The following is a 42,253-nucleotide window of genomic DNA, read 5'->3' on the forward strand; positions in this document are numbered from 1 at the left end:
CCCATAAACTCATCATTGCTGCAGCGCCACAGAGCGCGCATGAGATTGGCGAATTGCAGCGGAAGTAGGCGGCCGCTGGTGTCCTCTAGCCAATGGCTGGGAATGCCGGCCTCTTGCAATAAAAGCTCAGGATCGAGTCCGGAATTGATGGCGTGTTGCAGCATGGCTGGCACGACGTGGCCGGAAATGGTCTGATGCAAGGGGTTCATAGCGGCCTCTTGAGCACGGCGTATCGTGTCCCAATTTACAAGTAAAAAAAGCTATAGATCGGGATGATAGCGGTTTTATAGCCAATATGTGTCCGAATTTATCAATTTTCTAGCCGCTTTTCACATTGCCCCAAGGCTCTAAGCTAGCCACACTCGCAGACGTTCAATTCAGCCTGCAAAAAGGTGTGCTATGCATTATCCAACCCTAAATCATGATCTCGGCGACACCATCGATGCTCTACGTGACAGCGTGCGTCAGTTTGTCGACGCGGAGATTCGGCCGCTTGCCGACGCCGTCGATCGTGACAATGAATTCCCTATGCCGCTATGGCGCAAGCTCGGCGATATGGGCTTGCTCGGCATCACCGCACCGGAAGAGTTTGGCGGTGCAGGTCTTGGTTATTTGGCCCACACCGTGGTGGTAGAAGAGATCAGTCGCGCTTCAGCCTCGATTGGTCTGTCGTATGGCGCACACTCCAATCTTTGCGTGAACCAATTAACCAAGAATGGCTCACGCGAGCAGCAGCAAAAATACCTGCCCAAGCTCATCAGCGGTGAGCATGTCGGCGCCTTGGCGATGTCTGAGCCTAATGCTGGTTCGGATGTGGTGAGCATGAAGTTGCGCGCTGATCTGCACGGCGATCATTACGTACTAAACGGCAACAAGATGTGGATCACCAACGGCCCCGATGCCGATGTCTTGGTGGTGTATGCGAAAACCGACGTTAGTGCCGGCTCACGCGGCATCACAGCGTTCATCATCGAAAAAAGCATGCCCGGCTTTAGCACGGCGCAGAAGCTCGACAAGCTCGGCATGCGCGGCTCTAACACCTGCGAGTTAGTGTTCCAAGATTGCAAGGTGCCAGTGGGAAATGTGCTGGGCAGCGTCGGTCGCGGCGTCAATGTCCTGATGTCTGGTCTCGACTTCGAGCGCGTTGTGCTTGCTGGCGGCCCTGTTGGCCTGATGCAAGCATGCCTTGATGTGGTACTACCCTACCTTCATGACCGCAAACAATTTGGTCAGTCCATTGGCGAGTTTCAGCTCATGCAGGGCAAACTCGCCGATATGTATGTTGCGCTCAGCACCAGCAAAGCCTATCTCTACAGCGTGGCGAAAGCCTGCGACCGTGGCGAGACCACGCGTAAAGATGCCGCTGGCGTGATTTTGTACACCGCTGAGCAGGCCACTTGGATGGCCGGCCAAGCTATTCAATGCTTAGGCGGCAATGGCTATATGAACGAAAACCCCTGCGGCCGCTTCTGGCGCGATGCCAAGCTTTATGAAATTGGTGCAGGAACTTCTGAGATTCGCCGCATGCTCATCGGCCGCGAACTTTTTGCCGAAACTCTTTAATTGCAGTCGGAGATTGCCATGAAATCTATTCGTATCGGTTGTGCCTCGGCGTTTTGGGGTGATACCTCCACGGCTGCTGAACAGCTTGTAAGCCACGGCAAACTCGATTATTTGGTGTTCGATTATTTGGCCGAAGTCACCATGTCGATTTTGGCTGTGCAGCGCATGAAAGACCCAGCACAGGGTTATGCGCGCGATTTTGTTGAAGTGATGACGCCATTACTGACGCAGGTTAAAGCGCAGGGTATTAAAGTCATCAGCAATGCAGGTGGCATGAATGTCGGTGCTTGCCGTGATGCCTTAGTAGCTGCAGCGACAAGTGTTGGTATTGAGCTGCGCATTGCCGTAGTTGAGGGTGATGACCTAACCGCGCGCCAAGGCGAGTTCCGCGAAGCTGGCATTACTGAGATGGAAACTGGCTCGGCTTTCCCCGGCATGTTGGTGAGCATGAACGCTTACCTCGGCGCGCCAGCCATTGCCGAAGCGCTGCGCCAAGGCGCCGATGTCGTTATCACCGGTCGTGGTGTCGACAGCGCGGTCACGCTAGGGCCAATGATGTATGAGTTCGGCTGGACTGCCACCGACTACGACAAATTGTCACAAGGCTCGCTTGCCGGTCATATCATCGAATGTGGCGCGCAATGCACTGGCGGCAACTTTACTGATTGGCAAACCGTCTCCAATGGCTACGAAAACATGGGCTTCCCCTTTGTCGACGTACGCGAAGATGGCTCATTCCTCGTCGGTAAGCCCGAAGGCACTGGCGGTGCCGTCACGCTCGGCACCGTCGGTGAGCAAATGCTTTATGAGATTGGCGACCCGCGCGCGTATTTATTGCCCGATGTGCGCTGCGACTTCACCACCGCACGCCTCAGCCAAGTCGGCAAAGACTCTGTCTTGATCGAAGGCGCTACCGGCTATGCGCCGCCAGACACGTATAAAGTTTCTGGTACTACGCCACGTGGTAATCGCATCACTTCAACCTTTTTAATGGGTGGTCGCGAAGCGCCAGCCAAAGCTCAGCGTGTTGCTGACGCATTAATTAAAAAGTGTGAAGCGCTATTTTCCAGCAAAGGCTGGGGTCCTTTCACCGAAACATCGGTAGAGCTGCTGGGTGCTGAGTCGATGTATGGCGCTAACGCGCGCGAAGGCGCATTGGCCACGCGTGAAGTCATTGTGAAAATTGCCGCTAAGCACAAAGAGAAAGCAGCCTTAGTGTTGTTCTCAAAAGAATTGGCACAAGCTGCAACTGGCATGGCGCCTGGCCTTACCGGATATTTCGGCGGCCGCCCCAGCGTGCAGCCGGTGGTGCAGCTATGGTCATGCAAAGTGCCGAAGCGTGATGTCACTATTACCGTAGATTTTGAAGGCGTGCGCACTCCGATTGTGGTCGAAGAAGGCCTGCCATTTGATGCGAGCCAGCTCGCGCCACAAGCCGCTGGTGAGGTGTGGGCTGCCACGACAGACGCTGTGAAAGTGCCACTGATTCGCTTAGCGGTTGCTCGCAGCGGCGATAAGGGCGATCACGGCAATATCGGCGTCATGGCGCGCAAACCAGAGTATGTGAAGTACCTGCGTGCGACGCTCACCGAGGCTAATGTTTCTAAGTATTTTACCCACACGTTGGCTGCTAATAGCACCGTGTCGCGCTGGGATTTGCCGGCTAGCAACAGCATGAACTTCCTGCTCAAGCATGCCTTGGGTGGCGGTGGTATCGCCTCATTGCGTACTGATCCGCAGGGCAAATGCTTTGCGCAAATGCTGCTCGACTACGACATTGCCGTGCCAGCCGAGTTGGCTGCTAGCTTGCCAACGATCAATGAGCCTGTGAGCGGCTGAGCGCTTTTTAAAAGCACTGGCGGCACTGACAGAAGAGATTATTTATGACTATTTTAGAATCGCGAATTAACCCGCAAGACGACACCTTCAAGGCCAATCGAGAAGGCATGTTTGATGCCATCAATGCCTTACGTGCAGTCGAAAGCTCGGTGATTGCCACCGAAGAAAAGGCCCGTGCGAAATACCATAAGCGCGGGCAGATGCTGCCGCGCGAACGTGTGCATTTACTGCTAGATCGTGGCTCGCCATTTATGGAATTGTCGACGCTTTGCGGCTACAAAATGCATGACGATAAAGACGGCTCGCTGGCGGGCGGCAATACCATCGCTGGCATTGGTTATGTAGAAGGCGTGCGCTGCCTGATCGTGGCGTCAAACAGCGCCATCAAAGGCGGCACCATGACGCCATTTGGCGTGCAAAAAACCTTACGCTTGCAAGAAATTGCTCTGCAGCAAAAGCTACCAGTGGTCTCCCTCATTGAGTCTGGCGGTGCCAACCTGATGTATCAGGCTGAGCTGTTTATCCCGGGTGGTAAAACCTTCGCCAACCAAGCGCGTTTGTCGGCGGCAGGCATTCCGCAAGTCACTGTGGTGCATGGCTCGTCAACCGCCGGCGGTGCGTATATGCCTGGTCTGTCGGACTACGTGGTGATGGTGCGCAAGAAAGCTAAAGTATTTTTGGCCGGCCCACCATTGCTGTTGGCGGCGACTGGTGAGATCGCTATCGACGAAGATTTGGGTGGCGCCGAGATGCACACCCAACAAGCTGGGACGGCAGAATTTTTGGCTGAGAGCGATGCTGACGGTATTCGTATTGCGCGGGAAATTGTCCGTGGCCTGCATTGGAATGCCGACAAACCCGATGTGCCACGCTTAGCTGCTAAAGCACCGCGCTATGACATCGATGAGCTCTGCGGCGTGGTCTCTAGCGATTACCGCAAACCGTTCGATTGCCGCGAAGTCATCGCTCGCTTGGTTGATGACTCCGAGTTTCTTGAATTTAAGTCCGAATACGACAAGCAAACCGTCTGTGGCCGAGCCGTGATTGATGGTCATGCGGTTGGCATTATTTCCAATAACGGCCCGATCACCACCGCAGGCGCGACCAAGGCTGGGCAGTTTATTCAGCTTTGCTGCCATGCCAATGTGCCGATTATTTATCTGATGAACACCACCGGCTATATGGTCGGCACGGCCTCAGAGCAGGGCGGCATTGTTAAGCATGGCTCGAAAATGATTCAGGCCGTGGCCAATGCCACCGTGCCGCAAATCACGCTGGTGATGGGTGGCAGCTTTGGGGCTGGCAACTACGGCATGTGTGGTCGCGGCTTTGGCCCTCACTTCATTTTCGCATGGCCCAATTCGCGCACGGCCGTGATGGGTGGCGAGCAAGCTGCAAAAGTAATGTCGATCATCACGCGTGAAAAATGGATCAAGCAAGGCAAGGAAATTGGTGAGCAGGAAGAGGGCATGTTGAAAATGCTGGAGATGCAAATCATTAATAAATTTGACGAAGATTCGCATCCATTTGCAGCCTCTGCGCGTCTGTTCGACGACGGCATTATTGATCCGCGCGACAGCCGCCGCGCCCTAGCATTGACCTTGTCGGTGTGCCGCGAGTCTCAGCGTCGTGAGTTGCGCCCTAATAGCTTTGGCGTTGCCCGTTTCTAAGGCGCTGAGAAGGAGAAATTTATGTTACCTAGCTGCCAATTTTTACATCTTAGCCATGATGAAAGCGCCGGCATTTTGCGCGTTACGCTAAACCGTCCTGATGCACGAAATGCACTCACTGTGGAGATGCTTGCCGAGCTTATCGCGTTGTTTGAGCACTTAAAGACCCGCGATGATTTACGCGTGGTACTGATGCGCGGTCACGGTGGCCACTTCTGCGCTGGTGCTGACTTAAAAGGCGTTTTTGGCGATGCGCAAAAGCCGGTAGTCGCCGGTGAAAAAGACCCTGTAGTGACCATGAATCGCGCTTTTGGCGAGATGCTGCGCGTGGCTGAGCGCATCCCGCAAGTACTGATTACTGTGCTCGAAGGCGGCGTGCTGGGCGGTGGCTTTGGTCTGGCTTGCGTGTCAGATATTGCCCTTGCACATCAAGCGACCAAGTTCGGCATGCCAGAGACATCACGTGGCTTGCCGCCCGCGCAAATCGCGCCCTTTGTGGTGCAGCGCATTGGGCTCACGCAAGCGCGCCGTTTGTGCTTAACCAGCGCACAGTTTAATGGCGATGCGGCGTTGCGCTACGGTCTTGTCCACGACGTATTTGCCGATGAAGCCGCGCTCAATATCTTGCTCGCCGATACGCTAAATCAAGTATTGCGCTGCGCTCCAGCAGCGAATGCGCGTACCAAAGAGATTTTGCTCAGCGTCGGTCATATTGACCCCGATGAAGTGCTGGATAACGCCGCGATGCATTTCGCCGCTTGCGTGCGCAGCCCGGAGGCGCCGGAGGGTATTGGCGCCTTTTTGCAAAAGCGCCAAGCCAACTGGGCTCATACCTTTACGGCCGATGATGTGGCGCAGGCGCAAGCCGCTATCACTCAAGACATCACAGAAAAGAATGTTCAGGAGACGGCACAATGAGCCGCTTTGATACCGTATTAATTGCCAACCGTGGCGAGATTGCCGCACGCATTATTCGTGGCTGCCGCCGCCAAGGCTACACAACAGTCGCGGTTTATAGCGATGCCGATGCGCAGGCGCGCCATGTGCTAGAAGCCGATACCGCCGTGCGTATTGGTCCTGGCCCGGTGGGCGAGTCGTATTTGTCCATTGAGAAATTGATTGAAGCGGCAAAAGCCTCTGGCGCTGGCGCGATTCATCCTGGCTATGGCTTTTTGTCGGAGCGCCACGATTTCGCGCAAGCCGTGCAAGATGCTGGCCTTGTGTTTATCGGGCCAGATCCCGATGCCATCGAAGCCATGGGCAATAAAAGCGCGTCGAAAGTGCGCATGATTGCCGCCAATGTGCCGTGCGTTCCAGGTTATCAAGGCGCTGGCCAAGAAGATGATTTGCTGGTGGCTGAGGCCATCAAAGTCGGGCTGCCGGTGATGGTCAAAGCTGCTTCCGGTGGCGGTGGCCGCGGCATGCGTTTGGTGCATGAGGAGTCGGAATTAAAAGCGGCGATCCAGTCGGCGCGTAGTGAAGCCACTAACGCCTTTGGCGATGGCCAGCTGCTTATCGAGAAGGCTGTTCTCAATGCTCGCCATGTCGAAATCCAGATTTTTGGTGATCGCCACGGCACGGTAGTGCACTTAGGCGAGCGCGATTGCTCAGTGCAACGCCGCAATCAAAAAGTTATTGAAGAGGCGCCATCGCCTGCGGTTAGCAGCGAGTTACGTGCACGTATGGGCGAGGCTGCCGTTGCCGCCGCTAAGGCTGTGAATTATGTCGGCGCGGGCACGGTGGAGTTTATGCTCGCGGCCAATGGCGAGTTCTATTTTCTTGAGATGAACACGCGCTTGCAGGTTGAGCACCCCGTCACCGAAATGATTCATGACGTTGATTTAGTGGCCTGGCAGCTCATGGTGGCCAATGGCGATCCGCTGCCGATGACGCAGGCTGAGATTGATGCCCGTCGCCACGGTCACGCCATCGAAGTGCGTCTGTGCGCCGAAGATCCGGCCGCGGGTTTCTTGCCGCAAACTGGTCGCGTATTAACCTGGCATACGCCCTCTGGCGATGGCTTGCGCGCTGATCATTGCCTGATTGAAGGTGGTGTTATCTCGCCATTTTATGACTCGCTGCAAGGCAAGCTCATGGCTTGGGGCGAAACGCGCTTGCAAGCCATCCAAAAGCTCATTGCCATGCTTGGTGATACCGCACTGCTGGGTTTGGCGAGTAACCGCGATTTTCTCATCGAGCTGTTATCGCAGCCTGAGTTTCAAGGCCCGGGCGTGACCACCGGATTTATTGCTGACCAATACCCCGCTGAGCGCATCAAAGCCTTAGGCGAGCCTGACCATGTGCATCAAGCTTTAGCCGCTGCGTTGATGGTTGAGAGCGATGCACTGGCGCTGCAAAAAGCCAACGATCTCGATGCCAGTTTACTGAGCTGGCATAGTGCCAACACCGCACCGCTGGTGATGAAGCTCGCGCGTGGCGAAAAAACCGCTGTGCTCGAAGTTGAGTGCCTGCCCAATCGCGAATACCGCACTGACATCATCACCACGCAAGAAGAGGAAGATGAGGCCGCGCGCTCAGTGCGCTTGCTCAGCATCGATGGTTCGCGCGTGAGCTATGTTTCTGAAGGTCGCCGCTTGCAGGCGCATTTTGCTCGCAATGGCAGCCAGCTTTGGCTATCCACGCCGACCTGCACCGCTTGCTATGAAGATGTGACGTATCAACCTGAGCAAGGTGCTGAAGCGGGCAGCGATGGTCGCATTCTGGCGCCTATCGACGGCAAGGTGATGACGGTCTCTGTTGTTCCCGGCCAAGTCGTCGCCAAAGGTGAGCTGCTTTTAGTACTAGAAGCCATGAAAATGGAATTCCGCCTACAAGCGCCGGTAGCGGGCACGGTGGAGCTAGTGAATGCCGGTGTCGGCGCGCAGGTCGCATTGCGGCAGCTGATTGTTCAAATCACGCCTGATGAGGTGCCTGCCGAGTAGAAATATCGAAGCGCTTGTCGCCGTGCTAATGCTATTAAAATATAGAAGCACGGCTCAAGCTACGCTGTTGCAATCTGCATAAATACAACTTATGTTCGATCCAAAGAATAATAAGAGTAGTTTGCTATGCGTAGCACCCCAGCATTCGTTATTTTGGCGCTCAGTGCAGCGCTAGCCGCCTGCGGCGGCTCATCAGATTCAAACGCTATTGCGACACAAAACCCCGAAGCCGCCAAAGAAGACACTTCACCGCTCGCAGCACTAAGTGCCATTCCATTAGTTGGCGGTGTCTTGGGTGATGTCGCCGGTGGCGTGCCCGATGACCCGAAATGTGGCAGCTACTCTTCACCATCAGCCGAGTTTGCCGCCTGTGAGGCAAAGAACTTTGCACGAGTAAGCGAAGCGCCTCGCGAAGAGTTAAGCAATCCTATCTTTGTTCAGCGCTTACTTGAGTTAGGGCTAGCCAACACCGCTGATTACATGACGCGTGGCCTCAGCGACCCGAGCCGACTGCTGCTTAGTCCGCCAATGAGTGTGTCGCTTAATACGCCGTTTACGCCTTTATGTGCAACGTATGCATTGCCTTGCTCAGGCGACCCGTTTCGCTATCCCGACATCGATCCGTTTTATAAAAATGAAGCCGTTGTAGAGAAGATCGACTTCTATGATCGTGACTGTGCGCGTTTGTCTGGTCGTGTTTGGCGTCCAATTAACAGCAATGGCAAGCTATTACCGACTGTAGTTATTGAGAATGGCTCTGTGCAGGCACCCGAGCCACTTTACTGGTGGATGGCGCAAGCCTTGGTTCGTAGCGGTTACGCGGTAATGACATTTGATCCGCGTGGCCAAGGCCGGTCTGACCAGCAAACACCGGCATTTGGTCAGGGCACGAATATCAATCCCGCCGTATTTTGGGAAGGCTTGGTTGATGCCATCGATTTTTTCCGCTCCACACCAGAGCAGCCATATCCGCATAACGCGACATGCCAAGCTAGCTATCCTTCGGCGGTGACGGCGTTCAACCCACAATACGCCGTACAAGATAAAGACCGCTTAGGCATCGTTGGGCACTCTTTGGGTGGTACAGGGGTCAGCGTTGTGCAGTCATACGGAGCCACGGGTGCTGATCCATGGCCCGGCCTCATGGACGCCGAAAATCCTGTCGATGCAGTTGTTGCATGGGATGGTCTGGCTACGCCAGGCGCTGATGGTGGAGGCTTTATTCCAAGCATGAGCGAGCGGCCGCCTGTGGTGCCGCGCGTGCCTAGCATGGGGCAAAACAGTGAGTACGGTCTTGCGCCTATGCCCAACTTGCAAACTCCTGATCCTGCAGAGAAACTCGGCCCATTCCGCGCTTGGCAGGCAGCGAGTGTGCCGGTGTATGAGTTCACTATTCGTGGCTCAACGCACTATGAGTGGTCATTGATTCCGCTATTCCCGGCGACGTCGTGGTGCCCCGAGGTTGTCGATAACAAGTGTGTTGGTGGCTGGGGTCGGCCGATGGCTGAGTTCTTTAGCATGGCTTGGCTAGATCGCTGGCTAAAGCGCAGTGGCGAGGCGGGATTTTCTGACGCCGATGCGCGCTTGCAAAGCCAGAGCTTCAATGAACGCTTAAGCTTTTATTCACGATCGGCTCGGGATTATCCGGCTAAATCGGGCCAGCGCGTGCATTGCGAAAACTTACTAGAGGGCTGTGCGCCATGAAGACGTATGGCAAGCGCTTTGGTTTTATGAATAATCCCGCTGTTGCCGCTGAGATTGCCAGTTTAGATGCAAAAAAAGACTGCCAGCGTATTGCTCATTTGCTCACAGCCTATGAGTTTTCATGGGATCTGACGCGCTCGCTAGAGGTCGCACTTTTTTACACTTACGGCAGCGACACAGTAGCCAGCCTGCTCGATAAAACCGGTGAGTTTGAGGCTCATGGGCAAAAGCGCTATGACGACACGCGCTTACTCATCGCCCATTTTATGGATACGGGCTGGGAGCACGGCGAGGGTGCTCGTGCCTTAGAACGCATGAATAAAACGCACAGCAATTACCGCATTCCGCAAGACGATTTTCATTTTGTGCTCTGGACCTTCATCGATTTCCCCATCGAATGGATGGCTAATTACGCACGCCGCGCCATGACAGCGCACGAGCAGCAAGCATGGTTTAACTTTTGGATAGGTATTGGTGAGCGCATGGGTCTGACAAATTTACCCGCTACCAAAGCCGAGCTTGATGCTGCTGTTGATGCCTACTGCCAGCAACACATGGTGCCCAATACGGCCTCCGCACGCGTAGCCGCTGCGACCGTACGCATCATGGAAAACTGGCTGCCTAAGCCGCTGCGTGGGCTTGTTAATCCGTCGGTCTATAGCCTGATGGAAGATGATCGCTTCATCGCCGCCGTGAGCCAACAACGTCCATCAAAAGCTTTCGCCACGATGGTGCGCAGTAATTTGAAGTTGCTTGGCAAAGTACGCAAGGTTTGGGCCATTGGTGCCTATCCACAATCGGTAAAAAGTACGCTCAACCGTACCTACCCAGGCAATCAATACGAGATCGAGCAATTACAGCCTGTGCACTTGCAGCGCCGTGAAGCGCGCGCTGTAGACAATGCGGTAGACTAAGTCGGTTTAGAGCAAATCGGAGCGCATCCATGCGCAGCGTATCGCTACATCCCATTGCCATCGTTTTATTAATCTTACGCGTTGCTGCAGTGAGCGCGTGGTTGGTTGGCGAGCTGCATTGGGGCTCGTTAATGGCGGGTATTACCGCTGTGCTGGGCTCGCTATATTTTCCATTGGTTGCCACTATTTTAGGCTGCATCGGCGCTGTGCAAGTTTGGGGCTGGCCAATTTGGGTGGCAGTGCTCGTGTTTTTGCCCGGGCTGGTGTTATCTATTGCGGCGCTGCTCGGCATTGGCGCGGCAGGCTTTATGGCTTGGCGCAAACCGGAAGTGCGGCAGGCGTTTCGTTGGGCGAAGGGCCAGCGTGCTCAACAAGAGCGCTATAGCGCTGGTTCGGCAACTCAATCGGAAGATGAGCCTACTTATACCAATCGCCGCCCAAAGCAGCCCGCGAGTGGTCGTACGCTAGAAGGCGAGGTGATTAGTTCGCGAGTTGATCCTCCAAGCTAAGCTTTTATTTAGCAATGAAAAAGGCCTGCATTAGCAGGCCTTTTTGTTTAAACACATCGTCACACCATAGCGATATAAAGCGCCGCTGTGGGGTGACGAAGCTTATGCTTTTAAGCGTTCAATCAAGCGATCTTTCGCTTCTACCAATTCTTTTGGCAAGTTGTGCGCAAGCTTTTCAAACAGCTCTTCATGCAGCTTGATTTCGATATCCCAGTCCGCTTTGTCGAGGCTGATAACTTGCTCAAATAGCGGTTGAGCAAAGTCTAGGCCATTCCAGCGAATGTCTTGGTAGCGTGGGCTGATGCCCATGGCATGTTCTGTGCCTTCAGCTTCTTCTTCGATGCGATCGATCATCCATTTCAGAATGCGCGTGTTTTCGCCAAAGCCTGGCCAGATGAACTGACCGTCAGCATCTTTACGGAACCAGTTGGTCTTGTAGATGCGCGGCAGCTTAGCGCCGGCGGCTTCAAGCTTGGCACCAAGGTTTAACCAATGTTGGAAGTAGTCGCTCATGTTGTAGCCGGCGAATGGCAGCATGGCGAATGGGTCGCGGCGGACAACGCCTTGAGCGCCAAACGCAGCAGCCGTTGTTTCTGAGCCCATGGTAGCGGCCATATAAACGCCCTCAACCCAGTTGCGTGCTTCAGTCACGAGCGGCATGGTGTTGGCGCGACGACCACCGAAAATAAAGGCATCAATAACAACGCCATCGGGGTTATCCCATTCGCTATCGAGCGCAGGGTTGTTAATTGCGGAGACTGTGAAGCGTGAGTTCGGATGCGCAGCTTTGCGGCCGCAATCTGGCGTCCAGTCATTGCCCTGCCAGTCAACCAAATGCGCTGGAGCGGCGCCCAAACCTTCCCACCAAACATCGCCGTCATCGGTGAGCGCGACGTTGGTGAAAATCACGTCTTTGTTCAGCGACAGCATACAGTTTGGGTTGGTTTTCATATTGGTGCCGGGAGCAACACCAAAGTAACCGGCTTCTGGGTTGATAGCGCGGAGCTGGCCCTTGGCATCTGGTTTGATCCAAGCAATGTCGTCGCCAATAGTGGTGACGTCCCAGCCAGGCATGCCTGCTGGTGCAATCAGCATGGCGAAGTTGGTTTTGCCACAGGCCGATGGGAAAGCAGCGGCCACGTGATATTTTTTGCCTTGTGGATTGGTCACGCCAAGGATGAGCATGTGCTCGGCTAGCCAGCCTTCGTCGCGGCCCATGGTGGAGGCGATGCGCAACGCGAAGCATTTTTTGCCAAGCAGGGCGTTGCCGCCGTAGCCAGAGCCGTAAGACCAGATTTCGCGAGTCTCGGGGTAATGCACAATGTATTTTTCAGTTGGGTTGCATGGCCAAGCTACGTCGGCTTGACCAGGCTGCAAAGGAGCGCCAACAGTGTGCATGCAAGGTACGAAATCGCCATCGGCGCCGAGCACATCAAACACAGGGCGGCCCATGCGGGTCATTTTCTGCATATTCACGGCAACATAGGCGCTGTCGGAAAGCTCAATGCCAATGTGGGCAATCGGTGAGCCTAATGGGCCCATGGAGAATGGCACTACGTACATGGTGCGGCCAGCCATACAGCCATCAAATAATGGGTTCAGAATGGCGCGCATTTCAGTTGGCGCTTTCCAGTTATTGGTTGGGCCGGCGTCTTCTTTTTTCTCGGAGCAAATGAAGGTGCGATCTTCAACGCGGGCGACGTCGGATGGGTCGGTCCAGGCTAAATAAGAGTTGGGGCGTTTTTCGGCATTAAGTCGCTTGAAGCTGCCGGCGGCGACTAAGGATTCGCAGAGAGCATCGTATTCGGCGTCGGTGCCATCGCACCAATGAATAGCGGCAGGCTTGCAGAGAGCCGCCATTTCAGTGACCCACGCCACCAGGCGTGCGTGTTTGACGTAGGCGGGGGCATTTATGGCGACGTGTGTCATGACAACTCTCAAGGACAGGGGAATGGCAGCCGCAGCTGAGCTAGTAGATCACAGCAAATTCAATGAATTAGCACAGAGATAGCGGCAGTTCGAGCAGATTATATGCGAAATTGCACAAGCGTGGGGCGTAAAAAGATAGGCAGCAGCTGCAAGCTAGGCCAAATGGCCTGCTGAAAAAAATGAATTTTCGCAGCTCATGGCCAGCGAAGGCCATCTGCGAGTAAAATGCGCCACGTTATTTCACGCGCTATTTCATTAGCAGCTAAATACAAGGAGTTAGTGATGGGTCAGCGCACGTCGTTGTATCAAGCACATGTCGCGCTCGGTGCCCGCCTAGTAGATTTTGGCGGCTGGGATATGCCCGTGCAATATAGCTCGGTGATCGATGAGCATCATGCTGTGCGCCGTGATCAAGGCATGTTTGATGTCTCACACATGACTTTTATCGACCTCACTGGCCCCGACGCCGTGGCGTATTTGCAGAAGCTTTTAGCCAATAATGTCGCCAAACTCAAATTGCCGGGCAAGGCCATTTATTCGGTCATGCTCAATGATGCTGGCTGCGTGCTCGACGACCTCATTGTCTATGCGCCCACACCTGAACAGCCAGAACTCTGGCGCGTCATCGTTAATTGCGGCACTCACGACAAAGACATCGCGTGGATGCAACGCCAAGCCGCAAGCTTTCGCATCAGCCTAAAAGAGCGCACCGATCTTGCCATGATTGCCGTGCAAGGCCCGAATGCTCGCGCCACCGTTGAGCGTCTGCTCGGCGAGGCTCGTGCCCAGCGCATTGCCGAGCTCGCCCTGTTTCAGGGCGTAGACTTAGGCGATGACTGGTTTGTCGCGCGTACCGGCTACACCGGTGAAGACGGCCTAGAAATCATGCTGCCCAATGAGCAGTCAGAAGCATTTTGGCAACAGCTGCTCGATGCCGGCGTTGCGCCTTGCGGCCTAGGCGCACGCGATACTTTGCGTCTAGAAGCAGGCATGCCGCTTTACGGTAATGACCTAAGCGAAAACGAATCGCCACTGAGCTCCTGTGTGGCGTGGAGCATTGATTGGGCGCATGACTTTATTGGCAAAGATGCGCTAGTTGCGGAGCGTGATGCTGGCGTTACTCATCAGCTTGTTGGCCTCGTGCTCGAAGGTAAGGGCGTGTTGCGCTCACATATGCGCGTGATAATTGAAGGCGTGGCGGATGGTGAAACCACGTCTGGCACCTTCTCGCCAACGCTGCAGCAATCCATCGCGTTTGCCCGCATTCCCCTGACAGATGCCACGCAAGCCCATGTCGATGTACGCGGGAAGTTATTGCCTGTGCGTATTGTGAAACCCATGTTCGTGCGCCGCGGCGCTGCGATCGTTTAAGCTTTTTTTAAAACCTATTGAGTCGGCTTCTGCCGCATGAGAGATTCCATGAGCCAATTACCTGCTGAATTGAAATACGCCGCTAGCCACGAATGGGCTCGCTTAGATGGTGATGTTGTTACCGTCGGTATCACCGATCACGCCCAAGATGCACTCGGCGACTTAGTTTTCGTTGAATTGCCAACCGTAGGCGATGTAGTCAGCGCTGGCCAAGAAGCCGGTGTGGTGGAGTCGGTTAAGGCCGCCTCAGATATTTACGCGCCAGTATCGGGCGAAATCATTGCCATCAATGAAGCCTTGGTTGATGCACCAGAAATCGTCAATACCGAGCCCTACACTGGCGGCTGGTTGTATCAAATCAAAATTAGCGATGCCGCTGAGCTAGATGAGCTGCTCAGCGCTGAAGCATACGCCGCAAAGCAAGACCACTGATTCTTCGCTAAACCATTGGGCCCTGCTTGCTCAGGGCTTTTTGCTATTGAATATGCAGCGCCGACGCCGGCCTGCTGGAGTGAATGATGCCGTTTATCCCGCATACCGCTGGTGATGTGCGCCGCATGCTCGACACCTTAGGTGCTGAGTCGCTGGACACCTTGTTTGATGAGATTCCGCAGGCGCTGCGCTCGGGCCCGCTAACCGGCATTGCTGATGGCCTGTCGGAAATGGACGTGACGCGCATGATGCGTGAGCGTAGCGAGCAAGATGCTGGCGCGCTCTGCTTCTTGGGCGCTGGCGCCTATGAGCATCATATTCCAGCGGCGGTATGGGACTTGGCATCGCGTGGCGAATTTTTGACCGCCTACACGCCGTATCAGGCCGAAGCATCGCAAGGCACGCTGCAAGTTATTTACGAATTCCAATCGATGATGGCGCACATCACTGCCATGGACGCTAGCAACGCCTCGGTCTACGACGGCGCTTCTGGTCTGGCCGAAGCCGTGCTGATGGCCATCCGCGCTAATAAGCGCTCGAAATCACGCCGCATTTTGATGCCACGCACGGTGTCACCAATGTATCGCGCCGCTGCTCGCGCCATTGTTGAAGGTCAGGACATTGAACTGGTCGAGCTCGACTATGACCATGCGCAAGGCCGTATGGATCCAGCCTCTTTGGCAGCGTATGAAGGTGAAGATTTTGCCGCGCTAGTGATTCCGCAACCAAACTTCTTTGGCGTGCTGGAAGACGTGCATGTGCTCACCGACTGGGCGCAGGCGCAGGGCATGTTGGTTATTGCTGTGGTGAACCCGATGGCACTGGCCTTGTTCACGCCGCCGGGCGAATGGGGCGCTACTGGCGTCGATATCGTCGTTGGTGAAGCCCAGCCTTTTGGTATTCCGTTGTCATCAGGCGGCCCGTATTGCGGCTTTATGTGCTGCAAAATGGCGCATATCCGCCAAATGCCTGGCCGTATCATTGGCCGCACCGTCGATCTCGATGGCAAGCCTGGCTATGCCCTCACGCTGCAGGCGCGCGAGCAACACATCCGCCGCGCCAAAGCGACATCGAATATCTGCACCAACCAAGGTTTGGCGATGACTGCCGCGACCATTTACCTAAGCCTGTTGGGTGCTGAAGGTTTGGAGCGTGTGGCTTTGGCCTCGCATCAAAACATCCAGTCGCTGACGGCAGATTTGCCCGCTGGCGCTACTCGTGCGTTTGCTGCGCCGGTGTTTCATGAGCAGGTCATTCGTTTGAATCAGCCCGCAGAAGCTGTTTTGGCGAAGATGGCCGAGCAAGGTGTGTTGGCCGGCGTCGATTTGACTGCAGATTATCCGGAACTGGGTTCGGCTATCGTGGTGTGTACCACGGAGACGAAAAATGCCGCCGATTTGGCGCGTTATCGTGCAGCGCTTAGCGCCGCCTTGGCTTCGGAGTAATCGCCATGACTTTGATTTTTGAACGTGGTGAAACTGGCCGCCGTGCTACCTCGCAAGCGCCACAGCAACACGCCGATTTAACGGCTATTCCTGAGTCACTGCGCCGCCGTACGCGCGCGATTTTGCCGGAAGTGTCTGAGCTGCAAGTGGTGCGTCATTACACCAACTTATCGCGCAAGAACTTTTCCATCGACACGATGTTTTACCCGCTGGGTTCGTGCACGATGAAGTACAACCCGCGCGGTGCTCATCGCGCCGCCATGTTGCCGGGCTTTTTGCAGCGCCACCCACTCGCGCCTGAGTCACACTCGCAGGGCTATTTGGCTTGCCTGCATGACTTGCAAGAAACGCTGATGGAAGTCACCGGCATGAAAGGCGTGTCGTTAACGCCTATGGCTGGTGCGCAGGGCGAATTTGCTGGTGTCGCGATGATTCGTGCCTACCACGAAGCCCGCAACGACATTGAGCGCGTTGAAATGCTCATCCCTGCAGCGGCACACGGCACTAACCCCGCAACGGCCGTGATGTGCGGCTATAAAGTCCGCGAGATTCCTGTGTTGGCCAATGGCGACGTTGATCTTGAAGCCTTGAAAGCCGCTGTTGGCCCGCAAACCGCAGGCCTGATGATGACCAACCCATCGACTTGTGGTGTGTTTGAGCAGCAGATTAAAGAGATTGCCGAAGCCGTACACACTGCTGGTGGCCTGCTGTATTACGACGGTGCCAACCTCAATGCCATTTTGGGCAAAGTTCGCCCCGGCGATATGGGTTTTGACGTGCTGCACATGAACTTGCACAAAACCTTTGCCACGCCACACGGCGGCGGCGGCCCAGGTGCTGGTCCAGTCGGCGTCAGTGCACGTTTATTGCCATATATGCCAACGCCGATTGCCGGTAAAAATGACGACGGTAGCTATCGCTGGCTTACCGAAAAAGATATCCCCGGCACCATCGGCCGTTTATCGGCGTATATGGGCAACGCCGGCGTGCTGCTGCGCGCGGCCTACTATGCCTATGCGCTTGGCCGCGAAGGTCTGCATCGCGTTGGTGAATACTCCACGCTCAACGCCAACTACCTGATGAAGCGCTTGGCCGATGCTGGCTTCCAGCTCGCCTATCCTGAGCGCCGTGCCTCGCACGAGTTCATCATCAGCTTTGCAAAAGAAGCCAAAGAGTTAGGCGTGAGCGCGATGGATATTGCCAAGCGTTTGCTTGACTATGGCTACCACGCGCCAACGACTTACTTTCCGCTGCTAATTCCAGAGTGCTTCCTCATTGAGCCGACCGAAACCGAGTCGCCTGATGAGCTCGATGGCTTTGCTGAAGCCTTGATCAAAATCATGGAAGAGGCGCGAACCACACCAGAGATGGTGCGTAATGCTCCACATACCATGCCAGTGCGCCGTCTTGATGATGTGCGCGCCGCGCGTGAGCTGGACTTAGTCTGGCGCCCGCAAGCTTAACTACTGAGATAACCATGACTGATTTGCCCCGTTTACGCTTAAAGACCAGTGAAGAGCGCCGTTTGCGCGAAGGCCATGTGTGGATTTTTTCCAACGAGGTCGACATTGCCGCAACGCCGCTGAAAGCAATAAACCCGGGCGATCAGGTTGTTGTCGAAGATAGCAAAGGCAAGGCTTTAGGCTTGGCTATCGTTAACCCCAATGCCTTGATTTGTGCGCGCCTGTATAACCGCGATGTCGCACATCCTTTGTCGACGTCGCTATTTGTGCATCGCCTGCAAATCGCACTAAGCCTGCGCGAGCAATGGTTCGACGAGCCGTATTACCGTTTGGTTTATGGCGATAGCGATGGCTTGCCGGGCGTGGTCATCGACCGTTTTGCTGATATTTTCGTTGTGCAAATCTCCAATGCCGGCATGGAACGGATGAAGTCGGAACTTGTCGATGCCATCGTGAAAGTCTTCAAGCCCAGCGGCGTCTTGTTCAAAAATGACGGCAAAATGCGCGTCGTTGAAGGCCTAGATTCCTATGTCGAAGTCGCTTACGGCGAAGTGCCTGATCGCGTACCTTTGCGCGAAAATGGTGTTGCCTTTGAAGCCTTGGTGCGTGAAGGCCAAAAAACCGGCTGGTTCTATGACCACCGCGATGCCCGTGCGCGCTTAAAAGGCTTGGTCGAAGGCAAGCGTGTGCTCGACGTGTTCTCGTATTTGGGCGGATGGGGCGTGCAGGCCGCGGCCTTTGGTGCCGCTGAAGTGCATTGCGTTGATGGCTCGGAAAAAGCCTTAGATCAACTTATGCGCAATGCCGCACTCAACGGTGTTGAGTCGCGCGTGCAGACTTTGCAAGGCGATGCCTTCGACGCACTGACAGCGCTTAAGCAAGAAGGCGAGCGCTTCGATGTCGTCATTATCGATCCGCCAGCCTTTATTACCCGTCGCAAAGATCATAAAGCCGGCCTGCAGGCTTATCGCCGCATCAATGAGCTGGCCATGCGCCTGCTTAATCGCGACGGTCTGCTGATTAGCGCATCTTGCTCGATGCATTTGGGTCGTAACGAACTGGTGGATGTGATTCGCGCCAGCTCGCGTCATATCGATCGCCAAGCGCAGATTGTTCATCACAGTCATCAGGGCGCTGACCACCCGATTCACCCAGCGATTCCTGAAACTGAGTATTTGAAGGCCGTGTTTGCGCGCGTGTTACCGATCTAGTTAATCGATAGAGTGAGGGCAGCTGATAGCAAGAAAGGCCCCGGCCTCCTAGCTAGCGGCCATCGCTCTCGCTAAAGAAACACGCTCTCGTGCCGATATAGAGTTACTTCTTAATTCGCCACGAGAGCCCTCATGTCGGACTCTTCACTGCTCAATGCCTTGTCGGAAGACGAGCTCGCCCACGCGCTCCTGCAACAGCAGGTAGCGCTGTTTGAGCGCGCGCTCGACGATATTGCCGAACACGCGCCTGAAGTTTCACTCAACCAAGCCGCGGCTCGCGTAGGTGGTCTAAAAAGCCCTGTGCCTGGCTTGTGGTTGGTTATTACCTCTGACTTATACATTCAGCATGCCAACGAACAGGCAGGGCGCTTGCTCGATATGCAGTCGGTGGCATTGCTCGGACGACCATTGGCTGAGTTTTTGCCGGACGCGAAAGCACTGCTGTCGCAAGTCATTGACTCGCAAGATGCCGAGATTACCGTTGAGGCGCAATTTCGTGGCTATGATGGCCAGCCAGTGCCGGTCCTGCTGTCTATTGCCCAAGAGAAAGATACGCAAGATCGCGTGCAATACGTGCTTATTGGCGTCGATCTTCGGGAATATCACCGAACTGAGCTCTTGCAGCGTCAAGCTCACAAGTTAGAGGCTATGGGCAGTTTGGCGGCCGGGATTGCCCATGAGATCAATACGCCGCTGCAGTATTTAGGCGATAACCTAAGCTTTATTGATGAAGCCTGCAGTGAGTTATTGGATGTTTTGGCGCTAGCTGTGCAAGAGACGAGCAAGTCACCCGCAATGAATGAGTTGCTGCAGCGTATCGACTCGACATTTATTCGTGAGAATCTGCCGGCGGCGCTGAAACGCAGCCAAGAGGGCGTGTCTCGAGTACGCGACATTACTCGCAGCATGCGCAGTTTCACTCACATCAGCGAGACCGCGAACCCTGAGAATATGGCTGTACTAGTGCAGGAAGCTATTACGCTTTCTGCACATGAGGTGGGTCAGGTCGCCAAAGTGGTTCTTGAGCTGCAGGATGTGCCTGCCGTGATCTGTCGTCGCGATCATATAGTGCAGGTTCTGATTAACTTACTCACCAATGCCTGCCATGCCATCGATAGTCGCCTGAATATGCAGATAGACTCAGGTCAGCCAGGCCAAATCACCATCGTTTTGAGTCAGCATGAAGGTCATATTCGCTTGGTGGTGAGTGATAATGGCAGCGGCGTAGAAGAGTCGCTGCGGCATCGAATTTTTGACCCATTTTTCACCACCAAAGCTGTTGGTCAAGGTACAGGCCAAGGCCTGCCTATTAGCCGAGCGCTTATTGTTGATCAACATAAAGGTAAGCTGTGGTGTGAGCCTGCTGTGCCGCAGGGCGCCAGCTTTATCATTGAGCTACCCATACAGGGCGTGTCGACATGAGTGCGGAGCTGCCTCAAATCCTATGTATTGATGACGATGTGCAGGTGCTACAAGGCCTGAGGTTGTCGCTACGCCAGCTAGGCGAAGTGCATCTCGCTGAAAGTGGTGAGGCGGCACTGGCACTGCTTGCTGACTTGCCGCGGCTGGCGGTGATTATTTGCGATATGCGCATGCCAGGCATGACCGGCGATGCAGTTTTGGCGCAATGCCGCCAGCGCAGCCCATTGGCCACACGCATGCTTTTAACTGGCTATAGCGATATCGATGCCGCCATGCGCGCAGTCAATCAAGGCCATATTTTTCGCTTCCTCAATAAGCCTTGCCCGCGCGACGAAATTCATCTCGCGGTGAACGATGCTTTAGCGCAATACCGTTTGGTGACTGCTGAAAAAGAGCTGCTAGAGAAAACAGTTAAGGGTTGTATGCAGGCGCTAGTTGAAGCCTTGGCGATGGCTAGCCCAGCTAGCTTTGGTCAGGCTCGGCGTATTGCTGATTTAGTTCAGGGCGTGAGTACGCGATTGCAGTTGGAAGCGTCTTGGGCGAGTTCGATGGCGGCCATGCTAGTGAATCTGTGCATGGTCAGCCTGCCGGTGTCATTGCAGGAAAAGGTTATGCGTGGCTTGAAACTGAGTCAGGCTGAGCAGCGTGATCTTGCTTCGGCGCACCAGCGTACTTGGGATTTGCTGGCCAATATTCCGCGTATTGAGCCAGTGTTGGAATTGATTTGTGCGATTGAGCCGAGCTTGGCGCATAAGAAGCGATTGTCGTCGTTTAGCTTAGCCGATCAAGCCCATGTGATTCGCGTGGTGCAGGCTTATGTACGGCTTGAGGCATCGGGTTTGCCGACGAGAGAGGCCATGGCTATGCTGGCTGAGGTCTACGGCGATGATGGCCGAATATTGCAGGCGCTGCATGAGGAGCTTGGGCCGCAATCAGATATTTCGCGCCAGCTGAAGCTCACGCCAGATATGTTGCGTGAAGGCATGGTGTTGCTAGAGGCGGTGAATACCCCGCGCGGAATATTGCTGGCGCCGGCAGGCTATGTGGTCAATGACAGCTTTGTTGAGCGGCTAATCTATAACTGCCCAGAAATGAAAGATGAGCGTATTGCGGTGCTGATTCCGCCTGAGCTGATTGGTTATTTACACCATCAGCTACAGACGAAAGGTGCGGGCCCTGATGAGCCCGAGGCGCTAGCGAAAGAATAGCTGATAAGCTGGGTTGGCGCTTTCATCGGCGTAGGGATAGCCTACTGAATCTAGCGATTTGATCAAATCTTTCAATGGCTTGTCGCCTAGCTGCAAGCCAATCAAGACGCGGCCATAAGCGGCGCCATGGTTGCGGTAATGAAATAATGAAATATTCCATTGCGTGCCTAGCTCGCTTAGAAATGCCATGAGCGCACCGGGGCGTTCAGGAAATTCGAAGCGGAATAAGCGCTCATCGCTGAGACCAGCATGGCCACCGACCAAATGCCGCGTATGCAATTTCGCGGTTTCATCGTCAGATAAATCCAGTACTTCGTAGCCTTTCTTTTGCAGACTACTAACTAGTTCCAAGCGCGCATCGAGCCCGGGCTTGAGCGACACACCCACGAAGACATGCGCGGCGGTAGCACTGGCATAGCGATAGTTGAATTCGGTGATATTACGTTTGCCAATAGCTAGGCAGAAGGCTTTGAAAGCACCGGCTTTTTCGGGAATGGTCACTGCCATCACGGCCTCGCGGCCTTCGCCTAATTCGGTGCGCTCGGCAATATGGCGCAGGCGATCAAAGTTCATATTGGCGCCAGAGTTAACTGCCACCAAGGTCTGCTGTGTCACGCCTTCGCGCTGCACATATTTTTTCAGGCCGGCGATGGCGAGTGCGCCCGCTGGCTCAGCAATCGAGCGGCACTCATCGAAAATATCCTTGATGGCCGCGCAAATTTCATCGGTATTGCAGGTGATGACTTCATCGACACAGTGCTGAGCAATCTCGAATGTGTATTTGCCGATTTGCTTGACGGCAACGCCATCGGCAAATAGACCGACGTGCGGCAGCACCACGCGCTTGCCGGCCTTCATGGCAGCAGCTAAGCAGGCAGAGTCTTCGGCCTCAACCGCGATAACACGGATTTCTGGTCGCACATGTTTGATATACGCCGCCATGCCAGCCATCAGGCCGCCACCGCCGCAGGGAATAAATACCGCATCGATTTCGCCGCTGTGCTGGCGCAAGATTTCCATCGCCACCGTGCCTTGACCGGCAATAGTGTCAGGGTCATCGAAGGGATGAACGAAGGTATAGCCCTTCTCATTCATCAGCTCTTGAGCGTAGGCAAAGGCTTCATCGTAGTTGTCGCCATGCAACACAGCCTGAGCACCCAGCGCACGCACGGCATTCACTTTGATGTCGGGCGTGGTTTGCGGCATGACAATCACGCCTTTGATGCCGAGCTTTTTAGTCGCCAAGGCCACGCCTTGGGCATGATTTCCCGCCGATGCGCAAATCACGCCACGAGCACGATCAGCCTCTGGCAGCAGGCGAATTTTGTTGTAAGCGCCGCGCAGCTTGAAGGAAAACACTGGCTGTAAATCTTCGCGTTTTATTAGCACACGATTTTTTAGGCGCTTCGAAAGCAGGGCCGCTTCATCGAGTGGGCTTTCAATAGCTACGTCATAGACGCGAGCCTGTAAAATGCGTTTGACGACGGCATCGAGCATGGTCGGATAACTCTTAAGCAATGGCAGTGAGTATACTACGCGACATTATCCCTGCTCGTGATGCCCGTGGAGTTTGCTATGCCCGCTGTTTTATCTGCCGATGCCCTAAAACGCGCTGTTGCCGAGGCCGCCATTGCCTATGTGCAGCCGGGTGAAATACTTGGTGTTGGCACTGGCTCTACTGCCAATGCCTTTATTGATGCGCTGGCCAGTGTCAAAGGCCACGTGAAAGCGGCGGTCGCGAGCAGTGAATCCACCCGTGAGCGTCTGCAGGCTATTGGCATAGAAGTGGTGGATTTAAATCAGGTCGACCGCATCAGTATTTATGTCGATGGCGCTGATGAAATCACTCCGGCCTTGGCCATGATCAAGGGCGGCGGCGGCGCTTTAACGCGCGAGAAAATTGTCGCGGCATTGGCCGATAAATTTATCTGCATCGCCGACTCCAGTAAGTTGGTTACCACTTTGGGCACATTTCCATTGCCAATAGAAGTGATCCCGATGGCGCGCTCTATGATTGCTCGCGAGTTGGTGAAAATGGGTGGCAGCCCGGTCTATCGCACCGGTTTTGTCACCGATAACGGCAACGTCATTTTAGACACTTACGGCCTGCACATTAGCGATCCAGTCGAGCTTGAGCAGCGCTTGAATAACCTTACCGGCGTTGTTACCAACGGACTTTTTGCTGCGCGTCCTGCTGATGTTTTGTTATTAGGAACAGTCGATGGTGTACAAACCCATCATCGCCAGACATAATACAAAAACATAAACTATTGAGTGTCATGGCATGGCTATCCCTGAGAGTTTCCAAGCGGGCTTAATTGGCGGTATGGCGATTGGTTTTGCGTCGGTCGTGCTGATGCTTGGCATCGGCCGAATTGCCGGCATTAGCGGCATTGCTGGCAGCTTATTACAGCGTATTCCGAATGATGAGCGGGCTTGGCGTCTGGCATTTCTGCTCGGCCTTATTGGCGTTGGTGTGCTCATGGCACCGGCAGTAAGCTTGCCCACTGAAGGTAATTATCTGCTGCTCGGCATCGCTGGCGTATTGGTTGGTTTTGGCACACGTCTCGGCAGTGGTTGCACCTCAGGTCATGGCGTGTGCGGATTGGCACGACGCTCCATGCGCTCATTAACTGCCGTGATAGTTTTCATGCTCAGCGGCTTCATCACCGTCTACTTTTTGCGTCACGGAGGTGCATAAGATGGGCATCATCATGGCGTTATTAGCGGGTGCGGTGTTCGGCTGGGGCCTGCTTTATTCCGGCATGTCCGACCCGTACAAAGTGCAAGACTTCCTCGATTTAGCCGGTAATTGGGATGCCACATTGGCTTTCGTGATGGGTGGCGCAGTTGCCATCACCGTGCCGGCTTTTGCGCTGCTGCGGAAAATGCCTAAGCCCTTATTTGCCGCAAGCTTCAGCTGGCCCAGCATCAATATCATCGATAGCAAACTAGTTATCGGTGCCATGCTCTTTGGCATCGGCTGGGGCTTATCTGGCCTTTGCCCAGGCCCAGCTCTGGTCAATATTGGCACCGGTCAGGGCGACATTTTATTTTTCTGCGTCATGTTGCTGGCGGGCATGTGGCTACATGACCGCCTGATGCTCAAACGCTAATAGTTACCAACGAGAGTATTGCTATGCCCATGGACACAAGCTCGCTGAGCATTCCAAACCTGCTGCACATTGCTCCTAACGAATATGTTGGCGGGTTTGTCTCACCGGAGTCGCTGAGCGAAGTTGCGGCCTTGGGCTTCACGCATATCATCGATATGTTGCCTGAGCATGAGCACGGTGGTTTCGATGAGGCCGCAATGGCCGCTGAACTTGGCCTGTATTACGTGCATCTGCCGATAGTTGGTGGTCATGACTTAAATCGTAGTAATGCCGAGGCGCTCGATGCGCTGCTGGCCAGCGTCGGTGAGACGCCGGTGTTGGTGCATTGCATGAGCGGAAATCGCGTTGGTGCTTTGTTTGCCTTGCGCGCGGCATGGCTCAAAGGCATGAGCCATGATGAGGCGCTGCTAGAAGGCCGCCGTTATGGCCTTACTAAGCTTGAGCCTTTGGTGGTGCAGTTGCTGCAGCAAGGCTAGCAGCCCTACGTCATTGATACTGCGTCGTAGTTGGCGCGGTATCACGTTTCGGCGCTTTCACCCATCGACTTTGGCCATTTAGCACAGTGGCTTTGCCATCTATGAGTAGCGTGATATTCCAGCGTTGCACAGCTTTCGTTGCCGCTCCAGCGGCAGGCAATGTGCGCGGCTCCACCCAGGTATAACGCGGCGTGGCCGATATCTTTTGCCAGGCCTGAGCTTGCGCTTGCCGTAGCGATGACTGCGCGGCGGTCTCTTGCCATAGCGCGCTATGTGTATTGGCGAACGTTCCTTTGGCATTTAAGCGCAGAAATGGCTGCTTTTGATCATCTAAAACCTCCACCGTCTGCCGGCTGCTATTGCTCAGCATCAGGCCAAAAGGCTGGCCGGGGATGAGTAATATCGACACGCCTTTGGGCAATTTTGGCGCACTCTGCCAGCTTGATTGCCACAGTCCATTAGCCAATGCCGCAACAAATTTACCGCTGATGACGGCATCGACATCGCCATAACGTACGGGAATACGCCAGCTATCGCCCTTGGCGTTTTCGACTTTCAGGCGCTCATCGAACCAACCCCAATGCGAGGTTTTGCGCACCATGCGCCAGTCGGGTTTATCGCCTTCGCCATCGATGGTTTTGCGATGCGGCAGGCCGCCAGGCAAGTAGCTATCGAGCCAGGTCTGATGGCGGACATTGGCATCCACACCTGCGCTACTGACGCGTAAAAATGGCTTGCCATCGTTAGCTAAAATCACCAAAGGCTTAGCGGTTTTATTGTCTATCACCAGTTGCGCGCCCAGTGTTTCGACCAGCTGCACAGTGACACCTTTTAGCGCATTCGGCAGAGGGTCAATGCTGGCGCGCCTGTCTTCGTTATGAGCAGCGTGTGACCATGCGGTGGAGCTTATAAGGCTAGTTAAAACAACAGCGGCCAGGCGTAAGCCCGGCCGCATTGAGTAGCGAGTATTGATCATCGTTGCGCAACCACCGGCTGCGCTGTGCAGACAGGGTTAGTGGTTTCAGGGGTGGTCACGCGCAATGAAGTCGACTCCGACGGGATGCGCTCGCCTTTGGCATTTTCTGTGATGACAAAGAGCATATAGGCACCAGCTGGAGTTACTGCTTTTTGTATAGGCATACGTGCATTGAGCGTGTTGCCTGAACGCGTGAAGGGCAGTGACACGGTGCGCTGATCGCCATCGACAATGTGTGTGAGCGTGGTGCGTTTGACCAAAACCACATCGACAATATTGTCAGCATTCGCGACACCAATGTTTAAGTTGTCTCCGTGTGTGGCACGGGCTGGCGCGCTAGTAATGCTTGGGCGTGGGCCGAAGACATAAGGCGGGCTATAGATCTCGAAGCTGGGGTCGCGGCCGTCGTTGGGTGATAGGCCAGGGATATTGATCGAGAAAGCGTATGCGGTGTTAATGGGTGAGTGGCCACCGATCAAGATGCGACCATCGGGCAGCAGCATGGCGGTGTTGTGGTAGGTGCGTGGATTGTGCGCGATTGCCATCTCGGTCCATGTTTCTGTTGCTGGATCGAACATCTCTGATTTTTTGATCGGGCCGCCTAAGCCGGGCAATACAACTTCGTCACGGTCAGCGCCAGAAAACACCATGACTTTTCCCGTTGGCAGTAGCACACCAGTGCCATACCAACGTGGTGTGGTCATATTGCCGGTAATGCGCGAGACATACTCCATGCTGTCGTCTTCAGCGATATTGATGCGGTCGATGCGCGATAAATTAGTCGGGAAGTAGGAGCCTGGGCTGCCCACTGTGATCAAGCCGAGCACGCCGCCGCCAGTGAGGAACTCAGCGTGATCATAACGGCCTTGCTCGTTGGGCTTTAACGGCATCTGGATGGAGAACGTGGAGCCACGGAAGCCTGAGCCAATAGCGTTCATCAGTGTGCCGGACGGGTCGCCGCTGAGTGCATCGGTGAGTGGGCTAAGTGCAGACATTGGATCTTCTAAAATGCTGCCGAGCAAGCCAGTGAGCGTCGATTGAATATCGGCGGCGGCATCTGGGTTGGTGACGTTAAGTGCCGAGCCGATTCTATCTAGGCCTGCTTTATTGAACTGTAATGGCAGGCCTGCGTAGCCGAGGTCGGTCCACTTATTAGTGTCGGGGCTATAGGCAGCGACAATATTCCACAGGGCTTGGTCGTAGGACTGGCCGAATGGGTTGAAGGCTTGGCCGCCGGCGTTATAGAGCACGTGGCCATTAGGTAATAAATGTTGGCGTGGATACAGCGGTAATGAGCGTTCGCCGCCACCGCCGTTGCTTGACCAAGTGCCGCAGCCAAAATCGTAAGTTTCAGACTCTGTGACATTGCGGCCTGAGGTTAAGGGGTTTTCTGGATATACCGGTTTGATCAGCTTAGTAACGCCAGAAGTAACAAAGACATTGCCATTGGCTAGAGTAGTTAGCGACGGGTACCAGCGACCATTTTTCATATCGCCTGTTTTCGACCAGCTATTATCAGCAGGGTCAAAAATACGCGCATTTTTAATGCCTTCGAGTTCTGATAGGCCAAGCGCGATTGGGCCATCTATGCCGGGTTCAAAATAATAGTCAGTGCCGCCAACAGCCATGATGCGGCCATCCGCCAGCATTTCTAAGTCTGCGCAAAATAGCGCGCCGTCATTATTGTTTCGTTTTCCTGCTGTGTCAGTTAGGCCGCCGGGCAAAATCACGGTCGATTTCGCACCGTCAGGGTTGGCGCCACCATCAACTGGCGTTGGCTGCATCCAGCCGGCCTTGCGGCCGCGGAGGCTCATCACACGTGTTTGGTCATTGGTGACAACCGCGCCTGCTTCGAAGAAGATCGAGAACTCGGCGTCTTCTGTGCCTTCAAGCGCGTTGAAATAAAGCACGCGACCATCCTCAAGCAGAGCAACGGAGCCAGCAGCTGGTTTGCATTCAGTTGGGCGACCATCGGCATTGCGAATGCAGCGATCGTCCTGCGGAACCATTTTTAATGGGTTTTTCAGGTTGCCTTTCGACGTTAGCAGGCCCATGGAATCGAGCAGGCCGTCGAGCATGTCTAGTGGGTTTGCGCTGGCCTCTGCGGCTTCTTCGTCTGCCACTTCGCGGGCCATGGCCTTCATGCTGCTAGGGCCAAACGGCTCAACAAATGGCTTAGTGAAGCCGCCATTTTTCATGCACTCGTCGGTCGTGCAGTCGGGCTCGGAAATATTTGATTGGCCGGTTTCGCGTGCGCTGATGCCATTCGCTGAGCTGCTATTGCTAGAGCTACCACCGCAAGCGGCAAGCGCAAGTGAGGTGCCAACAAGGAAGAGTGGCGCTAGTTTGTTTCTTGTTATTTTTTGCATGATTTTGTAATCCTGACACAAGTCGGGAAATACTGGTCACTAAGTAAACGCTTGGCAAGTTAGACAAACCCACTCTCGATGAGTGGCAGGAATTCGCGCTAAACGGTCGTATTTGTCTAATCGATGTATGGTTAAGGCAATAACATGGATGTTTTGAGCGCTTACGGCAGCAGTAAATGCCAGGCAGTGACGGTGAATAATGACATCACAATGCCGATGCCGAGAATGGCATTGGCGAGGTCTGGTTCTAGATCATTTTGGTCGGCAAGAATTGCGGCGGAGATCATCGGCGCCATGGCCGCCTGTAACACCGCAATGCTGAGCACATTGGCCGAAACGGCGAAGGCGCTACCGAGGCCGAGTATGGCTAAGGGCGCAAGCAGCAACTTCCAGCTTAGACCTATCATGACCGGCATGAGCTGGTATTTATGTAGCGATAGCCGTAAGCGAAGGCCAACAGAAAATAGTGCTAGTGGCGTGAGCGTGGCGCCAATACGCGACAAGATGCTATCGATTTGATCTGGCCATCCACCTAGTTGCCCAACAATAAGCCCGATGATCAGTGCAATAAATGCTGGAAATAGCAGGATTTTTTTCGCAACGGCGGAGGCGCTAGTAGAAGCTCCGCCATAAACAGCAGTAACCAAGACGCCACCGACACTGAGCATGATAAAGCAGCCAAGTTGGTCGGCAACCACGCCGAAAGCCAAACCTTCGCGGCCGCGCAGGGCCTCGAGCATGGGGTAGCCAATGAATGAGGTATTGCCAAGCCCGCAGACCAAGATCAGTGCGCCGATGCGGGCGCGCGACCATCCTAGCCAGCTACCAATTAGCTGAAACACAATAGCCGCGCCAATAAACACCAGCCATTGCGAGATGACCAAATACCATAGATCGATATTGAAGCTTAGGCGTGGAATTAGCTCGAGCACGATGGCTGGCAGCGCGATTTGAATCACCCACCAGTTCAATGCCGGCGCCATATCTTTTGGCGGCGAGGCAAAGCGTGCGACTAAAAATCCGAGGAATAGGCAGCTAGGAATAAGCAGCAGAGAATCCATGAAAATACTCCACCGCTAGCAGGGGGAATGGTGCGCCCGGCGGGATTCGAACCCACGACCACCGGTTTCGGAAACCGATACTCTATCCAGCTGAGCTACGGGCGCGTAGATAGCAATAAGCCTTAAGCCTGCTGACTTAAGGCTGCGCATCATAACGATTGCTGCTGAATGCGTCCACGCTGGTGCGCGTGATTCCGCACTCTTATAGCGTTTACTTATTAGCTCATGGCATCAAAGTCTTTTACAAGGATAAGAAAATTGCTAATCATCCGCGACATTATGAATTCACGCGTCTTTTAGTCGCTGAGGGAAACACCAGATGAAACGAGTTATGGCGCTCGCACTGAGCTTAGTCAGCACGGCTGCATTTGCTACTAATGGCTATTTTGCTCACGGTTATAGCGCTTCGCAGCGCGCGCAGGGTGGTGCTGGTACGGCAACTAGCGATGACGCCTTAATCGCAACCATTAATCCCGCCGGCATTGGCCGCATTAAAAGCATGCGTTGGGATGCCAACCTCAGCTTGTTTGTGCCGCGCCGGCAATTTGAGGCTACCGAGCCAAATGCTAATGGTCTTGGCATTTTCGCTACCGATGCTGGCACAGTGAAAAGTAGTCACAATATTTTTGCTATCCCTGGTTTTGCCTTTGCTGCGCCAATTAACGAAACCTTGTCGGCAGGCTTTGCGCTCTATGGCAACGGTGGTCTGAACACGGTGTATAAGCAGAGTGAAAGCAATGCCACCTTTTTTGGTGTAAACACCGCGGTTGGAAATAATGCTGGCTTGGTCGGTTCACTGCTTAATGGCCTAGGCAACCCAATAGCTAATGTAGGAAATAGCGTTGTTAGTAGTCGTTGCCAGGGTGCCTTTGGCGGTGGTGCAGCACTTGCGAACAACCCTGATCTACTGGGCTTTTGCGGTAATGGCAATGGCACTGCATCAGTTGATTTGATTCAACTGTTTGTTGTGCCTACGCTAGCCATTAACGTAAATGAACGCCTATCTTTTGGCATCTCACCTATCTTTGCTGTGCAGCGATTTGAGGCCAAGGGTCTACAGGCATTTGCCGCATTTTCTAATGAGCCCGATAAAGTTACTGATAACGGCACCAGCTTTTCCTATGGCGGCGGTGGGCGTATCGGCATGCTTGCTACCATTGCACCGGGTTTAGATTTTGGTGCGTCTTGGCAGTCGCGTATCCACATGACGAAATTTAAGGAATACGCCGGCTTGTTTGCTGAGCAGGGCGATTTCGATATTCCGACAACTTGGAATCTTGGGCTGGCTTGGCAGCCATTACCTGCGCATCGATTCCTGCTCGATTATCAGCATATTTCATTCAATGAGGTGGCTTCTGTTGGTCGACCGCTTAACCCGCAGGCCTTTGTTAGCGGTTGCGCTCTGCCAAGGCTGGCAGGTTCTAGCCAATCCAGTCCATCCTGCCTTGGCGCCGACACGGGCCCTGGCTTTGGCTGGCAAGACATGAGCATTTATAAGTTTGGTTATCAATACACGCAAGGTGACTGGAAATGGCGTGCGGGCTACAGCCAGCCTGACTCTCAACCCATTCCATCTAGCGAAGTAACATTAAATATGCTGGCGCCAGGCGTAGTGGAGCAGCATTACACACTGGGTGTGAACTGGCAGGCGACACCACGCTGGGGTTACGATTTAAGCATGATGTATGCCGATGCTAAGCCAGTACGTGGTCGCAATCCGTTGAGCAATGTGCAGCTACTCCAGGGTGGTTTAATTAATGCGGGAATAGATGATGGTGACCAAGAAATTGCCCTCGATATGCGCCAGTATGAACTGACGCTTGGCATGAATTACACCTACTAAGTTATGTCCTGCACTTGTGCGGCAGAGCAGCAAAGGCTTTTGGCGCACAATGAATGCGGGTATACTTTTCCCGTTTCGGCAGCGCTGATGGCCTGCCGCTTTGCCCAAGTGAGGTTGACGTGAAAAAAATTGCATTGATGCTGGCTAGCGTTGGTTTGGTGTTGTCGATGGCAGCACAAGCGAAATCGACCAAAGATATTTCCGAATACCCTCTAGGTGAGCGTGGCTTGTTTAGTGAGCGCGCGACTATTGAGCGCATCAATATGGCGGGCAAGGTTTGTTATGAGGGTGACCCATGCGCTGCTGCTGTTGCCGCTGCTCCTGCTGCTGCGAGCGGCCCACGCTCTGGCGATGAAGTTGTTACTGCTGTCTGTGCCGCCTGCCATAGCGCTGGCCTGATGGGTGCGCCAGTGATTGGCAATAAAGGCCAGTGGGGTCCACGTATTGCCCAAGGCGCAGCAACTCTGCACAAGCACGGCATTGAAGGTATTCGCAGCATGCCACCGAAAGGCGGTTGTGGTACTTGCTCCGATGACGAGATCATTGCGGCAGTTGACGTGATGATTGCCAAGTCTAAATAAGCTTACGCTGCAATGAAAAAGCCGCCCATCGAGGCGGCTTTTTTGTGGCTGGAGTTTGCTTAAGCGGCACTGATGCGTGTTGTCGTGCCGCTTAAGCCGCGGCTACCTGCAGCGGCGCTAACCCAATAAGTCTCGCAAATTAGTCAAATGCGCGCGACCAATAGCCTGCTTTTGCTCGGTGCTGCGGCCACTGCTTTTACCTTCCCAGTCGAGATCGTCAGCTGGCAGCTCATCGAGAAAGCGGCTAGGTGTGGTGGCCATCATTTCGCCAGCCGATTTGCGCTTAGCAGAGTAAGTCAGCGTTAGCGTTTGCTTGGCGCGAGTGATGCCGACATACATCAAGCGCCGCTCTTCTTCGACAGTGTCGGCCTCAATACTGTTCCGATGCGGCAGCAAGTCTTCCTCTAGGCCGATTAAAAACACATGCGGAAACTCCAAGCCTTTAGCCGCGTGTAGCGTCATCAGCTGGACTTTGTCACTGTCATCTTCCTCAGCTTGCTGCTCTAAAAGATCGAGCAAAACCAATTTGCGAATTACCGCTTCGATATCGCGGTCTTCTTCATCTTCGGCTTTTTCCCAAAGCCGCTGCACCGAACTCAAGAAACTATTCACCGACTCCATGCGGCGCTCGGCCGCTTGCGGTGTGGCCGATTGCTCCAGTAAATAATCGTTGTAGTCGATGTCCAAGAGCATTTGTTTGATGTCATTGAGCGGTTCATTTCCGCCAATGATGGCGCGCGCGGTGCTGCCTATCCACGCCGAGAACTCTTGTAGGCGGGTCAATGCACGGTCGCCGACATGCAGGCCAAGGCCAAGCTCATCGCAGGCCAATAACATCGGGCATTCGCGCTGCTGTGAGTAGCTGCCGAGCTTCTCCAGCGTGGATGGGCCGATTTCGCGCTTTGGCGTATTAACGATGCGCAAAAATGCGTTGTCATCTTCGGGGTTAATGATCAGACGCAAATACGCCATTACATCTTTGATTTCTGAGCGCGCAAAAAACGATTGGCCGCCGGAAATTTTGTAAGGAATCTGGAACTCGCGCAGCTTGGTTTCCATCACGCGCGCTTGAAAATTGCCGCGATAGAGCACGGCATAATCGCGAAATTCGCAGCGCTGCATGACCTTATGATTGAGCAGCTCAGTCACCACTTTCTCGGCTTCGGCATCTTCTGTGGGGCATTGCACCACGCGGATGTTTGCGCCCATGCCGTGCTGGCTCCACAGGTTCTTCACAAACGTATGTGGGTTGTTGGCAATGACGGCGTTGGCGGCCTTTAAAATGCGACTGGTCGAGCGGTAGTTCTGCTCGAGCATAATGACTTTTAGCGCAGGATAATCATTTGCCAAATCCGCCAAGTTTTCTGGCCGTGCGCCACGCCAAGCGTAAATCGATTGGTCATCGTCGCCGACGGCGGTGAAGCAAGCGCGGCTGCCGACCAAGAGCTTGACCATCAAATACTGAGCAGAGTTGGTGTCTTGATATTCATCGACTAAGAGGTAATGCACTTTGTTCTGCCATTGCTCGCGCAAAGCATCGTTGTCGCGCAAAGCCAGTGTGGGGCGAACAATTAAGTCATCAAAATCGACGGCGTTGTAGGCGCGTAAATGGCGCTCGTAAGATTCATAAACCATGGCGGCAAAAAGATCGCCTTCGCTTTCGGCGCGGCTAACCGCTTCGGCCGGCGTCACCAAATCATTTTTAAAACTCGAGATGATGCTGCGCACCAGCTTGATTTTGTCGCTGGCATTTTCTTTATGCAGCAATTCGCCGAGCAGCGTGTTTGAGTCTTCAGCGTCAAATATTGAGAAATTCTTTTTCAGGCCAAACTGCTCGGGCGAGCGCTTGATCATGGTCAGGCCGAGGGTGTGAAAGGTCGACACGGTGAGGCCGCGTGCGATAGGGCCGCTGACCAATTTGCCAGCGCGTTCTTTCATCTCACGTGCGGCTTTATTGGTGAAGGTCACCGCTAAAATTTTGCTCGCCGAGATTCCGCACTCATTGATCAAGTAGGCGATTTTTTGCGTGATCACCGAGGTTTTGCCAGAGCCGGCGCCGGCGAGCACCAACACGGGGCCGGAGATGGCTAAAACGGCTTCGCGTTGACGAGGATTAAGCTGATTCACACACACTTCCGAGCAGCTGGGCGGCGGGGCGATAGTGTAGTGGGCTGGGGCTGCTTATTCTACGCTTTGCTGTCGAAAGTGGCTGCGAGGCTGATTAGCATAAGTGGCCGATATCATTCGATGCCGTAAACAGCTTTCCAATGGTTCATGGCTTTTGTGGTGTCGCGCTGCCAGGGGTGAAAGCTGGGCTTGTAGTAAGCCAAATAGGCTTTGCCCATTTTGCGTAACCAACCGGGCTTAACGAATAGCTCTTTCAGGCCTTCGCGATGCATTTTCCAGTCGCGCTGAATGCCCCGAGCTTTGAGAAGTTGATAGGTGTGAAAGCTAGAGAAGAAGGCGAACTCGATGGAGTTGATCACCATTTGTGAGCTACGAATCCAGTAGCTGCCAACTTGTTCTTGGAAGACATCAAAGGCGACGGCTTTATGTTCGCTTTCTTCAATGGCATGCCAGTACCAGAGTGGCTTTACACGCTCATCCATAGGGCCGAAAAACTCAGGGTTTTCTAGCGCCAGCTCGGCGAGAATTGCGGTGAAATGCTCCAGCGCACAGGTCATCGCCAGCTGACGCTCGGGTGAAAGCTTGCGGCGCATAAACCTCATGCCTTTTTCCACGAACTCGTCGATCTCAGCCATTGGTAAGCCTTTGCGACCCATGAATGCGTTAAAAGCGGTGTGTTCGCGGCCATGGTGGGCTTCTTGGCCAATAAAGCCGCTGACTTGCTTGGCTAGATCGGGGCTAACGCGCTTTTGATAGTGACGCACGGAGTCGACAAAAAATCGCTCGCCCTCGGGGAACGTTGCCGACAGCGCTGTGAGTACCATGGTTTTGAATGGGCTGCCGCCAAACCAATCCATAGGAATACTGTCGTCGAAGACGAAGTCCATGCGCCGTGGTGTTGGGCGATTAACCTGGTTGAGGATCTTTGCTTGGGATGTCATGGCTAACTCACCATTTGTCGGTAATGCTTTAAATATACACGGTCGCAACAAATTGACAACCTCTCATGTCTGATCCATCGCCACTGTATATTTAGAGCCTATGTGGCCCAATATTCAGCGTTTTTATTTGTGCTTGCGAGAGCTCATTGAAATGCGAATTGAATGCGAATAAGACTTCGCATTATGGTTGAGAACTTCCAATAGGCGAGTTAGGCCATGTCGATACCATCTGCGCCGAATACCGTACCGAGCCGCGTTCGTCCCTTTGCTAAAACGCAGCGGCCAACGCCGCTCTTGTTGCGCATGATGCTAGGCCGCCAATTAGCGCCCACACGCCCTGAATTTGATGCCGCCGTGGCGGATTTGCAGGCTGGTGATCCAGCCATGGATGCATTGCTGGACTGGATGTTGAGTTATGGCATGGGGCCGGCGCGTAAGCTTTTTGCGCAAGCCATTGCTAAAGGCGTCGATAGTATTGCTGATTGTCCCGAGCCATTACGCGTGTTTTTTGCGGTGCTCGAAGCCGAGCCGGAATGGCTAGATTGGGACTTGCTCAACGAGGGCATGGGTTTTATTCACGGCGCAGGCCTAACGGCATTGCAAGTCATGCGTGACTTAGCGCTGATGGGCGGCTATTTATTATCGGGCTTTAACCAAGCTTTAGTAATGACCGGTGCGCTAACGCGAGGCACGGCGCAGCGCGTGGGCGAAACTGGCAAATGGTGGATGGATTGCACTGAGCCAGATGGCCTGCGCCGCTTTGGCCCCGGCTTCGCCACCACACTGCAAGTACGCATGGTGCACGCCGTGGTGCGCCGCCAGCTCGATAAGCGCGCTGACTGGGATCATTCGGTCTGGGGTCTGCCGTTAAATCAGATCGATATGGCGGCGACCTATTTGGGCTTTAGCGTGGTCATGCTCGGTGGCCTGCGCAAGCTTGGTGTGCAGGCAACGCCTCGTGAATCTCGCGGGGTGATGATGCTGTGGAGTTACGCCTGCTGGCTGATGGGTGTCGATGCACGGTGGCTGCGCTTTAACGAACGTGATGGTGCGGTGTTATTGCACGCGGCCTTGATGACGCAGAGCCCGCCAGACTGGACGAGTCGTGAGCTGGGCCTGGCCTTATCGAAAGAGCCATTGGAGCGGCATTTTTTAACGCAGGAGAATCTACGTCGCAAAGTGGCCTATCAAATTCATTTAAGCATTAGCCGCTATTTTTTGACCGCTGAGCAAATGCAGCAGCTTGGATTGCCTAGTAATATCAAACCGTGGTTTCCCTTACTGACATTGTTGCCACGCACTGTGCTGTATACAGGGCAGCGTTTGCGGCCCAGATGGCATGCGGCGCAGCAAGCGCGTGGGCGAAAATTACAAAAAATTGCCATGAAGCAAAGTCTTGGTCAGCGTCCGGCAGGAGTTGTTGATGCTGAGTTGGCACATCAACGCAGTGCAGCTAAATGAGCTGGCTAGCTGAGCGCCGAGAGCGCCGTGACATGCTTTCGCGCATCCCTGAAGCTAAGGGCTTGCCGATCTTAGGGCAAACGCTGAACTTCTTTTTCCGACCAATCTCCAGCGGCATCGACATGCATTTACGCCATGGTCCTGTGGTGCGTGGTAAGGCATTAGGCATTAGTTCATTGGCCTTAAGTGGGCCCGATGCGCTCGCCTTTGTGCTGAAAAACGAAGGCAATGTCTTTTCCAGTGGCGAAGGGTGGACGCCATTTATTGGACCATTTTTTACTCGCGGCATCATGCTGCTCGATGGCATGGAGCATCGCCAACATCGCGGCATTATGCAGGCGGCATTTAAGCGTCCGGCCATGGAGGCTTACCTCGAGGGCATGAATGAAGCGGTGCTTAATGGCATCGCGAATTGGCATCCGCGCCAACGTTTTAAGCTCTATCCAGCGTTGAAAGAGCTCACTTTAGATATCGCCACACAAGTGTTTATGGGCGAGCAATTAGGCCCCGAAGCTGACCGAATTAACCATGCTTTTGTCGATTGCGTGCGTGCTGGCACGGCCTTGGTGCGCTTCCCTGTGCCGGGCGGGCGTTGGCATCGTGGTTTGCAGGCGCGGAAAGAACTGGAGCAGTTTTTTCGCCAGCGTATCGCCTCCAAGCGTGACAATTTAGGGCCAGATTTATTCAGCTATCTACTTAGTGCTGAGGATGAGGACGGCATTGGCTTTCAAGACCAAGATATCGTTAATCACATGATTTTCTTGATGATGGCTGCGCATGACACTAGCACCATCGCACTCAGCTCGATGAGTTACTACTTGGCACGATACCCAGAGTGGCAGGAGCGTCTACGTGAGGAAGCTCAAGCATTAGACAAAGACACGCTGAGCTATGACGACCTCGCTGCATTGCCGCTCATGCAGCAGGTATTTTTCGAGTCATTGCGGCTGCTTTCACCGGTACACGTGCTACCGCGACGAACAAAGAAGGCCTGCCATTTTGCCGGCATGGATATTCCGGCGAAAACGTATGTGATTATCAGCCCTTTAGTTACGCATCATTTGCCACAGTATTGGCGCAATCCCGAGCTATTTGACCCTGAGCGCTTTAGTCCTGAGCGTGCCGAGCATAAAGGCCATCCGTATCAGTACGTGCCGTTTGGCGGCGGTGCGCATAAATGTATCGGCATGCACTTTGCTGAGATGGAAGTGAAGACCATTCTTTATCATTTGCTGCGGCGCTATCGCTGGTCAGTCGCCTCGGGCTATCGTATGCCGATCAATTTTACGTCATTGCCGACGCCAGCCGATGGCTTGCCGGTGCGGTGGCAAACATTAGAAACATCTGAGATGAGGGGTGCTGTATGAGCGCATGGCAGGGAAAAACGCTGTTTATGACGGGTGGAAGCCGTGGTATTGGACGTGAAATCGCGCTGCGCTTTGCCCGCGAAGGAGCCAATGTGGTCATCGCAGCAAAGACCGATCAACCGCATGCGCGCTTGCCCGGCACGGTGCATAGTGTGGCTGAGGAGATTAAAGCTGCAGGCGGGCAAGCGTTGGCATTAGTTGTCGACGCTCGTGATGAGGCGCAGCTGGTAGCCGCTATAGCGCAAACAATTGAGCATTTTGGTGGCATTGATGTGCTGGTGAACAATGCTGGATTTATTGGTGTGACGCCGATCGCCGCGACGCAAACCAAGCATTACGACTTAATGCATGCGCTGAACTCGCGCGCACCTATGATTACCATGCGTGAATGCCTGCCGCACCTGCTTAAAAGTGGTGGTCAGGTGCTCAACCTATGCCCTCCAATAAACCTGGACCCGGGCTGGCTGGGTGCCTTCGCGCCGTATACGAGTACCAAATACGCCATGACTTTGTTAAGTCTCGGCTTCCAGCAAGAGGTCGCTAATCGTGGTGTGCAAGTCCGTACATTGTGGCCGGCAACCTTAATTGCTACCGCCGCAGTGGGCATGACCGCAGGTGAGGCAGGCCTAGCCATGGCACGCAAACCCGCCATCATGGCTGATGCTGCTTATGCGCTTTTAACTGAGTGTGAGCGCTTCGCAAATGAAGTCTGCTGGCTCGATGAAACCGCGCTACGCCATATTGGCGTTACTGAGTTCGATGGCTATGCCAACGATCCATCGCAAGCGGCAAACATTCAGCGCGACTTCTATGTCGGTACGTTTTAATGGACTTTACGCTTAGTCCCGAAGTCGAGGCGCTACGCCAGCAAGTAGCTGATTTTGTCAGTCAAGAATTGTTGCCGTTGGAGTCGCAAAAAGGCTTTATGGATGCCCATGAAAACATCGACGAGACCGTGCTGGCGGGCTTACGTGTTAAGGCCAAGGCCGCTGGATTGTGGGCCTTTCAAATGCCCGAATCGCGCGGTGGCCGTGGTTTAAATCACGTGGGCATGGCGGCAATTTACGAAGAGGCGGCACGTTCGCCATTTGGGCCGGTAGTGTTTAACTGCGCCCCGCCTGATGACGGCAATATGCAGGTGCTGAATAAAGTGCTGAAAACCGAGGCGCTGAAGCAGCGTTGGTTGCAGCCAATTATCGATGGCAAAGTGCGCTCGGCTTTCGCCATGACCGAGCCGAAAGGCTGTGGCTCTGATCCATCTCTGACTTATACCAAGGCTGAAAAAATTGGTGATCAGTGGCGTATTACTGGCCGTAAATGGTTTATCACAGGTGCTGAGGGTGCGCAGACATTCATCTTGATTGCCCGCACCAGCGATGATGAGCGCAAAGGTCTGACTGCATTTTTATTCGATGCCGACTCGCCTGGTTGGCGCATTGAGCGGCGCATTGCCATCATGGGCCCCGAGGAGCACGGCGGCCATTGTGAGCTGGTGTTTGACGGCCTGATGATTCCGGACGAGCAGCGCTTATTGGAAGTAGGCGATGGCCTCAAAGTCACGCAAATACGTTTGGGGCCAGCGCGCTTAACGCATTGCATGCGCTGGCTTGGGTTGAGCAAACGTTGCTTAGAAATTGCCGGCGCATATATCCGCCAGCGCCAAAGCTTCGGCATTACCTTGGCCGAGCATGAGGGTGTGCAATGGATGCTCGGCGCTGCCGCCATGGACATTCATATCGGTCGGTTGCTCACGATGAATGCTGCCTGGATGCTTGATCAAGGCGACTTTGCTCGCAAAGAAGTATCGATGGCAAAAGTGCATGTCGCAGATACATTACATAAGGCCGCCGATACTGCCATTCAGCTCTTGGGTGCACAGGGCTATTCGAAAGACACGTTGGTGGAATGGGTGTATCGCTACGCTCGCCAAGCGCGTTTGGTCGACGGCGCTAGCGAGATTCATAAAATGGTTCTGTCTCGTAGCTATTTAGCCGATGAGACTGAGTTTTTCCGCTGGCACTGAAGCAGGCATGCAGGCTATATAAATCATTATTAAGCCGGTAGCGCTTAGGTCGGGCGCTGACGATAGGTCAGTGCTTCGGCCACTATCGCCGCACTCACCACATCAGCTGCCTCTAGGTCGGCAATCGTTCGCGCCACGCGCAATACGCGATGATACGCCCGCGCCGACAGCGCCATCCGCTCGCCAACGCTTTGCAAAAACTCATTCGCTTTCACGTCTAGTTGCGTCTGCAGTCCCGCTGCCGGCAAGTTCGCATTTAACACATCACCTTGGCGCGCCGCTTGCCGTGCTCTAGCCGTCATCACACGCTTACGCACCACCGCACTGCACTCACTCGGCGCACTATTGGCCCGAAGCAATGTCAGTGGCACCGCATCAACACGAATAGATAAATCCAGCCGATCGAGCAATGGCCCAGATATGCGCCCAGCGTAGCGCGCCGTCTGCTCCGGTGTGCAGCGGCAGATGTCGGGTTTAGCGCCTTTATGGCCGCAAGGGCAGGGGTTCATCGCGGCGATCAGCTGAAACTGAGCGGGATAGCAGAGCTGATGTTTGGCGCGAGCAATCCATACCTCGCCGGACTCTAGTGGCTCGCGCAATGACTCCAGCACATGGCGGTCAAACTCTGGCAACTCATCGAGAAATAAAACGCCAGCATGAGCTAATGAAATCTCGCCGGGGCGCGGTATGCCGGAGCCACCACCGATCAGCGCTGGCCGTGTTGCACTGTGATGCGGCGCACGAAAAGGCGGCTGGCTAGAAAGTTCGCGCGGATGATTTATCAGTGAATGCAGTGCTGTGACTTGCAGCTGTCGCTCGCAGTTCAGCGGCGGCAAGATGCTCGGTAAACAGCTCGCCAGCAATGTTTTACCTGAGCCAGGCGGCCCATACAGCAGCAATGAGTGGCCACCAGCGGCAGCTATTTCCAGCGCTCGGCGAGCGCCAAACTGGCCTTTTACTTGGCTTAGGTCATGACGAAATACCGCATCATGTGAGATCACCGCAGGCAGAGACGCATGCTCGACCGCATCTTGCTGGCCGCGTAAAAACTCCACTACCGAGCTTAATGTGCCAGCTGAGAGTACTCGTGCCTCCGTGACTAGTCTTGCCTCCAATGCATTCGCTTGCGGAACTAATAAACGCTGGCCAGCCTGCAAGGACGCCAAACTATCAGACAAGACACCGCGCACCGCACGTAGGTCACCCGATAAGCCTAGCTCACCAACACAGCAGAGCTGATTCAACGCTGATTCAGGTAATTGCTGGCTAGCGGCTAAAATACCCAGTGCTATGGCTAAGTCAAAGCGTGCGCCTTCTTTTGGCAGCTCAGCCGGCGCAAGGTTGATGGTGATGCGCTGTTGCGGAAAGGTGAAGCCACTATTAATGATGGCTGAGCGCACGCGATCTTTGCTTTCACGCACGCCGGCTTCCGGCATGCCGACCATCGCTAAGCCCGGTAGTCCGGCTGATAAATGCACTTCAATGCGCACCGCCGGCGATTGCAGGCCAACGCTGGCGCGGCTGTCGACACTGGCTAAGGCCATGGCGGCTCTCCATACCTATTATCAATAGGTATGGCTCAGCCATTGCCGTAGCGCTAGGTCGAGGGCGTTATTTTTTTTCGAGGGCGGTGAGCTGTGCTTCGAGCTCACGCAGCTGAGCTTCTAGTGCGTCTACTTTGCTGCGCGTGCGAGCGAGCAAAGTTTGCTGGACATCGAACTCATCGCGAGTGAGCAAGTCCATCCGCGACAGGGCATCGCGCAATAAGCCTTTGAGCGTGCCTTCAAGCTCGCTACGGGCAGTCTGCAAGCTGCTCGGCAGGCGCTCGCCAAACTGTTGGCCGAGGCGATTAATTAAGGTTTCGTGTGCCATGGGTCTATCTCCTAATGTGTCGGAGTTTACTGCATGGCTAGGTGTGCTGACGAGCGCACCGCTATGCATCATTTTGATGCGCAGCGGTGCAACTAATAGGAGTAGCCACATCATTGCACCAATTTGGTGCTAGCCACGAAGTGGTAGATATGGCAAGTGTTTATGCCTATTTAGTGGCTACGACCTCAGTATTTATGCCGCTTTGGCGGTGCAAACTAAGCGCGTTGAGATGTGTTTTGTGAAGTTGGCACGGCAGCTGCAATGTTTATCGTGCACATCGTGGAATCAATACCGCGAGTCATCCTAAATAGAGTGAATGGAGTTTGACCATGAAACTGACCAAATTATCACATGCTGTTATCGCTGCTTCTTTAATGACTGTCGGCGCAATGGCTCACGCTGAAATTACTACTTCTGG

The 42,253-nt window shown here is 54.2% G+C and carries 35 protein-coding genes and 1 tRNA gene; 25 read left to right on the plus strand and 11 right to left on the minus strand.

The window, feature by feature from the left end; translation table 11 throughout:
- Window positions 1–209 (minus strand): AraC family transcriptional regulator ligand-binding domain-containing protein (locus AC3DKE_RS05595; protein WP_487990193.1); only part of this gene is annotated, 209 nt, incomplete at its 3' end.
- A 190-nt stretch (window positions 210–399) separates the two neighbouring features.
- Between AC3DKE_RS05595 and AC3DKE_RS05600 the strand changes: the two genes are divergently transcribed.
- From AC3DKE_RS05600 to AC3DKE_RS05635, 8 genes are all read left to right on the plus strand, one after another.
- Window positions 400–1,563 (plus strand): isovaleryl-CoA dehydrogenase, encoded by a 1,164-nt coding sequence (locus AC3DKE_RS05600; protein ID WP_487990194.1) that lies wholly within the window; start codon window positions 400–402, stop codon window positions 1,561–1,563.
- 18 nt (window positions 1,564–1,581) lie between these two features.
- Window positions 1,582–3,402, plus strand: a complete 1,821-nt coding sequence (locus AC3DKE_RS05605; RefSeq protein ID WP_487990195.1) for an acyclic terpene utilization AtuA family protein — start codon at window positions 1,582–1,584, stop codon at window positions 3,400–3,402.
- A 44-nt stretch (window positions 3,403–3,446) separates the two neighbouring features.
- On the plus strand, window positions 3,447–5,072 hold the full coding sequence (locus tag AC3DKE_RS05610; RefSeq protein ID WP_487990196.1) for an acyl-CoA carboxylase subunit beta: 1,626 nt from the start codon (window positions 3,447–3,449) through the stop codon (window positions 5,070–5,072).
- 21 nt (window positions 5,073–5,093) lie between these two features.
- Complete coding sequence (locus AC3DKE_RS05615; protein ID WP_487990197.1) at window positions 5,094–5,990, plus strand: enoyl-CoA hydratase/isomerase family protein; 897 nt, start codon at window positions 5,094–5,096, stop codon at window positions 5,988–5,990.
- Window positions 5,987–8,014 carry an acetyl/propionyl/methylcrotonyl-CoA carboxylase subunit alpha gene (locus tag AC3DKE_RS05620; protein WP_487990198.1) on the plus strand — a complete coding sequence of 676 codons (2,028 nt, stop codon included), beginning with the start codon at window positions 5,987–5,989 and terminating at the stop codon, window positions 8,012–8,014. The genes AC3DKE_RS05615 and AC3DKE_RS05620 overlap by 4 nt, the downstream gene beginning before the upstream one ends.
- A gap of 126 nt (window positions 8,015–8,140) precedes the next feature.
- Window positions 8,141–9,718, plus strand: coding sequence for an alpha/beta hydrolase family protein (locus tag AC3DKE_RS05625; RefSeq protein ID WP_487990199.1), 1,578 nt, complete (start codon window positions 8,141–8,143; stop codon window positions 9,716–9,718).
- Window positions 9,715–10,632, plus strand: a complete 918-nt coding sequence (locus AC3DKE_RS05630; RefSeq protein WP_340675996.1) for an oxygenase MpaB family protein — start codon at window positions 9,715–9,717, stop codon at window positions 10,630–10,632. The genes AC3DKE_RS05625 and AC3DKE_RS05630 overlap by 4 nt, the downstream gene beginning before the upstream one ends.
- A 29-nt stretch (window positions 10,633–10,661) precedes the next feature.
- Window positions 10,662–11,141, plus strand: coding sequence for a hypothetical protein (locus AC3DKE_RS05635; RefSeq protein ID WP_487990200.1), 480 nt, complete (start codon window positions 10,662–10,664; stop codon window positions 11,139–11,141).
- Between the two features lie 102 nt (window positions 11,142–11,243).
- Here AC3DKE_RS05635 and AC3DKE_RS05640 read toward each other — a convergent pair whose 3' ends face one another.
- Window positions 11,244–13,070, minus strand: a complete 1,827-nt coding sequence (locus AC3DKE_RS05640) for a phosphoenolpyruvate carboxykinase (GTP) (RefSeq protein WP_340675998.1) — start codon at window positions 13,068–13,070, stop codon at window positions 11,244–11,246.
- Between the two features lie 282 nt (window positions 13,071–13,352).
- Between AC3DKE_RS05640 and gcvT the strand changes: the two genes are divergently transcribed.
- From gcvT to AC3DKE_RS05675, 7 genes are all read left to right on the plus strand, one after another.
- Window positions 13,353–14,441: a glycine cleavage system aminomethyltransferase GcvT gene (gene gcvT / locus AC3DKE_RS05645; protein WP_411729553.1), complete on the plus strand. Its 1,089-nt coding sequence runs from the start codon at window positions 13,353–13,355 to the stop codon at window positions 14,439–14,441.
- 48 nt (window positions 14,442–14,489) lie between these two features.
- Window positions 14,490–14,873 carry a glycine cleavage system protein GcvH gene (gene gcvH, locus AC3DKE_RS05650; protein ID WP_340676000.1) on the plus strand — a complete coding sequence of 128 codons (384 nt, stop codon included), beginning with the start codon at window positions 14,490–14,492 and terminating at the stop codon, window positions 14,871–14,873.
- A gap of 86 nt (window positions 14,874–14,959) precedes the next feature.
- Entirely contained in the window at window positions 14,960–16,318 is a 1,359-nt protein-coding gene (gene gcvPA, locus AC3DKE_RS05655; RefSeq protein WP_340676001.1) for an aminomethyl-transferring glycine dehydrogenase subunit GcvPA, read from the plus strand.
- A 5-nt stretch (window positions 16,319–16,323) separates the two neighbouring features.
- Complete coding sequence (gcvPB, locus tag AC3DKE_RS05660; RefSeq protein ID WP_340676002.1) at window positions 16,324–17,781, plus strand: aminomethyl-transferring glycine dehydrogenase subunit GcvPB; 1,458 nt, start codon at window positions 16,324–16,326, stop codon at window positions 17,779–17,781.
- Window positions 17,782–17,795: 14 nt separating this feature from the next.
- Complete coding sequence (locus AC3DKE_RS05665) at window positions 17,796–18,992, plus strand: class I SAM-dependent rRNA methyltransferase (protein WP_340676003.1); 1,197 nt, start codon at window positions 17,796–17,798, stop codon at window positions 18,990–18,992.
- 132 nt (window positions 18,993–19,124) lie between these two features.
- A complete protein-coding gene (locus AC3DKE_RS05670; protein ID WP_487990201.1) occupies window positions 19,125–20,414 on the plus strand; it encodes a sensor histidine kinase in 1,290 nt (429 codons plus the stop codon).
- A complete protein-coding gene (locus AC3DKE_RS05675) occupies window positions 20,411–21,622 on the plus strand; it encodes a response regulator (RefSeq protein WP_487990202.1) in 1,212 nt (403 codons plus the stop codon). The genes AC3DKE_RS05670 and AC3DKE_RS05675 overlap by 4 nt, the downstream gene beginning before the upstream one ends.
- Here the strand turns inward: AC3DKE_RS05675 and ilvA are convergent.
- Window positions 21,608–23,119, minus strand: coding sequence for a threonine ammonia-lyase, biosynthetic (ilvA, locus tag AC3DKE_RS05680; RefSeq protein ID WP_340676006.1), 1,512 nt, complete (start codon window positions 23,117–23,119; stop codon window positions 21,608–21,610). The genes AC3DKE_RS05675 and ilvA overlap by 15 nt on opposite strands.
- A gap of 78 nt (window positions 23,120–23,197) precedes the next feature.
- On the opposite strand from ilvA, the gene rpiA reads away from it, so the two are divergent.
- Genes rpiA through AC3DKE_RS05700 form a run of 4 tightly spaced genes read left to right on the plus strand, consistent with a single transcriptional unit; the run spans window position 23,198 to window position 25,214 of the window.
- The gene (rpiA, locus tag AC3DKE_RS05685; protein WP_340676007.1) at window positions 23,198–23,875 is read left to right on the plus strand and encodes a ribose-5-phosphate isomerase RpiA; all 678 of its coding nucleotides are present in this window, start codon (window positions 23,198–23,200) and stop codon (window positions 23,873–23,875) included.
- A 31-nt stretch (window positions 23,876–23,906) separates the two neighbouring features.
- Window positions 23,907–24,323 carry a YeeE/YedE family protein gene (locus AC3DKE_RS05690; RefSeq protein WP_340676008.1) on the plus strand — a complete coding sequence of 139 codons (417 nt, stop codon included), beginning with the start codon at window positions 23,907–23,909 and terminating at the stop codon, window positions 24,321–24,323.
- Between the two features lies 1 nt (window position 24,324).
- Window positions 24,325–24,738: a DUF6691 family protein gene (locus AC3DKE_RS05695; protein ID WP_487990203.1), complete on the plus strand. Its 414-nt coding sequence runs from the start codon at window positions 24,325–24,327 to the stop codon at window positions 24,736–24,738.
- Window positions 24,739–24,761: 23 nt separating this feature from the next.
- Complete coding sequence (locus tag AC3DKE_RS05700; RefSeq protein ID WP_340676010.1) at window positions 24,762–25,214, plus strand: protein tyrosine phosphatase family protein; 453 nt, start codon at window positions 24,762–24,764, stop codon at window positions 25,212–25,214.
- A gap of 10 nt (window positions 25,215–25,224) precedes the next feature.
- On the opposite strand, the gene AC3DKE_RS05705 is transcribed toward AC3DKE_RS05700, so the two are convergent.
- The 4 genes from AC3DKE_RS05705 to AC3DKE_RS05720 form a co-directional block, all read right to left on the minus strand.
- Window positions 25,225–26,190, minus strand: a complete 966-nt coding sequence (locus tag AC3DKE_RS05705; protein WP_487990204.1) for a hypothetical protein — start codon at window positions 26,188–26,190, stop codon at window positions 25,225–25,227.
- Window positions 26,187–28,559 carry a galactose oxidase early set domain-containing protein gene (locus AC3DKE_RS05710; RefSeq protein ID WP_487990205.1) on the minus strand — a complete coding sequence of 791 codons (2,373 nt, stop codon included), beginning with the start codon at window positions 28,557–28,559 and terminating at the stop codon, window positions 26,187–26,189. The genes AC3DKE_RS05705 and AC3DKE_RS05710 overlap by 4 nt, the downstream gene beginning before the upstream one ends.
- A gap of 161 nt (window positions 28,560–28,720) precedes the next feature.
- The gene (locus AC3DKE_RS05715) at window positions 28,721–29,620 is read right to left on the minus strand and encodes an AEC family transporter (RefSeq protein WP_340676013.1); all 900 of its coding nucleotides are present in this window, start codon (window positions 29,618–29,620) and stop codon (window positions 28,721–28,723) included.
- A gap of 28 nt (window positions 29,621–29,648) precedes the next feature.
- Window positions 29,649–29,725: transfer RNA gene (locus tag AC3DKE_RS05720), tRNA-Arg, on the minus strand.
- A gap of 214 nt (window positions 29,726–29,939) precedes the next feature.
- On the opposite strand from AC3DKE_RS05720, the gene AC3DKE_RS05725 reads away from it, so the two are divergent.
- On the plus strand, window positions 29,940–31,463 hold the full coding sequence (locus AC3DKE_RS05725; protein ID WP_340676014.1) for an OmpP1/FadL family transporter: 1,524 nt from the start codon (window positions 29,940–29,942) through the stop codon (window positions 31,461–31,463).
- A 119-nt stretch (window positions 31,464–31,582) separates the two neighbouring features.
- Window positions 31,583–32,044: a c-type cytochrome gene (locus AC3DKE_RS05730; RefSeq protein ID WP_411729547.1), complete on the plus strand. Its 462-nt coding sequence runs from the start codon at window positions 31,583–31,585 to the stop codon at window positions 32,042–32,044.
- A 117-nt stretch (window positions 32,045–32,161) separates the two neighbouring features.
- Here AC3DKE_RS05730 and rep read toward each other — a convergent pair whose 3' ends face one another.
- Window positions 32,162–34,171 (minus strand): DNA helicase Rep, encoded by a 2,010-nt coding sequence (gene rep / locus AC3DKE_RS05735; RefSeq protein WP_340676016.1) that lies wholly within the window; start codon window positions 34,169–34,171, stop codon window positions 32,162–32,164.
- 113 nt (window positions 34,172–34,284) lie between these two features.
- Complete coding sequence (locus AC3DKE_RS05740) at window positions 34,285–35,112, minus strand: metal-dependent hydrolase (protein ID WP_484216507.1); 828 nt, start codon at window positions 35,110–35,112, stop codon at window positions 34,285–34,287.
- A gap of 216 nt (window positions 35,113–35,328) precedes the next feature.
- Between AC3DKE_RS05740 and AC3DKE_RS05745 the strand changes: the two genes are divergently transcribed.
- The 4 genes from AC3DKE_RS05745 to AC3DKE_RS05760 are packed head-to-tail and all read left to right on the plus strand — an operon-like array spanning window position 35,329 to window position 39,963.
- Window positions 35,329–36,573, plus strand: a complete 1,245-nt coding sequence (locus AC3DKE_RS05745) for an oxygenase MpaB family protein (RefSeq protein ID WP_487990206.1) — start codon at window positions 35,329–35,331, stop codon at window positions 36,571–36,573.
- The gene (locus tag AC3DKE_RS05750; RefSeq protein ID WP_487990207.1) at window positions 36,570–37,940 is read left to right on the plus strand and encodes a cytochrome P450; all 1,371 of its coding nucleotides are present in this window, start codon (window positions 36,570–36,572) and stop codon (window positions 37,938–37,940) included. The genes AC3DKE_RS05745 and AC3DKE_RS05750 overlap by 4 nt, the downstream gene beginning before the upstream one ends.
- Window positions 37,937–38,767 carry an SDR family oxidoreductase gene (locus AC3DKE_RS05755; RefSeq protein ID WP_411729542.1) on the plus strand — a complete coding sequence of 277 codons (831 nt, stop codon included), beginning with the start codon at window positions 37,937–37,939 and terminating at the stop codon, window positions 38,765–38,767. Before AC3DKE_RS05750 ends, AC3DKE_RS05755 begins: the two co-directional genes overlap by 4 nt.
- Entirely contained in the window at window positions 38,767–39,963 is a 1,197-nt protein-coding gene (locus AC3DKE_RS05760) for an acyl-CoA dehydrogenase family protein (protein WP_411729541.1), read from the plus strand. Before AC3DKE_RS05755 ends, AC3DKE_RS05760 begins: the two co-directional genes overlap by 1 nt.
- A gap of 44 nt (window positions 39,964–40,007) precedes the next feature.
- On the opposite strand, the gene AC3DKE_RS05765 is transcribed toward AC3DKE_RS05760, so the two are convergent.
- Window positions 40,008–41,507: a YifB family Mg chelatase-like AAA ATPase gene (locus tag AC3DKE_RS05765; protein ID WP_340676022.1), complete on the minus strand. Its 1,500-nt coding sequence runs from the start codon at window positions 41,505–41,507 to the stop codon at window positions 40,008–40,010.
- Between the two features lie 67 nt (window positions 41,508–41,574).
- A complete protein-coding gene (locus tag AC3DKE_RS05770; RefSeq protein ID WP_340676023.1) occupies window positions 41,575–41,835 on the minus strand; it encodes an accessory factor UbiK family protein in 261 nt (86 codons plus the stop codon).
- Between the last annotated feature and the right edge of the window lie 418 nt (window positions 41,836–42,253).

Source organism: Paraperlucidibaca sp. (assembly GCF_982810325.1).

Bases quoted from the DNA above. Each gene is read 5' to 3' on its own strand.
- AC3DKE_RS05600 (WP_487990194.1), top strand. From the start codon at position 400: ATGCATTATCCAACCCTAAATCATGATCTCGGCGACACCATCGATGCT.
- AC3DKE_RS05605 (WP_487990195.1), top strand. From the start codon at position 1,582: ATGAAATCTATTCGTATCGGTTGTGCCTCGGCGTTTTGGGGTGATACC.
- AC3DKE_RS05610 (WP_487990196.1), top strand. From the start codon at position 3,447: ATGACTATTTTAGAATCGCGAATTAACCCGCAAGACGACACCTTCAAG.
- AC3DKE_RS05615 (WP_487990197.1), top strand. From the start codon at position 5,094: ATGTTACCTAGCTGCCAATTTTTACATCTTAGCCATGATGAAAGCGCC.
- AC3DKE_RS05620 (WP_487990198.1), top strand. From the start codon at position 5,987: ATGAGCCGCTTTGATACCGTATTAATTGCCAACCGTGGCGAGATTGCC.
- AC3DKE_RS05625 (WP_487990199.1), top strand. From the start codon at position 8,141: ATGCGTAGCACCCCAGCATTCGTTATTTTGGCGCTCAGTGCAGCGCTA.
- AC3DKE_RS05630 (WP_340675996.1), top strand. From the start codon at position 9,715: ATGAAGACGTATGGCAAGCGCTTTGGTTTTATGAATAATCCCGCTGTT.
- AC3DKE_RS05635 (WP_487990200.1), top strand. From the start codon at position 10,662: ATGCGCAGCGTATCGCTACATCCCATTGCCATCGTTTTATTAATCTTA.
- AC3DKE_RS05640 (WP_340675998.1), bottom strand. From the start codon at position 13,070: ATGACACACGTCGCCATAAATGCCCCCGCCTACGTCAAACACGCACGC.
- gcvT (WP_411729553.1), top strand. From the start codon at position 13,353: ATGGGTCAGCGCACGTCGTTGTATCAAGCACATGTCGCGCTCGGTGCC.
- gcvH (WP_340676000.1), top strand. From the start codon at position 14,490: ATGAGCCAATTACCTGCTGAATTGAAATACGCCGCTAGCCACGAATGG.
- gcvPA (WP_340676001.1), top strand. From the start codon at position 14,960: ATGCCGTTTATCCCGCATACCGCTGGTGATGTGCGCCGCATGCTCGAC.
- gcvPB (WP_340676002.1), top strand. From the start codon at position 16,324: ATGACTTTGATTTTTGAACGTGGTGAAACTGGCCGCCGTGCTACCTCG.
- AC3DKE_RS05665 (WP_340676003.1), top strand. From the start codon at position 17,796: ATGACTGATTTGCCCCGTTTACGCTTAAAGACCAGTGAAGAGCGCCGT.
- AC3DKE_RS05670 (WP_487990201.1), top strand. From the start codon at position 19,125: ATGTCGGACTCTTCACTGCTCAATGCCTTGTCGGAAGACGAGCTCGCC.
- AC3DKE_RS05675 (WP_487990202.1), top strand. From the start codon at position 20,411: ATGAGTGCGGAGCTGCCTCAAATCCTATGTATTGATGACGATGTGCAG.
- ilvA (WP_340676006.1), bottom strand. From the start codon at position 23,119: ATGCTCGATGCCGTCGTCAAACGCATTTTACAGGCTCGCGTCTATGAC.
- rpiA (WP_340676007.1), top strand. From the start codon at position 23,198: ATGCCCGCTGTTTTATCTGCCGATGCCCTAAAACGCGCTGTTGCCGAG.
- AC3DKE_RS05690 (WP_340676008.1), top strand. From the start codon at position 23,907: ATGGCTATCCCTGAGAGTTTCCAAGCGGGCTTAATTGGCGGTATGGCG.
- AC3DKE_RS05695 (WP_487990203.1), top strand. From the start codon at position 24,325: ATGGGCATCATCATGGCGTTATTAGCGGGTGCGGTGTTCGGCTGGGGC.
- AC3DKE_RS05700 (WP_340676010.1), top strand. From the start codon at position 24,762: ATGCCCATGGACACAAGCTCGCTGAGCATTCCAAACCTGCTGCACATT.
- AC3DKE_RS05705 (WP_487990204.1), bottom strand. From the start codon at position 26,190: ATGATCAATACTCGCTACTCAATGCGGCCGGGCTTACGCCTGGCCGCT.
- AC3DKE_RS05710 (WP_487990205.1), bottom strand. From the start codon at position 28,559: ATGCAAAAAATAACAAGAAACAAACTAGCGCCACTCTTCCTTGTTGGC.
- AC3DKE_RS05715 (WP_340676013.1), bottom strand. From the start codon at position 29,620: ATGGATTCTCTGCTGCTTATTCCTAGCTGCCTATTCCTCGGATTTTTA.
- AC3DKE_RS05725 (WP_340676014.1), top strand. From the start codon at position 29,940: ATGAAACGAGTTATGGCGCTCGCACTGAGCTTAGTCAGCACGGCTGCA.
- AC3DKE_RS05740 (WP_484216507.1), bottom strand. From the start codon at position 35,112: ATGACATCCCAAGCAAAGATCCTCAACCAGGTTAATCGCCCAACACCA.
- AC3DKE_RS05745 (WP_487990206.1), top strand. From the start codon at position 35,329: ATGTCGATACCATCTGCGCCGAATACCGTACCGAGCCGCGTTCGTCCC.
- AC3DKE_RS05750 (WP_487990207.1), top strand. From the start codon at position 36,570: ATGAGCTGGCTAGCTGAGCGCCGAGAGCGCCGTGACATGCTTTCGCGC.
- AC3DKE_RS05755 (WP_411729542.1), top strand. From the start codon at position 37,937: ATGAGCGCATGGCAGGGAAAAACGCTGTTTATGACGGGTGGAAGCCGT.
- AC3DKE_RS05760 (WP_411729541.1), top strand. From the start codon at position 38,767: ATGGACTTTACGCTTAGTCCCGAAGTCGAGGCGCTACGCCAGCAAGTA.
- AC3DKE_RS05765 (WP_340676022.1), bottom strand. From the start codon at position 41,507: ATGGCCTTAGCCAGTGTCGACAGCCGCGCCAGCGTTGGCCTGCAATCG.
- AC3DKE_RS05770 (WP_340676023.1), bottom strand. From the start codon at position 41,835: ATGGCACACGAAACCTTAATTAATCGCCTCGGCCAACAGTTTGGCGAG.